Source organism: Enorma burkinafasonensis, from assembly GCF_902150035.1.
GTDB classification, from domain to species: Bacteria; Actinomycetota; Coriobacteriia; order Coriobacteriales; family Coriobacteriaceae; genus Enorma; species Enorma burkinafasonensis.
On the sequence record NZ_LR597505.1, the window covers coordinates 113620 to 161274 of the forward strand.

The window sequence follows — 47655 nt, forward strand, 5'->3', positions numbered from 1 at the left end:
CCCAGGCTCCGCATGGTGAGGCCGCCCTGCGTGCCGATCCAGGCGCCGAGCGCGAGCGCGGCGGCGAGTCCCAGCGCGAGGCCCCATGCTGCCGTGCGCGCGCACTCGAGCGCGGGCATCCTCCTCAGGTCGCGCTCACCCATCCCGACGGAGCGCAGCACGGCGAAGTCGTGCGCGCGCAAAAGCACGCTCGCGGCCGAGGAGTTGAACGCGCTCGCCACGCCGACGGCGGCGGCAGCCACGCCAAAGGTCGACAGGAGCGCCCGTATGGCGCCGTAGAGCGCCTCAGACCGGTGCGCCTCGGCCCGCTCGTCGACGACGCCGTCCCAGGTGGCGAGCGCAGGGTTCTCCTCGAGAAGCCGATCCACGTCGGCCGCCGCCGCAGACGAGTCATCTGCCGTCGCGTAGAGCGTGGTCATGAATCTGAATCTACCCCGATTTCGTTTACACCCCTACGCCGCCTTCAGGCGGCGATCGTCCTCGGGCCGGTTGGCCCGCTCGAACTCCTCGGGGCTGAGGTTCCCCAGCGCCGAGTGCGTCCTGGCCCTGTTGCAGGAGCACTCGATGTACTCGAAGATCTCGAGCGCCGCCTGGTCGCGGCTCTCGAAGGTGCGCGCGTGCACGCACTCGGCCTTGATGATGCCCATGAGCGACTTCATGGCCGCGTTGTCCCACAGCGACGATATCGATCCCATCGACGGCTCGATCCCGGCCTCCCGCATCGTCTTGCCGAGCAGCAGCGAGGCGTACTGCGAGCCGTGGTCGCTGTGATGGATGCAGCCCTCGGGAGGGCGCCTGCGGGCGATCGCCATCCTGAGCGCGTCGTCGGCCAGTTCCGCCGTCATGCGCGCCGACATCGACCAGCCGACGACCCTCCTCGACCACACGTCCATCAAGACGGCCAGGCAGGGCCATCCCTGGTGGGTCCTCGCGTAGGTGATGTCCGCGAACCACGCGCGGTTCGGGCCGCCCGCGGCGAAGTCGCGGCGCACCAGGTCGGGCGCGGTGTTGGCCTGCGGGGCGGCCGGTTTGGCCGCGCTCCTCGGGCGCCTGGCGCCGCCCCTGGTGGTGCCGGCCCACCCGTTGTCGCGCATGATGCGCGCCACGCGCTTGCGCGACGTGCGCTCGCCGGAGCGCCTGAGCTCGGCGAAGACCTTGGGGGCGCCGTAGGTGCCGCGGCTGGCGGCGCATATCTCGGAGATCGCCGCGGCCAGCTCGGCGTCGCGCAGGTCGTGCGCGCTCGGCGGCCGCTTTCTCCATGCGCGGTGGCCCTGCCTGGTGACATGGAGGGCCGCGCGCATCTCGGATATGCTCCAGGCGCCCTCGTTGAGCAGGACGAAAGCGAACCTCGCCCCCTCCGCCTGCGAGCCTACAGCCGCCTGCTGGCGAAGAAGGCGCTCGCTTTCAAAGGTATCCCGTTCTCGCGCCTGAGCCGCTCGTTCTCGTGCCTCGGCCCGCGGAGGTCCTCCGCCATCTGGGAGGGGTTGTCCCCTGCCGGCGCCTGCGCGGCGTCGGCCCTCTTGACCCGGTCCGACAGGCTCCCCGGGTCGACGCCGGGCTCGCGGGCGGTCTCCGCGTAGGTACCGCCCCGCTCCCCGTGCAGCCTCACCGCCTGCTGCTCGAGCTCTGCCGGATACCTGGGCGACGGATGCCCCGTCCCATGCCCCCTCTCCCCGTTTACGGCATCATGCCCAAACGGAACTCGATGTGTCAACGGAAACGGGGGAGATTCAAACTACTCGTTGGCGGCCTCGGCCGCACGGACCCTGGAAAAGCTCAGGCAGTCGGCGATCTTCTCGCCCGTGCGCAGGTAGGTGTACGTGGGCATCTCGAAGAGCACGGGGCGGAGCGCCGCCACGTCGACCTTGCCGTCCTCGGTCAGGACCGCGTCGTCCGCATAGATACCGGCCACCGAGCAGACGAAGTTCTCGAAGCGATCCACCTCGTAGACGTCCTCCACGCGGCACTCCATGGAGAGCTTGGCGTCGTCGACGAGCGGCGCGCCGGCCTCGCCCGCCGTCCAGGCGAAGACCTCGGCCTTGCTCTCGCGTGCGCCGCTCACGCTGCCGCAGAAGTCCGCGCGGTCGAGCCAGGACTCGTCGACCACGTTCACGGAGAGCACGCCGGCCCGCTTGATGTGTTGGTTGATGAAGTGCGCGCCGGCAAGGCTCACCATGATCTTGCTGTGGCTCAGGATGCCCGTGTGCGCGACGAGCGTCCAGGTGGGCTCGTCGCCGTTCATGGCGCCCACCACGATCACGGGCACGGGATAGAGCGCGGGCTTGGTTCCGATATTGCTCTTCATAAGACAGCACTCCTTCGACCCGCTCACAGGGTCAATCAATCTGAGTCGCGACGCACCGCCGCGTCAGCACTCCACGAGCTCGTAGTCGCGCGTACCGTATCCCAGCTGCGCGGCCGCGGCGATGGTGCGGATGCCGTTGCGGCTCACCACGCGCTCCAGGAAATGGCCCACGCCGGGGTCCTCGGAGCCCATGATGAGGTCCATGCACGCCTGGTCGATTGCCACCGGGTCCGTCGAGACCAGGATGCCGATATCCGCCATGCAGGGGTCCTCGGCGACCACGCAGCAGTCGCAGTCGACCGAGAGGTTCTTCATCACGTTCACGTACGCGATCTTGCCCGCGAAGTGCTCGTGCACGGTCATCGCGGCGTCGGCCATGGCCTCGGGGAACGCGCTCTTGCTGGAATGCTTCTCCCAGCACGCGTAGCGGTCGTCCGTCACGCCGGCGGAATGGATGAGCGCCTTGCCCGCACGGCTCGCGCAGCCGATGGAGAGCTGCTTCAAGGCGCCGCCGTACCCGCCCATGGGGTGCCCCTTGAAGTGCGCGAGCACGAGCATCGAGTCGTAGTCGAGGATGTGCTTGCCCACGTGGTTCTCCTTGAGCTGGAGCCCGCCCACGATGGGCCAGACCACGTCCGGACCCTCCGCGTCCATGATGTCGACGTCGAAGAGCTCAGCCCAGCCGTGCTCCTCCATGAGCTTCCAGTGCGCCTCGGTATGGTCGCGCACCCCGCCCGCGGCGTCGCCATAGGCGGTGTTGCACTCGACGATGGTGCCATGGACCGCCTCGACCATGGGCTTCCAGAACTCCGGCGTGAGGTAGTTCTGGTTGCCCTGCTCGCCGGAGTGCACCTTGACGGCGACCTTCCCGGGAAGCTCGACCCCGAGCATGCGGTAGAGCCTGACCACGTTCTCCGGTGTGATGTCGCGTGTGAAGTAGACCTTTGCTGTCATCTCAACCCCTTTGCTGTCGATATCGTTCCGCGAGCGCAACGGCGCGGCTACGCGCGGGCCTCGCGTGCCCACGCGGCCGCCCCGCTACCGTTGAGCAGCCGGCCGGGCATCCACGTCGCGTCGGGGCGCAGGGACGCCAGGCGCCGCTCAGCCTGCGCGATGCCGCTCCCGCCCGAGGTCGCGAATGGGATGACCGTCTTGCCCGCAAGGCCCGCACCCTCGACGAAGGTGTCGACGGCGCGCGGCTCCACGTACCACCAGATGGGAAAGCCCAGAAAGGCCGTGTCGTAGGCCTCCATCCCGGGGAGCTCGCCGGCGAGCGCGGGGCGGGATGCATCATCCGCCATCTCCTGCGAGCTGCGGCTCCCCTTGTCCGTCCAATCGAGGTCCGCCGCGGTATAGCGCTCCGCGGGAGCAATCTCGTACAGGTCCGCGGCGAGCGCCTCGGCGATCTCGTGCGCCACGCGCGCCGTCGATCCGCTCGCGGAGAAGTACGCCACCAACGTCTTGCCCATCGCCCATCCTTTCATCAGGCTGTTCCATCCGGTTCGGCGCGGCGCCCCACCCTCGCGGACGGGCAGAACCCGTTGCCGGCCGGTTCTTGGCTCCTACTATAAGCAACGTTATGTCACTTGTAAACTGTTTTGTTATCGTATCGTCGCTAGTTTTTCGATTATCCGTCTATCCGTCGCCTATGGTATAGTGCTGCCAGGAGAAGACGTTGGAGACGACATGACCGAATTCATCCGAGCGCGGAGCGACGAGCAGAAGGCCCAGCGCATAGCCGAGGTCAAGGCGGCTGCGGCGCGCCAGTTCGAGACGCGCCCCTATCACGAGATCACCCTCACCACCATCGCCGACGAGCTCGGCTGGTCGCGCGCGAACCTGTACAAGTACGTCGCCACCAAGGAGGAGATCTTCCTGCTCGTCGATGCCGACGAGTACGGAGCGTACTTCGAGGCGCTGCTCGCTGCGCTCCCCGAGGGCTGCGGCCTCGCCGCGGATGTCGTCGCCGAGGTCTGGGCGGGTATCGCCAACGCGCACCAGCGCTACTTCCGCTTGGGTGAGATCCTCTCCGCGATCATCGAGACGAACGTCACGCTCGAGCGGCTCATCGAGTTCAAGCGCGGCTACCTCGCCTACGTCGAGGCCCTGGCCGAGCGTCTCCCGCTTCTGCTCCCCATCGACCGCGCACAGGTCCAGCCGCTCATCGAGAGCGTGTACTTCCATGCCGTCGGGGCGGCGGGTATATGCCACAGCAACCCCCTCGTCGTGCAGGCGCTCCGCGAGCTCGGCGCCGAGGCCGAGCACGATTTCCGCGCAGAGATGCGCGATTTCATCGGGATGTGCCTCAGGCACTACGCCGGCTGATGCACCGCTCGCAGCACCCGACGGCCGCTTGGCGCCCTGCCCGCGCGAACGGGCATGCCGCAATCGCCTGCCCTATGCCGGGCGCTTGACCCAGCAGTAGCGAGGTGGCGCTATCGTGAGGCCCAAGCGCTCCTGGAGCGCGCGGGAGGCCACGTTGCCGGGAGCCACGTGCCCGTAGGGCACGCGCCCCTCGGAGAGGATCCTGTTGGCGAGGGCCGCCTCGAGCGCGCGGGCGTACCCGCGGCGTCGATGCTCCGGGAAGATCTCGAGCATCCCCATGGACGCCTCGGTGTGCTCGCCGATGAAGCCCACGAGCTCGCCGGTGCCGTTGAAGCCCCCGTATACCCAGCCGCACTCCAGATGGTCGACGATGACCTCGTGATCAAGCATGTGGTAGCGGCGCTCGATCGCATCGAGGTCCGCCACGTCGAGCGGGCGGATGGAGATCTCCGCCGCCCCTCCGTCGACGGGCCCTGCCCCCTCATAGACCCACAGGTCGTAGCACGACGGCTCGATATCGGGCTCGAGGAGCGGCGCGTAGCCGGCGCCGGCGATCGACACCAGGGCGCCGGCGGGGATCCGCCCGAAGAGCTCGCGGGCGCCCTCCTCGCTAAACGGCGCGGCGAAGTAGCAGCCGCCGATCTTGAGCTGCGTGAGCACGCCGTGGGCGGGGTCGGCATAGCGCAGCTCCGAGCGACCGAGGCGCAGCGGCTCCGAGACCGGCAGCAGACCGCGCCGCTCGGGCCGCGCGTCCATGAGCGCGAGCGCCGCCGCGACCGCCTCTTGGTATCCCGTGTCCATAGAACCCCCTCCGTCGACGCGTCCGTCCCCTATCTTAGGACTTCGGAGGACACCTGCGAGGCGTCGAAGCGGTAATGCGCGGTCGGCAGCATGCTGAACGGGTAGGCGAGGTAATCCTCCTCGCGACGGGGCTGGCCCATGTTGTGGATGATGAAGGGCGTGCCGTTCGCGTCGCGCAGGTCAGACACGATCCCGATATGCCGGCCGCCGCCGAAGACCACGATGTCGCCCGCCTGCCACGCCGCGACATCCGAGGTATCGGTCGTGAGCACCCGGGCATACCGCGAGAAGAAGACGTCGAGCACGCGCACGCGCCTGAAATCGATGTTGGGGTCGGGATCGGGCGCCACCTGCGCATAGGCGGCGGGGTCGCGCGCGATGTCCGCGTCGACCATCGCCTTGAGGTCGTAGCCGGCCCGAGCGAACGCGCGCCACACGGTATCGGTGCACGCGCCCCGCCCCTCCGGCGGGTAGCCGCCCTCGTAGTAGCCGTCGTCGTAGGCGGGGGCCGCGACGGCGTCGGCGCGGGCGCCCGCGAGGATGTCCGCGTAGTCGTCCACGCCATCGCCATCGAAATCGACCGGCGCGGGCTCGAGGGGATAGCGCGCCGTCATCGCCTCATCCGGCACCATGACGAGGCGCGGCACCGCGTAGACGAGCCCCGCGCCCGCGGCGACGCAGAGTGCCGCCACCAGGACGGCGAGCGCAATGCGGCGGCGCACTCTCACGCCCGCCCGCGCGCACCGGCGATGTCGACGATCTTGGTGCCGTGCACCTCCCGCACCCCGAGGGCGCACGCGATGCGCTCGGCGTTCGCGTAGGTGATGCCGGCACCGGGGAGGATGATGATCCGGCCCGCGGCATAGGCGATGAGCTCGCGCAGGCGCTCGAGGTTGGCGTCGATCGGCGTGCCGGCCGTACCCCCATGCGTGAGAATGCGCGTGGCGCCGAGGCGGACGAGGGTATCGATCGCGTCCTCCTGGCGCGCGGCGGGAAGGGCGTCGAACGCCATATGGAAGGTGACGTCGAGCAGCTCCTCCCGGCCCGAGACGCACGCGCGGGCGCGCCCGACCAGGCGCTCGAGGGCGGCCACGTCGAGCCCGAAGGCCCCGCCGGCGTCGACCAGGCAGCCGAGCACGATACCATCCGCGCCAAACCCCAAGGCCACCTCGATGTCGCGCTCCATGATCGCGAGCTCCGCCTCGGAGCACACGAAGTCGCCGCCGCGCGGGCGGATCATGCTCATGACGCGCGCGCCGTGCGCGTGCGCGTAGGCGACCGCGGCCTCGATGACGCCGGCGGACGGCGTCGTGCCGCCGACGGCGAGGTTGTCGCAGAGCTCGATGCGCGCCGCGAGCGCGGCGATCGCGGCGGGAACGTTCTCGAAGTTCTCCGCGCAGAACTCCCGTATCAGCTGGGTACCCATGCTGCCTCCTCCTAGCCGGCGACGACCCATCGTCGCCCGCCCCGTCGCGGCTTCATCCTCTCCAGAGAGTCTAGCATCGCGCCAGCGGGCCCGGCGCCCGCGGTGCATACGGATTCGGCCCCCAACGATGCTGACAATCGCATCGCCGGGGGCCGAGCCGGTGCAAGATCGCGTCAAGCGGGGTCGCTACCCGCCCAGGTACGCCTTGCGGACGTCGTCGTTATGGAGCAGCTCCTGGCCGGTGCCGGTGAGCGTGATGCGGCCCGTCTCCATGACGTAGCCGCGGCTGGCGATCGAGAGCGCCGCCTGGGCGTTCTGCTCAACCAGCAGGATGGTCGTGCCGGCCTCGTGCAGGGCCTCGATGATCTCGAAGATCTGCTCGACGAGGATCGGCGCCAGGCCCATCGAGGGCTCGTCGAGCATGAGCAGCTTGGGGTTGGCCATAAGTCCGCGTCCCATGGCGAGCATCTGCTGCTCGCCGCCCGAAAGCGTCCCCGCCACCTGGCGGCGGCGCTCCTTGAGGCGCGGGAAGTGCGCGTAGACGCGCTCGAGGTTGCCCGCGATGGTGTCATGCGGCTGGGTGTAGGCGCCCATGTCGAGGTTCTCCTCGACCGTCATCTGCTGGAAGATGCGCCTGCCCTCGGGCACGTGCACGAGCCCGTGCTCGACGATGCGCTCCGCCGACATATGGGTGATGTCCTCGCCCATGAACTCGATGGAGCCGGTGCGCGTGCGCAGCAGGCCCGAGAGGGTCTTCAGGCTGGTCGACTTGCCGGCGCCGTTCGCGCCGATGAGGGCCACGACCTCGCCGTCGTTCACCTCGAAGGAGATGTCCTTGATGGCATGGATCGCCCCGTACCACACGTTGATGTTGCTAACGGACAGCATCGTTTAAGCCTCAACCTCCTTCTGCTTGCCCAGATACGCCTCGATCACGGCGTCGTTCCGCTGGATCTCCTCCGGCGTGCCCTTGGCGATGATCTTGCCGAAGTTGAGCACGCAGATGCCCTCGCAGATGTTCATGACGAGGTTCATGTCGTGCTCGATGAGCATGATCGCGATCTGGAACCGGTCGCGGATCTTGACGATGTTCTCCATGAGCTCGGCGGTCTCCGACGGGTTCATGCCGGCGGCAGGCTCGTCGAGCAGGAGCAGCTTGGGGTTCGTGGCGAGCGCGCGCACGATCTCGAGGCGGCGCTGGGCGCCGTAGGGCAAAGAGCCCGCCTCGTGGTCCGCGAGCCCGGCCATGTCGAAGATGTCCAGAAGCTCGAGCGCCCGGTCATGGTAGAGCTTCTCGCTCTTCCAGTGGTGGGGCAGGCGCAGGATGCTCGTGGCCATGCCGCAGTGGTGCTGGTTGTGCAGGCCCACCGCGACGTTCTCCTCGACGGTGAGGGTGTTGAACAGGCGGATGTTCTGGAACGTGCGCGCCACGCCCAGGCGGTTCACGCGCGCCGGGTCGAGCCCGGCCGTATCCTGGCCGTCGACCATGATCGTGCCGCGCGTGGGCTGGTACACCTTGGTGAGCAGGTTGAACACCGTGGTCTTGCCCGCGCCGTTGGGGCCGATGAGGCCGCAGATCTCGGTGCGGCCGACGGTGATGTTGAAGTCGTCCACGGCCTTGAGGCCACCGAAGTCGATGCCGAGGTGCAGGCACTCGAGCGCAGGCGCCTTGCCCAGGTCGCGCTCGGGCATGATCGAGACGCTCGGCACCGGCACCATCTTGGTGCTCTCGCGGCGTCGCTGGGCGAAATCGGTGAACTTACTCATCCGCCTCACCCCCCTCGGCGGCGACGGCCGGCTCCGGCGCGTCCCTGTGGAAGCGCCGGCGCAGCGACTCGGCCGCGCGCTGGTAGACCTTGAGGTGCGGGACGACCATCACGAGAATGAGCACGATCGCGTAGAGGAGCATGCGGTACTGGTTGATGGGACGCAGCACCTCGGGCAGCACCGTGAGGAAGGCCGCCGACACGATCGAGCCCGAGATGTTGCCCATGCCGCCAAGCACCACGTACACGAGGATGAGGATCGACTGGTTGAAGTCGAACTGCGACGGCACGACCGTCGAGTAGTTCATGGCGTAGAGCACGCCCGCGGCGCCGGCGAGGGCGGAGGCGACGGTGAACGCCATGAGGCGGTACTTGGTGACGTTGATGCCGATGCTCTCGGCGGCGATGCGGTTGTCGCGCACGGCCATGATGGCGCGGCCGTCGCGGCTGTGCATGAGGTTCAGGACCACGGCGACGGTGATGAGCACGAGCACGATGCCGAGCATGAACGTCGAGATCTTGTCGATGCCCACCGCACCCTTGGGACCGTTGATGAGGATCGTGCCCTGGCTCATGCCGAGCGAGCCGGAGTCGCGCATCGAGAAGTGCAGGCCCGCGTCGTCCACGCCGACATAGAGGATGTTCAGCAGGTTCTTGATGATCTCGCCGAAGGCGAGGGTCACGATGGCGAGGTAGTCGCCGCGCAGGCGCATGACCGGGATGCCCACCAGAAAGCCGATGAGACCGGCTGCGGCCGCGCCCACCACGGCGGAGAGCACGAAGAGCACGAGCTCGGACTCGATCCCGAAGCGGGTGAGGCACCCGGCGACCACGACGCCCGTGAACGCGCCCACGCTCATGAAGCCCGCGTGCCCGAGCGAGAGCTCGCCCGAGACGCCGACCACGAGGTTGAGCGACACGGCCAGGCTCACGTACGCGCAGATGGGCACGAGCTGGCCCGAGAGCGAGTGCGAGATGAGACCCATGGCGTCGAGCAGGGTCACGGCGACGAACGCGACGATGACGATCGCGTAGGTGATGATGGTGGACCGCGTCTGCGGCTTAAGCATGTTGATACCCATGACGCTCACCTACACCTTCTCGTGGACGGGCTTGCCGAGCAGGCCCGCGGGACGAATGAGCAGGATCACGATGAGCACGCCGAACACGACGGCGTCGGCGAGCTGCGTCGAGATGTAGGCGCGCGCGAAGATCTCGATGACGCCCAGGAGGATGCCGCCGAGCGCCGCGCCCGGGATGGAGCCGATGCCGCCGAGCACCGCCGCGGTGAACGCCTTGATGCCGGGCATGGAGCCCGTGGTGGGCATGATCGTGGGGTACGCGAGGCACATGAGCACGCCCGCGATCGCGGCGAGGCCCGAGCCGATCGCGAACACCATCGAGATGGTGGAGTTCACGTTGATGCCCATGAGCTGGGCGGCGTCGCGGTCCTCGGAGCAGGCGCGCATGGCCTTGCCCATCTTGGTCTTGCCCGTGAACATGGTGAGCGCCACCATGATGGCCACGCAGGCGAGGATCGTGAGGACGGCGGTGGCGCTGATGGTGAGCGCGCCGTCGAAAAGCCTAAGCGCGGGCAGGCTGATGACCGACGAGAACGACTTGGGGTCGGAGCCCATGATGAGCAGGGCGGCGTTCTGCAAAAAGTAGCTCACGCCGATGGCGGTGATGAGCACGTTCAGCGAGGGCGCGTTGCGCAGGGGCTTGTAGGCGAGCCGCTCGACGACGATGCCGAGCACCGTGCACCCCACGACGGAGAGCGCCACGCCGGCGATCGCGGGGAGCCCCAGGTAGCTCACGGCGCAGAAGCAGATGTAGGCGCCCACCATGATGACGTCGCCGTGCGCGAAGTTGAGCATCTTGGCGATGCCGTACACCATGGTGTAGCCGAGCGCGATGATGGCGTAGACGCTGCCCAGGCTCATGCCGTTGATGAGGTTGGCGAGAAACTCCATGTCCCCCTCCTTTCATGTGAAAAGCGGAGACCACCGGGTACGGGTGGCCTCCGCACAGGACCGTAGTGCTAACGGACACGTCGCCTACGCATCGAGCGGCATGTAGACGCCGTCCTGGATGACCATGCCCATGGGCTGCTTGGAGATCTCGCCCGTCTCGGACCAGGTAGCGGCCTCGCCGGCCGTGGTGAGGCCGGTGAAGGAGAAGTCCGGGGAGGTGAAGGTCTCGACGAGGCCGTCGCAGATCTCGGAGAAGTCCGCGTCAGGCGTGAGGCCGGCGGTCTCGATGGCCTGCTTGATGGCATAGATGCAGTCGTAGGCGTCGGCGGCGAACTGGTTGGGGGTCTCGCCGTCGCCGTAGTCGGCGCCCTTGTAGGTCTCGACGAAGGCCTGCGTGGCCTCGTCGGTCGCGGTGGCGACGAACGGGGTCAGGAGCATGCAGCCCTCGGCGAGCGAGGTGTCGAAGCCCTCGACCGTGAGGAGGCCGTCCATGCCGTCCACGCCGAACCACTTGGGGGCGTAGCCCATCTGGTTGGCCTGGGTGAGGATGAGCGAGATCGGGGTGTAGTAGATCGGCAGGAACACGAGGTCGGCCCCGTTGTTCTTGGCGTCGTTCAGCTGCACCGTGAAGTCGGTCTGGTTGTCCTCGGTGAACGAGGTCTCGCTCACGATCTCGAGGCCGAGCTCGGCCGCCTCGGCGAGGAAGCTGTCGTAGATGCCCGTGGAGTAGGTGTCGGACATGTTGTAGATGATGGCGATCTTCGTGCCCAGACCCTGCTCGGCGATGTACTGCGCGGACGCGGCGCCCTGGTTGGGGTCGGTGAAGCACATCTGGAAGACGTTCTCCTTGCGGGGGATGGAGATGTTGCCGTCGGCATCCTCGAAGCCGCCGATGACGTCGGTCGACGAGCCGGACGGGGTGAGCTGGAACATGTTGTCGGCGTTGGTCTCGGCGGACACGGCGACGCAGGGCGTCGTGGTGACGGTGCCCACGAGGATCTGCATGCCCCAGTCCTTGAGGTTGTTGTAGGCGTTGACGGACTTCTCGGCGTCGCCCTCGTCGTCCTGGAAGTTGAGCGCGAACTGGATGTCGCCGCCCTCGGCGTTGATCTCGTCGACGGCGATCTGGGCGCCGTTCTTGACCGCCTGGCCGTAGATGGCCGCGGCGCCGGTGGTGGGCCCGATGCCGCCGATCATGAACGCGGTGCCCGGGGCGGGAGCGCTACCGGAACCGGCGGTGGAGCCGCCGTCGCCGCCGGTGCACCCGGCGAGAATGCCAGCCGCCCCCAGACCTGCTGCGCCTGCGATGAGGCTCCTGCGGCTCACGGACGGATTGAGATTCAAGCTCGACATACGGCTCTCCTTTCACGGTGATGCCGGGCGGCGCCCGGCGGGACTGCATCCACCCCAGGCATAAGGCCGCGCGGCACGTCCCCCGAACGACATTACGAGACTGGTGGTTCTAGTCACGATACCGTTTTTTTGGGTAAAAGGTAAGGTACTGTCGCTAGACCGCGGGCGCCGATACGCACCCCTTCCAGGGGCCACCCCATCTACCAGCGCATTCTCCACAGCCTGATACGTTTTAGGACATGTTACATCTGTGTTTCGCCTATCGGCCTCATAGACCGGTAGAATAGCAGGCAGATATGGTCGTTACCCGACCGGGCCCGCGCGATGAGCCGGGCGCCACGCGACGCATGCGAAGGAGCCGTCATGAGCAACGCCAACCGCACCGTGAGAATCGGCCTCATCGGCCTGGGTACCGTCGGCGGCGGCACCGCACGCGTCATCCTGGAGCACCACGACGCGTACCTCGACGCCTTCGGGGTCGACCTCGTCATCGGGCGCGCCTGCGCGCTCGAGCCCGAGCGGGCGCGCGAGCTGGAGCTCCCCGAGGGGGCCTTCACCCCCGACTGGCGCAAGGTCGCAGAAGACCCCGACATCGACATCGTCGTCGAGCTCATCGGCGGGGAGCACCCCGCGACCGACATGATCGAGGCCGCGCTCGAGCACGGCAAGCACGTCGTCACCGCCAACAAGGCGCTGCTCGGCCGCAACATGGAGCGCCTGGCGCGCCTCGCGCGCGAGCACGGCGTCCAGCTGCGCTGCGAGGCGTCCGCCGGCGGCGGCATCCCCATCGTGAACGCCCTCGAGCACGCGCTCGTCGCGAACGACGCGCTCGCCATCGCCGGCATCCTGAACGGCACCACGAACTACATCCTCACCCGCATGGCGGACGAGGGCTCCGAGTTCGCCGACGTGCTCGCCGACGCGCAGCGCCTGGGCTACGCGGAGGCCGACCCCACCGCCGACGTCGACGGCTTCGACGCCGCATCGAAGGTCGCCATCCTCGCCTCCATCGCCTTCCGCAGCCGCGTCACCACCGATGACGTCTTCATGCAGGGCATCCGCGACATCTCGCCCGCAGACATCGAGGAGGCGGGGCGCATCGGCTGCACCATCAAGCTCCTCGGCATCGCGCGGCGCCGCGACGGCGGCCTCGACGTGCGCGTGCACCCCGCGATGGTGCCGGCGACGCATATGCTCGCAGGCGTCGCGGGCGCCATGAACGCCGTCTACGCCGTGGGCGACGCCGTGGGCGAGACGATGTTCTACGGCGCCGGGGCGGGCGCCTTCCCCACCGCGAGCGCGGTGGTGGGCGACATCCTCGCGCTCGCCAGGCCCCTCGCGCGCGGCGCCGCGCTCGACGCCGCGGCCGAGCCGTTCGCGCGCGTGCTCCCCATCTGCCCGATCGATGAGCTCGAGACGCGGTACTACCTGCGCCTCGAGGATGCGGCCGAGGCAGCCGCCGAGGATATCGCCGCCGCCTTCGCCGAGGCGGGCGTCCCCGTCTCGTCGCTCGCGCCGCACGCCGCGAGCCCGCGCACGCTCATCGTGCTCACCGAGCGGGCCCGCGAGGATGCCGTGAGGCGCGCCATCGCGGCCATCACCGCCGCGGGAGAGGCCCGGCTCGGCAGCCTCATCCGCATCGAGGACGTCGCCGCCTGGGCGGAAGGCGCGAAGGAGAACTAGCCGGAGGGCCGGGCCTTGCCCTCTTGAACGTTCCGCAAGAAAAAGCCCCCGTGAGGGGGCTTTTCCATACCCGTTTCGAGCCGGGGGCTCAGCTGCACACGGGCCCGGCTACACGTAGAACAGGATGTCGTCGTAGGTGGGCACGGGCCAGTAGTCCGCGGCCACGATCTCCTCCATGGCGTCGACGGCGCCGCGCAGCTCGGCCATGGCGGGCACGACCTCGTGCGCGTAGCAGTCGGCCTGGCCCTGGCCGTCGACGATCGCCTCCGCCTTCTGGTGCAGGGCGTCGAGGGCCTTGATTGCCTCGTTGATCTGGGTGATGCCGTCGCAGAGCTTGTTGAGCGTGTTCTGCTCGCAGGTCATCGCCGCCTCGGCGCCGGCGGCGCGGATGATCTCCAGGCCCTTGGCGACCTTCGTGGCGTACGCGCTGATCGCCGGCCGGTAGGTGCGGCGCGCCTCGCGGATCATCGTTGTGGCCTCGATGTTCATGAGCTTGTTGTACTTCTCAAGCTTCACCTCGTAGCGGCTGAAGGCCTCGGTCTCGGTGAGCACGCCCATGCGCTCCCACAGCGCGATGTTCTTGGGCGCGACCATCGCGGGCAGGGCGTCGGCCGTGGTGCGCAGGTTGGCGAGGCCGCGGGCCTCTGCCTCGGCCTGCCACTGATCGGAGTAGCCGTCGCCCGAGAACAGGATGCGGCGGTGCTCGTTCAGGGTCTTCTTGCAGTACTCGAGCGCGGCGTCGGCGAACTGCTCCTCGGGCGTGCCCTCGAGGGCATCGGCGAACTCCATGAGCGCCTCGGCGACGGCGGTGTCGAGCACGAGGTTCGCGTCGCTCGGGTTGGCCTCGGAGCCCACGGCGCGGAACTCGAACTTGTTGTTCGTGAAGGCGAAGGGGCTCGTGCGGTTGCGGTCGGTGTTGTCCTGCTCGAGGTTGGGCAGTACGTCCGCGCCCAGGTCGAGCACGCCGTGCGTCGCGTGCACGCTGGCCTTGCCGTCCATGATTTTCTGCACGACCTCGGTGAGCTGGTCGCCCAGAAAGATCGAGATGATCGCCGGCGGCGCCTCGTTGGCGCCCAGGCGATGGTCGTTGCCGCACGAGGCCGTGGACATGCGCAGCAGGTCCTGGTAGCGGTCGACCGCGGCGATGACCGCCGTGAGGAAGACCACGAACTGCAGGTTCTCGAGCGGGGTGTCGCCCGGGTCGAGCAGGTTCTCGCCGTCGGCCGTGAGCGACCAGTTATCGTGCTTGCCCGAGCCGTTGATGCCCTCGAAGGGCTTCTCGTGAAGCAGGCAGGTGAGGTCGTGGCGCGAGGCGATGAGCTTCATCTTCTCCATAATGAGCATGTTGTTGTCGGTCGCCTCGTTAAGCTCGGAGTAGACGGGCGCGAGCTCGTGCTGGCAGGGGGCGACCTCGTTGTGCTTGGTCTTCGCGGGGATGCCGAGCGCCCAGAGCTCGTCATCGAGATCCTTCATGTAGCGCGAGACCGAGGGGCGGATGGCACCGAAGTAGTGCTCCTCGAGCTCCTGGCCCTTGCAGGGCGGCGCGCCGAAGAGCGTGCGCCCGCAGATCACGAGGTCGCGGCGGCGGCGGTAGGCGTCCTTCTTGATGAGGAAGTACTCCTGCTCGTAGCCGGCGCTGGGGACCACGCGGCGCGGGGTCTCGCCGAAGAGCGCCAGCACGCGCTTGGCCTGCACGTCGAGGGCGTTCATCGAACGGAGCAGCGGCGTCTTCTTATCGAGCGCCTCGCCGTTGTACGAGCAGAACGCCGTGGGAATGCAGAGCACCTCGTCCTTGATGAAGGCAGGGCTCGTGGCGTCCCACACGGTGTAGCCGCGCGCCTCGAACGTCGCGCGCAGGCCGCCGTTGGGGAAGCTCGACGCGTCCGGCTCGCCCTGTATGAGCGCCTTGCCGGTGAACTTGGTGATGGCGGTGCCGTCGCCCACGGGCTCGAGGAAGCTGTCGTGCTTCTCGCTCGTGATGCCCGAAAGCGGCTGGAACCAGTGCGCGTAGTGCGTGGCGCCGTGGCTGAGCGCCCACTCCTTCATGGCGTGCGCGACCGCGTTCGCGACGTCGAGGTCGAGCGGCTTGCCCCCCTCGATGGTGGCGGAGAGCTTCTTGTAGACGTCTCTGGGAAGCCACTGCTTCATGACGCGCTCCGAGAAGACCTCCGTCCCGAAACGATCGGTTAGTTCAGCCATGGGCCTGCCCCTTTCTTGTGGACCGCCGGCGGCAAACCCCTCGACCGCCGACAGACAGCAGGTTAGTCGCGCCTTGTTGCGATGCCATTACAAGCGCATTGCCATCAGGAAACATATCCGAGGGTACCGCAGCGCCCCGGACGACGCGTCCGCGCGCGGACATCCCCGACAAAAACATCGGTCACCATTCAGTTTCCGGCAGCCGCCAACGCCCGCCCGCGCCCCCGGGCAGGTATGATAGAGCGACCGAGGCCGGCTGCCTGGCGCCTCGGGCACGAGCAAGGGGGAGCACCATGCGCATCGACTCGATCTTCACGGCCGCACGCGACACGGGCGGGATGCCCGTCTCCTTCGAGATGTTCCCGCCCAAAGGCGAGCTCACGCTCGACCGCGTGCGCGAGGCCGCGGGCGAGCTGTGCGCGCTCGCTCCCGACTTCATCAGCGTCACCTGCTCGGCGGGGGGCGGCGGCAACTTCGGGCAGACGGCCGCCATCGCGTCGATGATCCAAGACGAGTTCGGCGTGAGCTCCGTGGCGCACCTCACCTGCATGTCGCTCACCCGCGAGCAGCTCGGCGCCCGCATCGCCGACTACCGCGCCGCCGGCGTGGAGAACGTGCTCGCGCTGCGCGGCGACCGGCCCCAGCCCGGGAGCCCCGCCTACGGGGCGCCGAGCGACTACGCCTACGCCGTCGATATCATTCCGCTACTCGTGGAGGCGGGGTTCTGCGTGGGCGCTGCCGCCTACCCCGAAGGCCACATCGAGTGCGACGACCTCGAGCTGAGCGTCGCGCACCTGAAGCTCAAGCAGGACGCCGGCGCGACCTTCCTCGTGACGCAGCTCTTCTTCGACAACGAGTGCTTCTACCGTTTCGCCGACCTCGCCGAGAAGGCGGGTATCACCGTGCCCATCACCTGCGGCATCATGCCGTTCATGAGCCGGCAGCAGATCTCGCGCATGGTCTTCATGTGCGGGGCGTCGCTGCCTTCGCCGGTCATCAAGCTGCTCGCGAAGTACGAGGACGACCCGGTGAGCCTGCGCCAGGCGGGCATCGACTACGCCTGCCGCCAGCTTGCCGACCTCGCCGAGCACGGCGTGGACGGCTGCCACGTCTACACCATGAACCGCGTCGACGTCGCCCGCGCGGCGACCGAGGCGCTCGGGCGGTAGCGATGGCGGACGGGGCCTCGGCACCGGCGGCGCCGGAGACGGGCATCGCACGCCCCTGGCGCCCCGAGCCCGGTGCCATCGCGGTCGACCGCGCCGAGATGCTGCGCTACCTCGGCTACCGCGGGCAGGAGCTCGAGCCGGCGCTCGCCCACCGCATCGACGCCGTCGTCGAGGAGCTCGAGCGCCGCTGCACCCCGCGCGGCTCCTGGGCGCTCTTCCCGCTCGGGGAGCCCCAAGTGGCCGAAGACGGCACGCCGCGGCTCGCCCTCGAGGGCTCTACGGTCGTGCTCGAGGGGCTCGACATCTTCCGACACCTGAGGGGCGCCCGCTACGCGGCGGTGCTCGCCTGCACACTCGGCCTCGAGAACGAGCGGATGCTGCGCACCGTCGGCAGCCAGCGGCCCCTCGAGGGGGCCGTGCTCGACACGGCGTGCTCGTCTTTCATCGAGGAGGCCGTCTCCGCGCTCGACGCGCTCGTCGCCGAGCACGCTCGGGCCCGGGGCTTCTCGACCAACCGGCGCTTCAGCCCCGGGTACGGCGACCTGCCGCTCGCCTGCCAGCCGCAGCTGCTCGCGGCCGCGAACGCCACGAGGCTCGCCGGCATCAGCGCGACCGCGACGGACCTGTTGGTGCCTACTAAGAGCGTGACCGCCCTTATCGGCTGGTTCGCGGGCGAGCCTGCCGATGCGGACGAGGGGCCGCGCTGCGGCAGCTGCCCCGCGCGCGGCGGCTGCCCCTTCTTCGCCCGCGGCGAGACCTGCGCGCCACGCGGCGCCTGACGCAGCGCCTGGCGCTACCCCGCCCCGCACGGGCCGCCGGCGCGAGGCCCGTACGGCCCCGCGCGCGGTACAATGTGCCGAGCCCGCCATCAAGACCCACCGGAAGGAATCACATGGCCGTCGTGACCTCACCTGAGCGCATCCGCGAGCTCGCGCCCCTCACCTCCCGCCTCGCCGAGGGCGCCCGCTTCGAGGCGCGGAGCCTGGAGCGCCTGCGCATCGCGGACGACAACCTCCGCGCAGTGCTCGAGGGTACGCGGCACCTGCTCTTCGACGGGGGCATGGGGACCATGCTCCAGGCGGCCGGGCTCGCCGCCGGCGCGGCACCCGAGCTTTTGAACCTCACCGACCCCGATGCGATCGCGGGCATCCACCGCGCCTACGTCGAGGCCGGATGCGACGTGGTCACCACGAACACCTTCGGCGCGAGCGCGCTCAAGCTCGGCGGCGCGGCCGCGGTCGACGAGGTCTTCTCCGCCGCGGTCGCCGCGGCGCGGGCCTCCGGCGCACGCTACGTCGCCGGTGACATCGGCCCGCTCGGTGCGCTGCTGCGCCCCTTGGGCACCCTCTCCTTCGACGAGGCCTACGGCTACTTCGCCGAGGAGGTCCGCGCGGCCGCGGCGGCCGGCGCCGACCTCATCGTCATCGAGACGATGACCGACCTCGCCGAGATGAAGGCTGCCGTCCTCGCCGCCAAGGAATGCTGCGACCTCCCCATCTTCGCCACGATGACCTTCGAGGCGGACGGCCGCACGTTTCTGGGCACCTCGCCCGAGATCGCGGCCTGCACCCTCGATGCCCTCGGGGTCGACGCGCTCGGCATCAACTGCTCGCTCGGCCCCGCAGAGATCCGCCCGTTCGCCCGGCGCATGCTCGCCGTTACCGCGAAGCCGGTCATCGTCCAGGCGAACGCCGGCCTGCCGCGCGTCGAGGACGGCCGCACGGTCTTCGACATCGCGCCGGACACCTACGCCGAGGCGGTCCGCGGCATGATCGAAGACGGGGTGGGCATCGTGGGCGGCTGCTGCGGCACCACGCCCGCCTACATCGAGCGCCTCGCGCGTGCGCTCGCAGGGCACAGCCCCGCCCCGAGACCGCGTCCCGACCGCTTCGTCGCCGCGAGCTCCCAGCGCCTCGTCTCGCTCGACCGGCGCTCCATCGCCGTGATCGGCGAGCGCATCAACCCCACGGGCAAGAAGCGCCTGCAGGCGGCGCTCCGCGCGGGAGACATGGCCTATGTCGTGGGCCAGGGCATCGCGCAGCAGGAGCAGGGGGCCGACATCCTCGACGTCAACGTGGGCCTGCCCGGCATCGACGAGCCGGCGACGATGCTCAGGGCCGCCGAGGAGCTCGCCGCCGCGACGGTGCTCCCCCTCGAGATCGACTCGACCGACCCGGTCGCCATCGAGGCCGCCGTCCGCCGCTGCACCGGCATCCCGCTCATCAACTCCGTGAACGGCAAGCGCGAGAGCCTGGACGCCGTGCTGCCCATCGCGGCGCACTACGGATGCGGCATCGTCGCGCTCACGCTCGACGAGGACGGCATCCCCGAGACCGCCGACGAGCGCGTGCGCATCGCGCGCCGCATCATCGACGAGGCCGCCTCCTACGGCATCGGCCGCGACCGCATCCTCGTCGACTGCCTCGTCATGACCGCGTCGACCAACCAGCGCCAGGTCGCCGAGATCCTGGAGGCCGTCACGCGCTGCCGGCGCGAGCTCGACGTCCGCTGCTCGCTCGGCGTCTCCAACGTGAGCTTCGGGTTGCCCGCGCGCGAGCTCCTCAACGCGACGTTCCTCGCCGCGGCCCTCGGCGCCGGCCTCAACGCGGCGATCATGAACCCGGGCTCGGAGCGCTACATGGACACGGTGCGCAGCTTCCGCGTGCTCAACGCCGAGGACGAGGGCTCCCAGGCCTTCATCGAGCGCTATGCGGCGGCGCCCGACCCCTACCGCATCGCCGCCGGCGGGCAGGCACCGACCGGGGCCGCGAACACGGCAGCTGCACCTGGAGCCGTGACGCATGCCCCGGAGGGCGGCGCGGCCGAGGCAGGCGACGACCTCGCCTGCATCCGCCGCCTCATCATCAGCGGGCGCCGGGGCGAGATGCCCGAGGCGATCGAGCGGGCGCTCGCGGGGCACGCGCCGCTCGAGCTCATCGACGGCTGCCTCGTCCCGGCACTCGACGAGGTGGGCGAGCGCTTCGACCGTGGGGAGTTCTTCCTACCCCAGCTCATGGCCTCGGCCGAGGCCGCGCGCGCCGGCTTCGACACCATCCGCGCCGCACTCCCCGCCGACACCCTCGACGACAAGGGCGGCATCTGCCTCGCCACCGTGAAGGGCGACATCCACGACATCGGTAAGAACATCGTGAGGATGCTGCTCGAGAACTACGGCTACACGGTCTTCGACCTGGGGCGCGACGTCGACCCGCAGGAGATCCTCGCCGCGGTGCGCGAGCGCGGCGTGCGCCTCGTGGGGCTCTCGGCGCTCATGACGACCACGGTCGCGAGCATGGAGGAGACCATCGAGCTCCTCCATCGCGAGGCGCCCGGCGTGAAGGTCGTCGTGGGCGGCGCGGTGCTCACACCCGACTACGCCCGCTCCATCGGCGCGGACTACTACGCCAAGGATGCGGCCGAGGCGGCGCGCATCGTCGAGAGCGTCCTGTAGGATCGCCGTTCCGCGCTCCATCGACGTGGACGGTTCGTCTGCATCGATGGAGCGCATGCCGGCGTGCCCCTCTCGCATGCAGGCATCACACGCTTCCAGCTTTATCGTAAGAAGAATGCACTCCTGCCATCTTGATCGTAAGATTTATGCATTCTTGTCAACCTCATCGTACATATAATGCAGAACTCAATAAGATTCTGCATTATATGTACGATACCACTGGTTCTTCTGCATCATTCATACGATACCAGTGGTTCTTTTGCAGAATCCGTACGATACCACCGGTACAGATGCATCATCCGCACGGGATGGCCGGGCCGAGCAGAGGAATCCGCGGCCCCGCCTCCATTCGACGGGCGCGGGACCCGAGGAAACGCGCGGCCCGGCCGAGCGAGCACTCGGTCGGGCCGTATCTTCTACGTCCGGACGCGCAGGTCCGGCACCATGAAAACCGCCGTGTCCCGCTAGTTCTTGAGCGAGTTGAGCGGGGCCGGGAAGCGGCCGCCGCGGTGCGCGAAGACCGTGCCCGCGAACCGGTTCACCGGCATGACGGGCGCGCGGCCGAACAGCCCGCCGTACTCGACGGCGTCGCCCACGCCCTTGCCGATGGCGGGGATGATGCGCACGGCCGTCGTCTTGTTGTTGATGACGCCGATGGCCATCTCGTCGGCGATGATGCCGGCGATCGCCTCGACGGGGGTGTCGCCGGGGATGGCGATCATGTCGAGGCCCACGGAGCACACGCAGGTCATGGCCTCGAGCTTCTCGAGCGAGAGCGCCCCGGCCTCCACGGCGGCGATCATGCCCGCATCCTCCGAGACGGGGATGAAGGCGCCCGAAAGACCGCCCACGCTCGAGGTCGCCATGACGCCGCCCTTCTTGACGGCATCGTTCAGCAGGGCGAGCGCGCAGGTGGTCCCGGGACCGCCGCAGGTGCCCACGCCGATGATCTCCAGGATGCGCGCGACCGAGTCGCCGACGGCCGGCGTCGGGGCGAGCGACAGGTCGACGATGCCCTTCTCGACGCCCAGGCGGCGCGCCGCCTCGCGGCTCATGAGCTCGCCGGCGCGCGTGATCTTGAAGGCGGTCTGCTTGATCTTCTCGGCGACCTCCATCATGCTCGCGGTCTCGGGGAGCTGCTCGAGCGCGGCGGCCATGACGCCGGGGCCGGAGACGCCCACGTTGATGACGGCATCCGCCTCGCCGGAGCCGTGCACGGCACCGGCCATGAAGGGCGAGTCCTCGACCATGTTGGCGAAGACGACGAACTTCGATGCGCCCACGGCGTCGCGGTCGGCCGTGAGCTCGGCGGCGCGGCGGACGACGTGCGCGGCCTTGAGGACGGCATCCATGTTGATGCCGGCGCGCAGGCTCGCCACGTTCAGGCTCGAGCAGACGCGGCTCGTCTGCGCGAGCGCCTCGGGGATGCTCTCGATGAGGCGGCGGTCGGCGTCGCCCATCCCCTTCTGCACCAGGGCGGAGAAACCGCCCAGGTAGTCGATGCCGAGCGTCTCGGCGGCGCGGTCGAGCGCATGGGCGAGCGGCGTGAGGTCCTCGTCGGGGCAGGCCGCGGCGATCTGCGCGACGGGGGTGACCGACACGCGCTTGTTGACGATGGGGATGCCGTACTCGCGCTCGAGCCCCTCCGCGGTCTCGACCAGATGCTCGGCGGTCGAGGTGATGCGGTCGTACACCTTGGTGCACATGCGGTCGAGACTCTCGTCGGCGCAGCCCATGAGCGAGATGCCCATGGTGATGGTCCTGATGTCCAGGTGCTGCTCGGCGACCATGTCGCGCGTCTCGACGATCTCCGCTGCTGTGATGGCCATGGATGCTCCTTACTCTCCCCCGTTGGGTGCACACGGTCGGTGCGGCTATTGTACCGCGACCGCGGGCGGCGCCGCATGCCCCTGAGGGCCCGCCGCCGGGCCGACATCGCGCGTCACCATCGGTCCTGCACAACGACCCGGTAGGATATCCTCACCACCCCACCGACCGAAAGGGCACCCATGAGGACGTTCACCCGCGCCATCGCCGGCACGCTCGCCGCAGCCGTCATCCTGCTGGGAATCGTCTCCGCGGTCTGGACCTTCGCGCTCGACGGCCCGCCCGTGGGCGACGCCCTCGGCGCGGGCGCCACGAACGCCCTCATCGACGCGACCGGCATCAAGGGGCGCGTCGACGAGGCCCTGCGCGACAGCGCCGCCGACATCGCCGCCGCCACCGGCCTCAGCGAGGGCCAGGTGAACTCCATGATCGACCAGCTCGACATCTCGTCCTGGTCCGTCGTGGCGCTCCCCGACGACGCGGTCGCGACCGGCAGCTTCGAGACCACCTACCAGGGTGCCGCGGCGACGGTCACGACCTACCGCGACCCCTCCTACGTGACGGTCTCCGCCCTCGGCCAGGACCTGACGTTCGCCGTCCCCGCGAGCGCGCAGGGCTACGTCGGCTACCTCGCGTACCTGTAGCGAATCCGGACGGAGCCCGCGGACCCCGAAAAGGCATCGGGGTGCGACCCGCGAACGCGCGGACCGCACCCCGGAGATCGCCTTGGGCGGCTCCCGTCGAGCTGCCTATCAGCTGCAGCCGGTCGTGGTGCCGCAGTCCATGCAGACCTTGCAGGTGCCGTTCTGCACCATGCGCGAGCTGCCGCAGTTGGGGCAGACGCTGCCGTCGTAGAGGCGCTCGCCGTGGATCGCCGTGTCATGCACCGCCTCGTTCACGAAGGCCGCCGTGAAGAAGTCGCCGGTATCGACCGCGCCGGTCTCCTCCTCGAGCTCCTGCGCCTTCGCGGCCGCGATGCGGCTGAGCTCCTCCTCGGACGCTACCGGCTCCTCGTCGAAGGCGGGCTCCACCTGGACGGGCGCGCTTGCGGGCGCGGGCGTCGCGCCGGCGATCTGGCTCCAGCCCTCGGGCTTCACCTGGACGCGCGTGTAGTCGCCGAGCTCGATGTCGATCACCTTGGAGATGAGGTCCGAGATCGAGGTGACGTACTTGATGTTGGGATGGCTCTGCACAAAGCCGTAGGGCTCGTACATCTGGCCGCGCAGCATCTTGGAGATGCGCTCCGCGGGGATGCCGTACTGCAGCATCACCGAGATGGTCTTCGACAGCGAGTTGAGCAGGCCCATGATCGTGGTGCCCTCGCGGTCCGTCGTCACGAAGAGCTCGGAGATCTTGCCCTCCTCGTTGCGGTTCACCGTGGTGTAGATCTTCACGCCGTCGATCTGCGCCAGGTGCGTGTGGCCGCTCCTGATGCCCACGATGCGGCGGCGGCGCGCCGGCGTCTCGGCGGCCGCGAGCTGCTGCTGGGCGCCTCGCGCGTACTCGAGCAGGGCGGCATAGGAGAGGTCGCCGAGGTCCTTTTCAGCCGACTCGTCGCTCAGGGTGTTGTTGAGCGGCTGCGCGTTCTTGGAGCCGTCGCGGTAGAGCGTGATGCCCTTGCAACCCGTCTGCCAGGCGAGCAGGATGACGTCCTTGAAGTCCTGGACGGTCGCCTCGCGCGGGAGGTTCACGGTCTTGGAGATCGCGCCCGACACGAGCGGCGTGAGCGCGGCCACCATGAGCACGTGACCGCGCGGGTCGATGTAGCGCTCGCCCGAGCCGCACACGTTCGCGGTGTCGAAGACCGCGAGGTCGGCCGGGTCGAGATGCGGCGCGCCCTCGATCTTGCCGTCCTTGATCATGCCGTTCTCGTCGGTCGCCTGCACGTAGGCGAGGATGTCGTCGATGTCTCCCTGGGCGTACCCGAGCCGGTGCAGCGCATCGCCGATGACGGGGTTCGCGATGGTCATGAACCCGCCGCCCGAGAGCTTCTTGTAGATCATGTGGCTGAAGAACGGCTCGATCGAGGTCGCCGCGCAGTCCATGGCAAACGAGATGGTGCCCGTGGGCGCCATGACGGAGACCTGCGCGTTGCGGTAGCCGTAGCGCTCGCCGAGCTCCCCGGCGAAGGTCCAGCTCTCGATGAGGGCGCTCGCGAGCGCGGTCTCTCCCGCGTCGTTCAGCAGGTCGAAGTCGACGATGGGCGGCTCCACCGTGAGGTCCTCGAAGGCGTCGTTGCGCGAGCCCGCCACGCGGGCGTGGTTGCGGATCACCCGGGCCATGTGGCGCTTGTTGATGTCGTAGCAGTCGAAGGGGCCGATCTTGCGCGCCATGATGGCCGAGGTCGCGTAGCTGCGGCCGGTGAGCGTGCCCACGATCGCCGACGCAAGCGCGCGGGCCTGGGGCGAGTCGTAGGGCATGCCCTTGGCCATGAGCAGGCTCGCGAGGTTCGAGATGCCGAGTCCCGTCGCGCGGAAGCGGTAGGTCTTGCGCGCGATGTCCCTCGTGGGGAACTGCCCCCAGGCGATCGAGGCCTCGAGCGCCAGCTGCACCACGTCGACCGTGTGCTCGAAGCCCTCGACGTCGAAGGTGTCGGTCGCGGGGTCGTAGTAGCGGTAGACGTTGATGGACGCGAGGTTGCAGCTCGAGTCGTCGAGGAAGGCGTACTCGCCGCAGGGGTTCGTGGAGTTGAGGCGGTTGTAAGTCGCACCCACCACGCCGTCCTCGCCGCCCGGGCAGGTGTGCCACTCGTTGAAGGTGTCGCTGAACTGCGGGGCGGGGTCGGCGCAGCGCCAGGCGCACTCGTTGAACGTGTCCCAGATGTGCTTGACGGACACATCGTGGTTGAAGGACGCGTCCACGCGGCCCTTGAGCTCGTAGGTGGCGTCCGGCTCCTCGTCGAGGCCCATGACCTTGGTCATGAACTCGTTGTCGATGCGCAGCGAGTTGTTGGAGTTCTGGCCGGAGACGGTGGAGTACGCCTCGCCGTTGATGTCGCCGTCGTAGCCCATCTTCATGAGGGCCAGCGCCTTGTCCTCCTCCTTGGCCTTCCAGGTGATGAACTTCTCGATATCCGGGTGGTCGATGTCGAGGCAGACCATCTTGGCCGCGCGGCGCGTGGTGCCGCCGCTCTTGATGGCGTCGGCGTTGCGGTCGAGGCCGCGCAGGAAGCTCATCACGCCGCTCGACACGCCGCCGCCGGAGAGCTTCTCGCCCTCGGCACGCAGGGCGCTGAAGTTGGAGCCGGTGCCCGAGCCGCCCTTGAACAGCTTGGTCTCGGTCACGAACTCGTCCGAGATGGAGTGGTCGCCCAAGAGCTTGTCCTCGACGCTCACGATGAAGCAGGCGCTCGCCTGGGTGCGCGTGTACTGGTCGACCGACTCGGTGACCTCGCCGGTCGCCGGGTCGACGTAGTACATGCCCTGCGGCTCGCCGGCGATGCCGTAGGAACGCTTGAGGCCGGTGTTGAACCACTGGGGCGAGTTGGGGGCGAAGCGCTGGTCGAGGATGAGGTAGACGAGCTCGTCGTAGAGGACCTGTGCCTGCTCGCCCTCCTCGATCATGCCCTCGTCGACGAGGGCGGCCACCCAGAAGTCGACCATGCGGTGCGCGACCTGGGCGAGCGAGACCTCGTGCCCCGTCTCGGGGACGCCCGCGCGCCTGAAGTACTTCGAGGCGATGATGTCCACGGCGTTCTGCGAGTAGCCGACCGGGAACTCCAGGTCGTGCATCTCGCAGAGGACCTTGCCGGTCTTGTAGTCGGTGAGCATGACGTCGCGGCGCGACCACTCGAAGAGGTCGTAGACCGTCTTGTCGGCGTTCTCGGGTTCGGCGAGCGCGGCCGTGAAGCGGCGCTCCAGGAGCTCCTCGATCGTGGTTGCCATTGCCGGGCCTCGCTTTCATGGAGTGACGGGTGCCTGCGAAGATGAGCTTAGGCCCCCGTGCGGACAGGGCGCCCGCTTTGCCTCACGTGGGGCACAAGCGGGCAGCGCATCCGATTCTAGCAAGTCGCCGTTGTTCAGGCACACTATATGTAGTGGCATTCCGCGAACGGTAGCACTAGATATGGGAACGACTAAAGCTGCAGCTCACGTGCGCTCAATGGCCGCTTGAACGGCCCCGCAAACAGGAAGGGGCGGGGGATTTCCCCCGCCCCTTCCCTAGCGGTTGTGGCGCTCCGTCAGGCTTCAGCGATTCTTCAGTAGCGCGAGCCCACGATGTTGAACAGCCAGTCGATCTCGACGTCCCAGGTGTCCTCGTCGAGCTCCCACTCGCCGTCGCCGTCCTCCTCGAGCGTGAGGGTGAAGCTGTTGTCGCTCGAGAGCTCGGCGTTGTTCGCCGCCTCGATGAGCATGGTGCCGTAGCGCTCGAGATCCTGGTCGATCGTCGTGTAGGAGTACTCATCGGAGGACTGGTAGGCATCGAGCATGTACTCGAAGTTGTCGATGACCTCGAACACGTCGCGCGAGGTGACCGTGACCTCGACCTCGGCGGTGCCGGCGGACTCGTCAACATCGACGCCGTCGATCGTGTAGTCGAAGCCGTCGAGCATCACTCGGGCGTACTCGGTGGAATCGGTGCCGCAGTCCTCGAGGGTGCTGCCGTAGGCGAGGTCCATCCAGCCGTCGTTGATGATGTCGGCGACCTCCTCGATGGCGTCGTCGTCACCGTTCTTGAACGCGTCGAGGCGCTCGGTGACGATGGCCTCCACGGCCTGGTCGGCGGAGCCGCCGCCCAAGCCGGGCACGACGAAGGTCACGACCAGGAAGATCGCGACGACCGCGAGCGCGGCGAGCGCGATGCCCACGACGAGGCCGGACTTGGACTTCTTGGGCTGCTGGGGCACGACCGGCGCGCCCGTGTTGGGATCGAAGCCGTACTGCGGCTGCGGCGCATAGCCCTGCGGGGCACCCGCCTGGGGCGCCTGCCAGGAACCGGTGCTCGCGGGCTGCTGGGCGATGGGCTGGCCCGTCTGCGGGTCGAAGTTCTGCTGCGGCTGCGCCGGCGGCTGGTTCAGCGGCTGACCGGTCTGCGGGTCGAAGTTCTGCTGCGGAGCGGCCGGCTCAGGGGCCGGCGGCTCGTTCAGGGGCTGGCCCGTCTGCGGGTCGAAGTTCACCTGCTGGGGCTCGCTCGGCTGCGGGGCTGCCGGCTCGGGCGCCTGCGGCACCGGGGGCATCCCTTCGGGCGCCGCTTGCGGGGCGCTGTCCTGCGCGGCCTGGTCCATGCCGTTCTTCTGCTCGTCCATCTGGCCTTCCTTCCAACGTATATCGAACCGTGCCCGATATATCCTCCAGATTGTGACCATTATAGAGGGACGCCCGCGCCGCGGCCGCAGAAGGCCCCCGCTCGTCGGCGAACGTAACCGTAGGGCACGCCTGCGCTTGCCTCTTACCCGCAGCTTACGGTATCGTTAGACGGTTCTGACACCACCCACCACAGAAGGACGCATCCATGGCGCTCACCGGAAAGCAGGTCAGGCAGCTCAGGAGCCTGGCACACCATCTCAACCCGGTCATCATCATCGGCAAGGCCGACGTCACGGACGGCACCGTTGAGCAGGCGAACGAGGCCCTCGAGGCCCACGAGCTCATCAAGTGCTCGGTGCTCGACACCGCGAGCATGGACGTCCGCGAGGCCGCCGAGGAGCTCGCCGGGCGCTGCCACGCCGAGATCGTCCAGGTCATCGGCAGGAAGTTCTCGATCTACCGCGAGACCAGCCGTGACGACGTCGAGAAGATCGAGCTGGTCTAGGCCTTCAGGATCCCCCGGCTCCGGTACTTGCCGATGATGCTCTCGTAGAGCCGGCGCGTCTCCGGCTCGGGCATGCCCCGCGCCTCCTCCTCGAGGCGGTTCGCGTGCGCGCCGTAGAGCTCGACCACCTCGCGCCGGCGGCCGGTCCGGTCGTAGACGCGCATGGCGGCGCGGACCACGTCCTCGCGGAGCGGATCCTCGCGCAGCACCGCCTCGACCATCCACATCGCGGCATCGTAGTCCTCCTCGTCGAGGGCCGCCTCGATGCCGCGCACCATGCAATCGCTGAACTTCCCCCGGAGCAGGCCCCTCATGCGCATGAAGAACGCGGGCGACCCCTGGTCGGGCACGTACAGCGGGCCCGTGTAGACCTCCTCGACCTTGAGGCAGCGCTCGATGAGCTCCGGCACGCTGAGCCCCGAGTGGGAGAGCAGCACCTCCCGCGCGAGCATCTCGAAGCGCGCCACGTCCGAGGTCACGTATTCCGGGTTGACCGCGATGCCGTCGCCCTGCTTGAGCAGGTACTGGGGTCCCGCATCCCCCTGCCCCATCGCGCGCCTGAGGGTCGAGAGGGTGGTGTACAGGCAGCGCCTCGAGCGCGCGTAGTCGTACGCCGGCCAGAGCTCCTCGGTGATGGTGCGGCGGTCGACGAAGGCGCCGCGTGCGAGCACCAGGCGGGCGGCCACGATACCCGCCTTCTTGCGGTGCCACATCGAGTCCGTGAGCACGTGCCCGTTGCGCTCGACGGAAAAGCCACCCAGCAGCTTGAACGTCAGCTGACCGACCTCGACGTCGCGCAGGCCCACGAACGTGCCGACGAGCTCGGGCACCGAGGCGGGGGCGCCCTCCTCGTCCGAGATGCGGTAGCGCCGTGCGATATAGGAGGGCATGAGCCGCCGCAGGCTGTCGGCACGGGCGCCGAGAACGCTCATGGCGAGCCGCGCCGGCAACCGGAATGCCGCATCGAGCAGGGTCTCCTTGTGCAGCGAGTACCAAGCGGAGAGTTCGGCGTCGTCGCGCGCCGCCGAGAGGGTGAGGGCGGTCCCCCAGGCCTCCTCGACCGAGGGGTCCTCGCACCCGAGGTCCACGAGCTCTGCCTCCTCCCTGATCGAGAGCCTGGAGGCGCTCACCAGATGCGCCGCCCGCTCGAGCAGCGACGCCCAGGCGGCGATAAGCGGGCGCTCCCCGCCGACGAGCCTGAGCGCCTGCTGCGCCCGGAAGCGTGCGTTCGCGCTCTGGCCGACCACGAGGTTCTGCCAGCCCTCGAGCACCATGGACAGCAGCTGCATGGCGAGGTCGGACGCCCTGATCGCCTCGGTGCCCACGTCGACGAACGCCCGCTCGTCGACGGGCGCCTCGCCGGCGACGAGGCGGCGCAGCGCGAGCACGCACCGCACATAGCAGAGCGCGGGCACGAGCTTCCTCGTCTGGAGCTCGGCGACGGTCGCGGTAAGTTCGGCGTCGCGCTCATCCGTCCGGTCGATGGACCCCTCCAGGACCTCGAGCAGAAGGCCGTCGCAGCGCACCATGATGGCCGGGATGTCGATCCTCGCGTGGCGCTCCACCTCCCCCAGAAGCTCGCGCTCCCCGGGAGCCACACCCTGCGCGCCGCGCTCGATGAGGGCGGTCCGCACGCGGGCATGGAGCCCCAGAAGGGCCGCCTGCCCCTGCTCCCGGTGCACTTCGCCCGCGCACGGAAGATCGGGCAGCGCGATCCCCGGGCAGCCGTCGGCAGCTCGGGCGAGCGCTTGGGCGCAGCGCCAGTCCTCGGCGCGCACCTCGCCCGCCGCCTCCTCGAGGCGCCTTCCCAGATCGGCGGCGACCGAGCGCGCCAGGCGGTAGTCCCCGACCGTCAGCGCCGAGGCATAGACCGCGAGCAGGGCGGGCGCATCGGTCACCGGGGCGTCGTGCTCCCGCTCGGCGACCGCCTCGCCCGTAAAGGTGGCGTACCCGGCGAGCGCGACGGCCATCGGCGCGTGGCGGATGAGCACGAGGCGATCCGCCGCCGTGAGGTAGCGCCCGGCGAAGGCGACCGCCTCGTCGATGCGCCCCGCCTTGAGGTGCGCCCGCGCGGCGCGCGCGGCGATCCCCGCGTCGGCGCCCACGATGTCCTCGCAGAGCCGCTCATGCGCCGCTCCATCGCTCGACACGCACGCGAAGCGCTGCGTCGCCGGGTCGAAGCCGAACATCGGGTACTCGTGGAACAGCCGGTGACGCTGCCGGGCGTCCACCGCCACCCCGACCGCCTCCAGGTCCGCGAGCGAGCCCGCGCCCATAAGGACGAGCAGGCACGCGATGCGGTAGAGCGCGGCGTCCCCGCGCCGGAGCTCCAGGAGCGCCGAGCGGTAAAGGTCCGCCGCCGCCAGGTCCAGCGGGGCGGTCTGGCCCGCCGGGCGTTCCGTGAGCTGCGCCAGCGACGCGACGAGGACCGGAATACCCTGCGTCAGGGCGTAGAGGTCGAGCGCCGGCGCGATGGAGAAGACGCGCGCCCATTCCGGGTACTCGCGCGGCTGCACCCGGAGCTGCTGGGCCGTCACCTTCGCCGAGTCGCCGAGCAGGCGCACGACCTCGCCCGTGGCGGGCGTGCACGCGACCGCGAGCTCGAACCCCCGCTCGCGCAAGGCCCGCAGGCGCCCTACGAGCTCGCGCGCCTCATTCCCCGCAAACGGCGGCAGGCTGTCGATGGCGATGAGCGGCCCGACCGCCGCCCCCAGGCGCTCCTCCGCGAAATCGAGCTGCAGCATGAGCTCCTCCAGGAGCGCCTCCTCGGCATCGATGAGCTCCGCCCTGCCGCGGGCGGGGTCCTCGCGCACCTCCTGGACGTACTGGAGCAAAAGCGCGGTCTTCCCGAACCCCTTCGGCGCGCACACGAGCACGATCCCCGCGCTTTGCCCCGCCCGGACGGCCGTCTGGACCAGCTTCGCCCGGTTCACCAGGAACGCCGGGCTCATCGGCAGCGCCTGGACGGCCCCGCGCACCGGGCTCACCCGCGTCGTGGATTCAGCTTTTCCCATAGTGCCTCACCTTCCCCATGTACGGAACCATAGAGAAGCCGGGCGCGCTTTCCGTCGGGATCGCCTTCGATTGGACGATCCTCGGCAGACGGCCTGAAGCCCTTGTTGGATAGCCGTGAACGCATGCGGGTGCAGCTCCCGCCCTGCCATCTCCCCTTCTCCACAGCTCAGAGGCACATCCATTGTTCCATAGGCACGTGCGCTCAACCAAGGGTGTCACCTCGGCGGCTATCTGCTGTTTTATCATCGCCGTTCACGGAAAACCCGTGGGATGGCGCCGGGCGATATGGTAGGCCCCCCTCCGCTTTTCGAGCGCGTGCGCCGTTGGAAATCGGAAAGGTTCCGGTTGGATTTCGCGCGCAGGACGCACCCAAGATCAGGGGAGTGCGACGGCGCACCCGAGGGCGCGCGACCCGCGGCAGAAGCCTCGCCGCGGGGGCGAGGCATGGAAAACGGGGCGCGCGGCATCGCCGCGCACCCCGTCGTCGCGCTCTCCCAAGCCTCCCGCTCGAGGCGGGCCCTGCCGCCCAGGCTATGCGTACACGCCGTAGAGCGTCACGTCGGCATCGGCATAGAGGCCGTTGGTGAACTCGGCCCACGCATTCGAGAGGTCGGTCGCCTCGGCCAGGAAGTTCTGGTAGGCCACGTAGTAGGCGGTGATGGCCTGCTCGTAGGTCGCCGAACCCGACGCGAGGTCGATGTCGCCGAGCGCCACCGAGTAGGAGTTGTCGCTCTCCGACCAGGTGCCCGCCTCGGCATCCCACGCGTCGCCCGCGAGGTCGAGGATGTACTGGGCGTACTCGGGAGAGGAGGCCTGCGTGTCGCCGTTCTCGGGCGAGGTGGGCTCGCTCGGCCCCGTGAGGGTGGTGTAGCCGGGGACGATCTGCTCCTGCAGCTTCTGGATCATCGCGCTCTCGCGCAGGATCTGGCGCGCCTGGTCCTCGGTCACCCCGTACTGGTCGGCGATCGCCGTGAAGTCGGTCGTCTGGAGCATCGACTGCGCCAGGGCCTCGAGGTCGTCGTCGGTGACCTCGATGCCGCGCGCCTCCGCCTCGTCGAGCAGGATCGTGTTGCGCACATAGGAGATGACCGTCTCGGCCGAGGGGGTCGGGTAGGCCCCGTCCTCGTTCTGGATGGCCTCGAGGCTGAACTCGCTCTCGATGGCCTCCTGCGCGGACACGTCGTGGCGCGCGCCGCCGAAGGTGTAGCTCGCGACGGTGTCGCCGAGCTCGTCCTCGGCAAGCACCGCCGAGGTCACGGCGCTCGGAGCGAACCCGCCGCTGCCGATGAAGTAGCCCAGGATGCCGGCGATCACGATCGCGGCGGCGATGCCCGCGATGATGAGCGGGCGGCGGGGCACGCTCGGGTGACCCTGTGCCGCCGGGACGTCGCCGTCACCGCCGTCGGAAAGCGCCTCGTACCAATCCCCGTCGGCGCCGTCGGCCGCCTCGGCGTCCTCCGGCTCGTCCCCATCGCCCGCTGCGGCGATGTCCTCGGCGGAACGTCCGTCGACGAGGTCGACCTCGACCTCGGGAAGGTCGTCGGGCGTGTCCGTGCGCTCGATGATCTCGATGCCATCGATGTAGTCGCGCTCGTCGCCGTCCTTCTTCACGATCAGGCCCATGGGCCGACCTCCTTTTCCCTGCCGCGCGCCTCGATGGCGCGGATTCGTCACAGCTTAGCCCCCGATGACGCGCAGGGACCCTTACGACTTGCTTAAGCACCCAATCCCCGAAAGGGGCGCGGTAGCTGGCACCCTACTCCATATGCGCGATCACCGCGTCGGCATAGGCCTGCGTCCCCACGGCGCCCTCGGCAGAACCCGTGAGCGCCCGGCGAACGTCTGCCGTCACCTGCGCGCCCTCATCGAGCGTCGCGGAGACGGCGGCGCGGATGCGCGCCGCGGCCTCCTGCTCGCCCAGGTGGTCGAGCATCATCGCGGCGGAGAGGATCTCTGCCGTGGGGTTCGCCAGGTCGCGGCCGGCGATATCCGGCGCGGAGCCGTGGGTCGCCTCGAAGACCGCGTGCGCGCGCCCGATGTTCGCGCCCGGCGCCATGCCGAGCCCGCCGATGAGGCCGGCGCACAGGTCGGACACGATGTCGCCGTAGAGGTTGGGGAGCACGAGCACGTCGAACGCGGCGGGGTCCTGGACGAGTCCCATGCAGCAGGCGTCGACGATCTTGTCCTCGAAGGCGATGTCGGGATAGCCCGCGGCGACCTCGCGCGCGCAGGCGAGGAAGAGCCCGTCGGTGTCCTTCATGATGTTCGCCTTGTGGACCGCCGTCACCTTGCGGCGCCCCTGCGCGCGGGCGTACTCGAAGGCGGCCGTCACGATCGCCGTCGAGGCCGTGCGCGAAATGGGCTTGAGCGAGAGCGCCGCGTCCTCGCGGAAGGGGCGCCTGCCGCTCGCGCCGACGAGCTCGCGGATGCGCGCGACCTCGGGCGAGCCCGGCTCGAACTCGACGCCCGCGTAGAGGTCCTCGGTGTTCTCGCGGAAGATGACGAGGTCGACGTCGCGGTAGCGCGAGCCGTCGCCGGGAAGCGAGCGGCACGGCCTCACGCAGGCGTTGAGGTCGAGCTCCTGGCGCAGCGCGACGTTGACGCTGCGGAAGCCCGTGCCCACCGGCGTGGTGATGGGGCCCTTGATGGCCACGCCCGTCTCGCGCACGGCCTCGAGCACGTGGGCGGGCAGCGGCGTGCCGTAGGCGTCCATGACCCCCGCGCCCGCCTCGACGACCTTCCAGGAGATCTCAACACCTGAGACATCGACCACGCGCCGCATGGCGCTCGTGATCTCAGGGCCGATACCGTCGCCAGGGATGAGGACGACCTCGTGCATCATGGGACTACTCCTCTTCGTCCTCCGCCTCGTCGTCAGCCTTGGCGACGCGGGCGCGCTTCTTGGGTGCATCCAGCTTGAAGCGCTTCACCAACATGTTGTAGATCTCGCTCGAACGCGCCTTGAGATAGGTGCCCTTGCCGCCCTCGGCATCGAACTGCAGGCGCCCGGCGAGCTCCTCGGCCACGTCGCCTGCGATCTTGCCCTGCGCGAACGCGTGCAGGCAGCCGAGCATCTCGCGGTACTCGAGGTCGCCGTGGTAGCACTGGATCGCCTCGTCGATGATGGGCCACACCTTCTTGGAGCGGCCGCGCTCGGTGGCGCCCCAGGCGCAGAGCATGCGGAACGCCGAGAGGCGCAGCGTCGCGGAGAGCTCGTCGAAAAGCGCCGCCTCGGCGCCCTCGTACGCCGCGCCGACCTCCTTGGCGTGCCCGTCGACGAGCGCGGTGAGCGCGTCGAGGATCTCCCAGCGGGTCTGCGCCTCGGGGCGGTAGAGCGCGTCGATGAGCTCGGGGATGCGCCCGCACAGGAGCTCGGGGCCGCGCGACGCCAGAAGCGCGATCACGCGCGCGGAGAACTGGCGGCGGCGCCTGCTCGAGCAGGACAGGTCCTCGATGAGCGCGTCGAGGGCGGCGTTGTCGCGCTCGACCTCCTCGACCTTCTCGAGCTCGGGCGCCAGGGCCTCGGTGTCTTCGGTGGTAGTCGCCATGTCGCCTCACTACTCCCCATGGTGGCCGCAGCAGCAGCCGTCGCCGTGGTCATGATGGTGGCCGTGGCCCTCGCCGTGGCAGCACTCGTGGTCGCCGTCGTGGTGATGGCCCTCGCCGTGGCAGCACTCGTGCTCGCCCTCGCCGTGGTCGTGCCCGCAGCCGCAGCCGTCGCCGTGCTCGTGCTGCGCGGTGTAGAGCGACCAGTCGAGACCGGCGGCCACGGCCTCGCCCTCCTCCTGGTAGAGCAGGGCGATCGCCTGCGTGCCGAGCGAGCCGCCGCCGATGGCGTCGAGCATGTCGTAGAGGGCGAAGGCGGTGTCGGCGCCGGGCAGCGCGATCTCGCGCTCCTCGGCCTCCTGGAGCGCAAGACCGATGTCCTTGAGGAAGTGCTTGACCATGAAGCCGGGCTTCCAGTCGCCCACGAGCACCTTCGGGGCGAGCGCGTCCATGGCGCCGCTCGCACCCGTGCCGCCCATGATCATCGCGCGCGTCTGCTCGAGGTCGAGCCCGCTCTGCTCGGCGAAGGAGAGCGCGTCGGCCATGCCCACCATGGACGAGGCGAGCGCCACCTGGTTGGCGAGCTTGGCGGACTGGCCCTTGCCGGCGCCGCCGAAGCAGCAGATGCGGCCGCAGAAGGTCTCGAGCAGGGCGCGGACGGGCTCGATGTCGCGCTCGGTGGCGCCCACGATGGCGGTGAGCGTGCCGGCGATCGCGCCGGCCTCGCCGCCCGTCACGGGGCAGTCGAAGGCGAGGCGGCCGTCGACCTGCGCCGCCTCGGCGATGTCGCGGGCGAGCGCGGGCGAGCTCGTGGTGAGGTCGATGAGCACGCAGCCGGGCTTGGTCGCGGTGAGCAGGCCGTCGCCGGCGAGGTAGAGCTCCTCGACGTCCTCGGGGTAGCCCACCATGGTGAAGACCACGTCGGCGTCCGCGGCGGCCTCGGCGGGCGAGGCGGCGCGCGCAGCACCCCGGTCGACGAGCGGCTGGGCCTTCTCGGGGGTGCGGTTGTACACCGTGAGGGGGTAGCCGGCATCGAGGATGTGGCCCGCGATGGGGGCGCCCATGATGCCGGTTCCGATGAATGCTACCTTCTGCATATGCGTCTCCTTAGACGAAGGTTCGTTGACTAGCTAGCCGCGGACGCGCTTGGCGATGCGGTCGGTGAGCGAGATCTTCTCGGAGCGGTTCTTGCCCCAGAAGATGACGGCGACCATGCCCGGGCCCACGTGCGCACCGATGGTCGGGCCCACGGAGCCGCGGATGATCGTCAGGTCGGCGCAGCCCTCCTCCTTGCGGATGGCGTTCTCGAGCCAGTCGCCGTCCTTCTCGGCGTCGGCGGTCACCACGGTGAGCGGCATCGACGGGTCGAGGACGTAGTTCTCCTTGAAGGCCTTGACGAGCGACTTGAGCGCCTTCTTGCGACCGCGGTTCACGCCGGTGAGCGTGAGGGAGCCGGCGAGGTCGAACGAGAGGTTGGGCTTGATGTCGAGCTTGCTCGAGATCTGCGCCGCCGCGGGCGGGATGCGGCCGCCGGCCGCGAGCGAGTCGAGGCTGTCGAGGGTGAAGTAGCCGTGCACGTAGGTCTTCGCCTCGTCGGCCCACGCCGCGAGCTGGGCGGCCGTGAGGCCGGCCGCGCGCTGGCGCACCGCCTCGAGGGCCAGAAGCTCGCCGCACGAGCAGGGCAGGGCGTTGTCGACCACGTAGAGCTCGAAGTCGGGGTACTTCTCGCGAATCTCGTCGGCGGCGATGCAGGCGTGCTCGTAGCTCGACGAGAGAGCCGAGGTGAAGGCGAGGTAGACCGTCGGCGTCCCCTCCTCGGCGCACTCGGTGAAGTACTCCAGGTACCGCCCGACCGAGATGGCCGCAGTCGATGCCTTCACGCCCGCGCGGATCTGGTCGTAGAACCACTTGGGCGCCATCGAGGACCAGATGTCATCCGAGCGCTCCTCCCCGTCGAGGATGTAGGGGAAGCCGAGGATATCGATGTCCAGGGTCGCGGCGATCTCGGGCGTGAAATCGCAGCACGTGTCGACCGCGATGCGGCAGCGGTGCGCGTGGCCGGACGTTGCGGTGGTGGTCATCTGGCAGGTCCCTTTCTCATCAAAACGGGCGGTCACCCGCGAGGATGGCCGCCCACCTGTACGCATGTGCATGCGCTATTTTACTCGTCCAGGCTCTCGATCTTGGGCTTGATGATGCCATATCCACCATTCTTACGGTGATAGACCACATTGATGAGGCCGGTGGTGGCGTTCTCGAAGACGTAGAAGTCATGCCCGATGAGGTCGGTCTGCACGAGCGCCTGCTCCTCGGTCATGGGCGTGATCTCGATGATCTTCTCGCGGACGAGCTGGTCGTCCTCCTCCTCGGGGATGAGCAGGTCCGCCAGGTCGTCGACGCGCTCGGCGGGCGCGACCTCGGCCGCCGAGGCGCCCTGCTGGCGGTTGTCGACGACCTTCGTCTTGAACTTGCGCAGCTGGCGGGTCACCTTGTCGGCCGCCAGGTCGATCGCCGCGTACATGTCGGCGCCGTGCTCGGCCACGCGGATCACCGAGCCGCGCGCTCTCACCGTGACCTCGACGATCGCCGGCTCGGGGATCGAGGGGTTCTTCTCGTAGCGCAAAACGACGTCAGCGGTCATGGGCTCGATATCGAAAACCTTCAGGGCCTCTCCGACCTTCTCTTCCACACGCGCGCGCAGAGCATCGGTTACCGTGGTCTTGCGTCCGGAGACCTTGATATCCATGAGCGCTCCTATCTATCCGGGGACAGTACTCGTATGTAGGTTGTACCCAATCCCGCAGCGGGCATCACCGCGCGCGGTATCTCCCCGTTCGCGAAAAGGAACGGACCGGACGCCGAAGTCTGCGCCCGGTCCGTCGCGCTCTGCGCTAGAAGCCCGCCTGCGATCAGTCGATGCTGTTCATGTCCCCTTCGACCTGCTCGGCATCCCCCTCGGGCGCGGCGGCGGTGTCGACCCCGCTCACGACGGCGTCCGACACGCTCAGCGGCACGGTGCCGTACCAGAGGGCGTGGATCGCGTCGAGCGTCCCGTCGGAGGCCATCTCCTCGAAGACGGTGGCGACCTCGTCGGCGAGGTCGGTGGCGCCCGAGGCGTAGCCGATGCCGTAGGAGACAGGCATGCTCAGGATGCCCGCGAAGTTGATGTCATCGTAGGTGCGCGCGAGGTAGGCGCCGGCCGTGACGTCGCACACCACGTAGTCGACCTCGCCGGCGTCGAGCGCCTCGAAGCACTCGTTGACGTTCGTGTAGGTGTTGCTCGCCACGATGCCCACCTGGGCGAGCGCCTCCTGCGAGGAGGAGCCGTCCTGGGCGCCGATCGGGGCGTCCTTGAGGTCGTCGGCCGTGACGGTCGCGTCGGCGTCGCCATGGGCGAAGACCGCCGTGGCGTTCTGCAGGTACTCGCCGTGGACCACCACAGCGTCGCCCTCGTCATCGGTCGTGGCGCCCAGGTAGATATCGGCCTCGTTAGTCGAGAGGGCCTCCTCCGCCGAGGGCGCGCCCACGAAGGCGACCTCGAGGCCGAGGCGGTCGGCGAGCGCGCGGGCCACATCGACCGCGTAGCCGTCGAGCGTGCCGTCCGAGCCGGTCATGGCCTGCGGCGCGTCGGTGGTGTCGAGCGCGACCGTGAGGGTGCCCGGCGTGACGAGCAGGTCGTCATCGACCAGCTGCTCGGCGGCGACGTCCTCGGCCTCGTCGAGCGACGGCGTCGTGAAGGAGCACGCCCCGAGTCCAAGCACGCATGCGACCGCAAGGGCCCCCGCCATCGTGGACGCCGCCCATCGCCTCAAACCAGCTACCATGTCCATCCCATCCGTGCCGTGGCACCGGGCCTGCCGGCGCCTTCCCGTTATGCCCACCGCCCGTCGGGCGGAGCTTGGTCGTCGTCTCCTCGCTGACCTGGTCTTTTCCCCCACACCTGCGCACTGGGACGTTTGCTCGGCCGCCGCGGCGACCTCACGACTAGCCCGCTCGCCCGCGAGGCCGATTGCCTCTGAGGAAACGGGCGGTGCGACTTACCTCTAGGACGCGCCATGATCGCGCGCACGCGCACGCACGCGCTTACGTGGGTCCTTTCGACCGCGTCTGTCATGGACTAGGGCGCGAGCGCCCGCAACCACAGCCTGAGGAGACGAGAGGATTATACAACAGGCGCGCTACCTGCAACCTATCGATAACGCTCGCGCGGCATCGACATGAGACGGCGAGGGGGTTCCCTCACCAGACCCGCGCGAGGGCGAGCGCGTCGATATGGGCGGCGCCGGCGGAGGCGAGCGAGGAGGCCGCCGCGCGGACGGTCGAGCCCGTGGTCACCACGTCGTCGAGCAGAAGCAGGCGCATGCCCGCCACGTCCGCGACCGGCACGTAGGCGCCGCGCGCCGAGCGGGCGCGCTCCTCACGGCCGAGAACGCGCTGGTCGGACGCGCCCCGCTTGGCGAGCGCGTCCAGATACGGCACGCCCGTGAGACGGGAGAACGAGCGGGCTATCTCCTCCATGTGGTCGAAGCCGCGCCGCGCGAAGGCCGCGGCGGTCGCGGGCACGAACGTCACCGCGTCGGCGCCGCGCACGATCCCGCCGAAGCGCCCGGGCGCCGCCTCCTCGGCGTGGAGGGCCGCATCGGCCATGAGCTCGGCCAGAAGCGGCGCGAGCCGGCGCTCGCCGGCGTCCTTGTAGGCGTGGATGATGCGGGGCAGCGGCCCCTCGAAGACCGCGGCCGCAAGGCAGCGGTCGGGCGCAGGGGCGATGTCGCCTTCCGCCGAGCCCGTTCCGCCCGACGGGTCGCCACCGTGCCCGCACTCCGTGCAGAGCAGGTCGCCGAACGGCGCCCCGCAGCGGGTGCACGCATGGACCGGGTCGATGGGAACGAGCTCCGTAAGACAGCGCGGGCAGATGAGCGCGCCGGGCCGCTCGCAACCCGCGCAGCGCGTGGGCGCCATGGCCTCGAGTGCGACCGCGCCCGCGCGGCGCGCGCGATCTGCCCAGCGGGCACGGCAGTCGCGAGCGCGCGGGGCGTCCATGGCCCTATTCCGATGGGCTCGGCGCGCCGTCGCCGCGCGGCGAGCCGCCCTCAGGGCCGGCGGAACCCTCGCCGCCCTGCTTGCGCTTGCGCGGTCTCCTGCGGCGACGCTTGCGCGGTGCCTGGGCTGCATCGTCCGCGCCGGCATCGGCGGCGTCCTTGCGCGCGCCGCCCCCGTCGCCGGGCCTGCGGCGCGACACCTTCACATCGCCCTCGGCGACCTGGCTCGCAACCGAGGGGACCTCGGGCTTCTGCGAGGCGCCCTGGGGTGCCTGCACATGGCGGCGGCGCCTGCGGGAGCGGCCCTCGCCGGCCTCGCCGCCATCGGCGTCCTCGCCGGGCCGGGCGGCACCGCCGCGCGCCTCCTCGCGCCGGGCGGCGGCACGGAACGCGTCGTCGCGCTCCTCGCTCGAGAGGTGCCTGCGGCGCCTGCGCCCGGGCGCCTGCTGCTGGGGTGCGGCCTGGGCGTCCTCGCTCGCAGCCCCGCCGGAGGAGCGCTTGCGGCGCCTGCGGCCCGAGCCCGCCTGGGACGCGCCGTCCGCCTCGCCCTTGGAGGAGCGCTGGCCGCGGCCGCCGCGCTCGCCCGAGGCGCCGCCGCGCTTGCGGCCGCGCGGCGTGGGCCCGCTCACCACGAGGCGGTCGTCGCTGCTCAGGCCGTCGCCCACGTCGACGCCGTTCTCGCGGTCGAGCTCCATGAGGGCGAGCGCGATATCGGCCGACTCGATCTTCTCGAGGACGTCGCGCGTCACGCAGTCGGGGCGGCAGGCGCACTTCTGCTCCTCAGCCTTCTTCTTGCAGGCATCGGAGCAGGTCATGTCCGCGAGGTCGACGCGGAACACCTTGCCGCTCTCGAGGCGCAGCACCAGCTGCTCGCGCGGGGTGTCGTACTCCTGGATACGGGCCTTGCCGAGCGGCGTGTCGATGAGCGCCTTCTTCTTGGGCGCGCGGCTCTTGAAGTCCTTGTAGGCCTCGAACTCGTAGCGCAGGCAGCACATGAGACGTCCGCACACGCCCGAGATCTTGGCCGAGTTGAGCGGCAGGTCCTGCTCCTTGGCCATACGAATCGAGACCGGCTCGAACTGCCCGCCGAAGCGCGTGCAGCACAGCTCCTGGCCGCAGTGGGCGTAGCCGCCCACGAGGCGCGTCTCGTCGCGCACGCCGATCTGGCGCATGTCGACGCGGGTGTGCAGGCTCGACGAGAGGTCCTTCACGAGCTGGCGGAAGTCGACGCGCTCCTCGGCCGCGAAGTAGAAGACGGCCTTCTCGCCGCCGAAGAGGTACTCGACCCCCACGGGCTTCATGTCGAGGCCGGCGCGCTTCACGAGCGCGCGGAACTCGGCCAGGGCGTCCTCGCCCTTGCGGGCGAGCTCGTCCGCGCGGTCGAGGTCCTCCTCCGTCGCGACGCGCAGGACCGGCTTCAGGGGCGCCGAGAGCTCGCGCTCGGGGACCTCGAAGGGGTCGGCCGTGACCAGGCCGATCTCGGTGCCGCGCTCGGTCGAGCAGATGGCGTGGTCCGCCTCGAGGATGTCGAGGCCTTGTGGGTCGAACCACAGGTCGCGCGAGGCGAAGGCGAATTTGACGGGAACTACGACGGGCATGTGAGGGCCTTCCTGATATCGAAGAGCATGACCTCGAGGGCCAGCTGCGGTGTGACGTTGCGGCGCACGGCGCGCTCGGCCGCCGTGACGGCGTCGAGGGCGCGGAGCGCGCCGGCGGGATCGGTCGCGTTGACGAGGCGGTCGACGACGGGGCGCGCGTCGACGTTGACGATGCCGCCCGGCGCCTGCTCGAGCGTGATGAGCACATCGCGGATGAGCGAGCGGGCGGCCGCCAGCACCTCCATGATACCCGAACGCTCGCGGGCGGTGAGCTCGCGGCGGTTGCGCTCCTCGAGCTGCTTGAGCGCCCCGCGCGAGAGGTAGTCGGCATCGCGCTCGAGGACGGCCTTCTGCGTGCTCTCGACCTCGGCGAGCGGCGCCTTCACGGCCTTGACGAGCTCTTTCGCGGAGGCGAGGACATCGGCCTCGTCGGCATGGGGCATAGCGTCGATCGCGCGGACGAGGGCACGGCGCGCCTCCTGGCGCTCGGCGCTCTTCAGGAACTCCATCGCGCGGGCGGGGCTGCCCGCCACCGAGACGGCCATGCGGCAGCGCTCCTGGGGAAGCCCGGTCGCCTGCGCGACTGAGCGGGCGGCATCGAGCGGCGAGACCATGCGGAAGGGCACGCACTGGCAGCGCGAGACGATTGTGGGCAGGATCGTGTCGGACGAGGTGCCCAGCAGGATGAAGGTCACGTCGTCGGGCGGCTCCTCGAGCGTCTTGAGCAGGGCGTTGGCGGAGTTCGCCCGCAGCTGCTCGGCGCGGTCGAGGATATAGACCTTGTGAGCGGCGCGGATGGGCGAGAGCGCCACCTCGTCGATGAGGTCGCGCGTCTGGCCGATGAGGTAGCCCGTGGCGCTCTCGGGCGCGAGGTAGTGCACATCGGGATGGGTGTGGCGCGCGACGCGCACGCAGGCGTCGCAGGCCCCGCAGCCGCCGCGCTCGCAGATGAGGGCCTGGGCGAGCGCCCACGCGGCATCGAGCTTGCCCGAGCCGGGCGCGCCGACGAAGAGGTAGGCATGGGAGGCGCGGCCGCTCTCAACGGCGCGCTCGAGGAAGGCGCGCACGCGGGGCTGCGTATCGAGCCGCGCGAGCAGGGCCCGCGACGCCGAGCCTGCCGTCCCCTCGTGTCCAGCCATCGTCTCACCCCTTGCCGTCTCGCCACCGGGCGGCCCCGGGCCGCCGAATCGTGCGCTCTATGATACCCCCTCGGCGCGGCGGGGCGCTCGCCGGGCGCCGCGTCGTGGAGACGGCATGGCGAACGCGCGGGCGGACGTCGCGGCCGCGCGGCCGGGCTACACGATGTCGAGCGGGACGGGGTGCCCGGGCGCGGGGAACGATGCCGAGAGCAGCGAGAGGTCGTCTGAGGAGAGCTCAATAGCGCAGGCGGCGCGGTTCTCGAGGACGTGGGCGGCGCTACCGCTGCGCGGGATCGCCACGACGAGCGGGTCGCGCAGCACGAAGGCGAGCAGCACCTGCAGCGGGGTCGCGTCGTGCCGGCGCGCGACCTCGACCACGGCCGGGTCGCCCAGAAGGCCCCGCCTGAGGTCGCCCGCCTGGGCGAGCGGGCAGTAGGCCATAAGCGGCATGCCCACCGAGCGCATCCAGGGCAGGATGTCGTACTCCACGCCGCGGGAACCCAGGTGGTAGAGGTCCTGGTTCACCGCGCACCGGTCGCCCCGGTACACGCCGAAGAGCTCCTCGAGGTCGTCCGCGTCGAAGTTCGACACGCCCCAGTGGCGGATGACGCCGTCCTCCACGAGCTCCTCCATGCACTCGACCGTCTCCGCGAGCGGCACCGAGCCGCGCCAGTGGAGCAGGTACATGTCGAGGTAGTCGGTGCCCAGGCGCTCGAGCGACGCCTCGACGCTCTCGAAGATCTCGGGCCTGCCGGCGTTATGCGGGTAGACCTTCGACACCAGGAAGAGGCGGTCGCGGTCGTAGCCGCGGATGGCCTCCCCCACCAGGCGCTCGGCGGCGCCCTCACCGTACATCTCGGCGGTGTCGATGAGCGTGACGCCCGCGTCGAGGCCCGCGCGCAGGGCGGCGAGCTCGCGGTCGTGCGCGGCGGCGCTCTCCCCCAGATACCACGTCCCCATGCCGAAGCGGGGCATGGGCGTGCCGTCGGGGAGCGTCACGGTTTCCTGGAAGGCCATGGTTCCTCCTCATGGGACATCTAGAACGGGCGGGTCGCCCCGGGAGCCGGCGCGTCCCGGCCCTCGGGCGCCCGGCGCCGGCGCGGCGGGCGCGCTCGCCCCCAGTGTACCCGGATAGGGCGAGCGGCCGCGCCGGGAGACAATCGACGCGGCCGCTCTTGCGTAGGGTAGGTAAGCTACGGTGCGCCGGCGATAGGGCGCCGGCGCACCCGTGCCGGCAGAGCCGGCTTGGAGGGAGCGGGTACTAGCCCTGGAGCTTCATGTCGTTGATGAGCTCGTAGTACTCGGCGATGGCGGAGTGGTCCTCCTTCTCATGGCCGTGTGCCTTGAGCGACTGCATGATCTCCATGGCGAGCGAGCTGAACGGAGCGCTCACGTTGATCTGGTGCGAGGTGTCCATGACGTTCTGCAGGTCCTTGATGTGCAGCTCGATGCGGAAGCCCGGCTCGAAGTTGCCGTCGAAGATCTTCTGCGACTTCTGGTCCATGACCGTGGAGCCGGCGAGGCCGCTGCGGATGGCCTCGTAGACGCGGGCCGGGTCGACGCCGGCCTTCTTGGCGAGCGAGTAGGCCTCGGAGATGGCGGCGATGTTGATCGCGACGATCATCTGGTTGGCGAGCTTGGTGATGTTGCCGGCGCCGACTCCCCGCACGCGGGGAATGCTTTCCGGCGCGCTACAGGATGCCTGTTGCGAAATGGGTGTTCCATGGTCTGTGGGCCATGGTTTCACGAGCCGTCCACACCTATGGACGCCTCGTGTACGGCTTAGCTCTTTCACAAACCTTATGGGTAGGGCCTACAAACAGGAGAAGTTAGGTTAAATTTACCTTACAGCGGCAAATTCCAACCGTTCACGGAGAATCACCTCTGTAACATGCAGGCAACGGAAAAAGGTCCGCCGTTCCTAGTTCGCGGACCATAGGGCGACGCGGCCCGTGCCCATACGCTATTGCAAAGCCGACAAGGAGGGCGCATGAACCTCGACCCCCAGATCGCCGAGACGATCGTCAACAACCTGAAAGACGTCATCAACCACGAGATCAACCTGTTCGACACGACGGGCACCATCATCGCGAGCACCGATCGCTCGCGCATCGGAACCACGCATGAGGGCGCACGATTGGCGGCGGAGAGCCAGTTACCTGTTCCCATCGACAGCGAGCACCAGTTCAAGGGCGCGCACAACGGCATCAACGTGCCCGTCATGTTCCAGGACGCCGCCGTCGCCGTCATCGGCATCACCGGCGAGCGCGCCGAGGTCGAGCCGTTCGGCAACGTCATCAAGAAGATGACCGAGATCTTGATCCGCGAGAACTGGGACCACGTGGTCCAGTACGACCAGCGCGTGCGCGTGTCGAACCTCGCCAACATGCTCAAGCTCCGCAACTACGACGAGAGCCTCGCGGGCTACTACGCGTCGATCCTGCAGATCGACCTGGACGTCCCGCGCGTCGTCGTGGTGGGGCGCTTCGAGGGGGCGGACGACGACACGCCCGACTACAACGACCTCTACGCCATGTTCCATGCCCGGTTCCAGTCGCTCAAGACGAGCTTCTTCGCCTTCCTCGAGCGCGATATCTGCATGTTCGTGGACGCGCGCGACCTGCGGCGCCTCCCGTCGCTTCTGGAGGGGCTCCGCGCCGACGCCGAGCACGCCGGCGGGCACCCCCTCATCTTCGGCATCGGGCGCGCGGCGATGGCGGGCGGCGACTACTGGCGCAGCTACGACGAGGCGTGCCGGGCCATCGAGTGGCTCTCGTTCGAGGGGTGCGGCCACACCATGCGCTTCGAGGACATGGACCTGGGGCTCATGGTCTCCTCCGTCCCGCGCGACAGCGCGCTGCAGCTCGTGAACCACGTGTTCGAGGGCCTCTCCGAGCGCGAGGTCGAGGAGTACCGCGAGATCTTCGACGCCTACGTACGCCACAACGGCAGCATCGTCCATTGCGCCGAGGAGCTCTACCTGCACAAGAACACGCTGCAGAACCGCCTCAACAAGATCGCCGCCAAGACCGGCTACAACCCCCGCAACCTCGCCGACCATACCGTCCTGACCATCGCGTTCATGCTGCACAGCTACTACGGGAGAGGAACCGACCATGGCGATACGCGTACTCGATGAGGCGGACCGCTGCCTGGGGTGCAAGAACCCCCAGTGCCGGAAAGGCTGCCCCATCTCCACGCCCATCCCCACCGCCATCAAGCTCCTGCGCGAGGGGCGCGTGGACGAGGCCGGCGAGCTCCTGTTCGAGAACAACCCGCTCACGACCGTCTGCAGCCGCATCTGCAACCACGAGTCGCAGTGCGAGGGGCACTGCGTCCTCGGGCGCAAGGGCGCACCGGTGCACTTCAGCGCCATCGAGGAGTACATCTCGGACCTCTACGGCGCGCGCGTGCCCGACCGTCGCGCCGAGCCCCGCGACAAGCGGGTGGCCATCATCGGCGCCGGCCCCGCGGGCCTCACCATCGCGGTGGTCCTCGCGCGGCGCGGCTACGACGTCACCATCTTCGAGGAGCACGATGCCATAGGCGGCGTGCTGCGCTACGGCATCCCCGAGTTCCGCCTGCCCAAGACCGTGCTCGACGACTTCCAGCGGCGCCACCTCGAGGCGAACGGGGTCAAGCTGCGCTTCAACACCACCATCGGCCAGGCGATCTCGATCGACGACATGTTCGAGGACGGGTACAGCGCCGTGTTCGCCGGAACGGGCGTGTGGCGCCCGCACGCGCTGCGCATCCCGGGCGAGACGCTCGGGCACGTGCACTACGGCATCAACTACCTCGCGAACCCCGACAGCTTCAAGCTGGGCCGGCGTGTGGCCGTGATCGGCGTGGGCAACGCGGCCATGGATGTGGCCCGCACCGCGCTGCGCCATGGGGCGGAGCGCGTGACCTGCTTCGCGCAGTCCTCGCACGTGGCGGCGAGCAACCACGAACGCAGCTACGCCGAGCTCGAGGGCGTCGATTTCGTGCTCAACCGCGCGCCCGTGCGCATCGAGCCCGAGGGCGTGGTGTTCATCGAGACCGAGGGCTCCGAGATCAGCGAGAACGGCGAGCCGCCGACGCTTCGCGCCCTGCCGGGGACCGAGCGGCTCTTCGAGGCGGACAGCGTGATCATCTCCGCCGGCCAGCGCCCGCTCGACCGCCTGGTGAACACCACCGAGGGCCTCGAGACCAACGCGCGCGGCCTGCTGCGCGCCGACGGGACGGGCCACACCACGCGTCCCGGCGTCTTCGCCTGCGGTGACGTCTCGATCGGCGCGCGCACCGTGGTCGAGGCCGTGGCGGACGCGAAGCGCGTCGCCGACGCCATGGATGCCTACATGCAGGGGCTCGAGCCCCCGGAGCGCTGAGGGCAGGCGGCACGGGGCGAGGACCGGCTGCACCGTGCGTCCGGCAGAGACGCTAGAACCTGACGCCCGTCCGCTCGACGGCCGCACGCACGTCCGCGGCCACGGCCTCGACCGGGCGCGCCGCGTCGATGAGCTTGACGCGCTCGGGCTCGGCCGCGGCGATGGCCCGGAAGCCCTCGGCGACGCGGTCCTGGTACGCGAGGCCGCGCGCCTCGATGCGGTCGGCCGCGCGCGAGGCCGTGCGCTTCGCGGCGATGGCGGGGTCGATGTCGAACACCAGGGTGAGCCGCGGACGGAACGCGCCGACGGCGAGGTCGTTCGCCTGCCGCACGGCCTCGAGCGAAAGGCCGCCCGCGTACCCCTGGTAGGCGGTCGTCGAGTCAAAGAACCGGTCGCACACCACGACGCGCCCCGCGGCGAGCGCCGGCGCGATCACCTCGTGCACCAGCTGCGCGCGCGCCGCCTCGTAGAGCAGGAGCTCGCATTCCATGCCCATCGCGTCGTTCTCGGGGTCGAGCAGGATGGCGCGGATCTTCTCGGATATGCGCACGCCGCCCGGCTCACGCAGCAGGAGCACGTCGCGGCCGGCGCGCTCGAGGGCGTCCGCGAGCAGCCGCGCCTGGGTCGACTTGCCGCAGCCATCGATGCCCTCGACGGTGATGAAGGTTCCCGGTAGCTTGTCCTCAGGCGCCATGGCTCCCCTAACGTCTCGTGTTCGCACCGCATCATGATACCCGAACGCCTCGGTGGCGGCGCCCCTACGGCACAGGGCACGGGGCACGGGGAGCGACCCCTTGATTATCAACTTTATCCGAACACCTCCCACATTCATCCGCACATGTGCGGATGAATGTGGGAACCCGATACCCTGAGGGCCGGATCGGCCGGCCCCGGGAGATCGGAGGACGGCATGTCCGGA

At 69.3% G+C, this 47655-nt stretch carries 39 protein-coding genes and 2 pseudogenes (1 of these 41 only partly in view); 9 read left to right on the forward strand and 32 right to left on the reverse strand.

Annotated elements, in window-relative coordinates; genetic code table 11:
* From FS885_RS04525 to FS885_RS04550, 6 genes and pseudogenes are all read right to left on the reverse strand, one after another.
* A protein-coding gene (locus FS885_RS04525; protein WP_144743812.1) for an FtsX-like permease family protein crosses the window boundary here: on the reverse strand, window positions 1-419 show its 5' portion. Its footprint begins 130 nt before the window's first position; 419 of the gene's 549 nt are visible here — the first part of the coding sequence; the start codon lies at window positions 417-419; the stop codon falls past the left edge of the window.
* A 33-nt stretch (window positions 420-452) separates the two neighbouring features.
* Window positions 453-1388 (reverse strand): annotated as a pseudogene (locus tag FS885_RS04530) (IS3 family transposase); the annotation flags it as partial.
* Window positions 1370-1714 carry a transposase gene (locus FS885_RS04535; RefSeq protein ID WP_144743814.1) on the reverse strand — a complete coding sequence of 115 codons (345 nt, stop codon included), beginning with the start codon at window positions 1712-1714 and terminating at the stop codon, window positions 1370-1372. The pseudogene FS885_RS04530 and the gene FS885_RS04535, both read right to left, overlap by 19 nt.
* 21 nt (window positions 1715-1735) lie before the next feature.
* Window positions 1736-2305, reverse strand: coding sequence for a flavin reductase family protein (locus FS885_RS04540; RefSeq protein ID WP_144743815.1), 570 nt, complete (start codon window positions 2303-2305; stop codon window positions 1736-1738).
* Between the two features lie 63 nt (window positions 2306-2368).
* Window positions 2369-3259, reverse strand: a complete 891-nt coding sequence (locus FS885_RS04545) for a DUF362 domain-containing protein (RefSeq protein ID WP_144743816.1) — start codon at window positions 3257-3259, stop codon at window positions 2369-2371.
* A 47-nt stretch (window positions 3260-3306) separates the two neighbouring features.
* A complete protein-coding gene (locus FS885_RS04550; protein ID WP_144743817.1) occupies window positions 3307-3774 on the reverse strand; it encodes a flavodoxin in 468 nt (155 codons plus the stop codon).
* A gap of 217 nt (window positions 3775-3991) precedes the next feature.
* Here FS885_RS04550 and FS885_RS04555 point away from each other — a divergent pair, with 217 nt between their 5' ends.
* The gene (locus tag FS885_RS04555) at window positions 3992-4630 is read left to right on the forward strand and encodes a TetR/AcrR family transcriptional regulator (RefSeq protein ID WP_144743818.1); all 639 of its coding nucleotides are present in this window, start codon (window positions 3992-3994) and stop codon (window positions 4628-4630) included.
* 72 nt (window positions 4631-4702) lie between these two features.
* On the opposite strand, the gene FS885_RS04560 is transcribed toward FS885_RS04555, so the two are convergent.
* From FS885_RS04560 to FS885_RS04595, 8 genes are all read right to left on the reverse strand, one after another.
* A complete protein-coding gene (locus tag FS885_RS04560) occupies window positions 4703-5431 on the reverse strand; it encodes a GNAT family N-acetyltransferase (protein ID WP_144743819.1) in 729 nt (242 codons plus the stop codon).
* Between the two features lie 29 nt (window positions 5432-5460).
* Complete coding sequence (locus FS885_RS04565) at window positions 5461-6153, reverse strand: DUF1287 domain-containing protein (RefSeq protein ID WP_222419879.1); 693 nt, start codon at window positions 6151-6153, stop codon at window positions 5461-5463.
* Window positions 6154-6155: 2 nt separating this feature from the next.
* Window positions 6156-6857 (reverse strand): copper homeostasis protein CutC, encoded by a 702-nt coding sequence (locus FS885_RS04570; RefSeq protein WP_342777735.1) that lies wholly within the window; start codon window positions 6855-6857, stop codon window positions 6156-6158.
* A 186-nt stretch (window positions 6858-7043) separates the two neighbouring features.
* Complete coding sequence (locus FS885_RS04575) at window positions 7044-7745, reverse strand: ABC transporter ATP-binding protein (RefSeq protein ID WP_144743820.1); 702 nt, start codon at window positions 7743-7745, stop codon at window positions 7044-7046.
* A gap of 3 nt (window positions 7746-7748) precedes the next feature.
* Window positions 7749-8624: an ABC transporter ATP-binding protein gene (locus tag FS885_RS04580; protein WP_144743821.1), complete on the reverse strand. Its 876-nt coding sequence runs from the start codon at window positions 8622-8624 to the stop codon at window positions 7749-7751.
* Window positions 8617-9705, reverse strand: coding sequence for a branched-chain amino acid ABC transporter permease (locus FS885_RS04585; RefSeq protein WP_144743822.1), 1089 nt, complete (start codon window positions 9703-9705; stop codon window positions 8617-8619). Before FS885_RS04585 ends, FS885_RS04580 begins: the two co-directional genes overlap by 8 nt.
* 9 nt (window positions 9706-9714) lie before the next feature.
* Window positions 9715-10596: a branched-chain amino acid ABC transporter permease gene (locus tag FS885_RS04590; protein WP_102371325.1), complete on the reverse strand. Its 882-nt coding sequence runs from the start codon at window positions 10594-10596 to the stop codon at window positions 9715-9717.
* Window positions 10597-10680: 84 nt separating this feature from the next.
* The gene (locus tag FS885_RS04595) at window positions 10681-11949 is read right to left on the reverse strand and encodes an ABC transporter substrate-binding protein (RefSeq protein ID WP_144743823.1); all 1269 of its coding nucleotides are present in this window, start codon (window positions 11947-11949) and stop codon (window positions 10681-10683) included.
* 363 nt (window positions 11950-12312) lie between these two features.
* Between FS885_RS04595 and FS885_RS04600 the strand changes: the two genes are divergently transcribed.
* The gene (locus FS885_RS04600; protein WP_144743824.1) at window positions 12313-13632 is read left to right on the forward strand and encodes a homoserine dehydrogenase; all 1320 of its coding nucleotides are present in this window, start codon (window positions 12313-12315) and stop codon (window positions 13630-13632) included.
* Between the two features lie 108 nt (window positions 13633-13740).
* Here the strand turns inward: FS885_RS04600 and FS885_RS04605 are convergent, their stop codons facing one another.
* Window positions 13741-15831, reverse strand: a complete 2091-nt coding sequence (locus FS885_RS04605; protein WP_144743825.1) for a glutamine synthetase III family protein — start codon at window positions 15829-15831, stop codon at window positions 13741-13743.
* A gap of 293 nt (window positions 15832-16124) precedes the next feature.
* On the opposite strand from FS885_RS04605, the gene FS885_RS04610 reads away from it, so the two are divergent.
* From FS885_RS04610 to FS885_RS04620, 3 genes are all read left to right on the forward strand, one after another.
* The gene (locus FS885_RS04610) at window positions 16125-17000 is read left to right on the forward strand and encodes a methylenetetrahydrofolate reductase (protein WP_144743826.1); all 876 of its coding nucleotides are present in this window, start codon (window positions 16125-16127) and stop codon (window positions 16998-17000) included.
* A 2-nt stretch (window positions 17001-17002) separates the two neighbouring features.
* Window positions 17003-17779, forward strand: a complete 777-nt coding sequence (locus tag FS885_RS04615; protein WP_144743827.1) for a hypothetical protein — start codon at window positions 17003-17005, stop codon at window positions 17777-17779.
* 113 nt (window positions 17780-17892) lie between these two features.
* The gene (locus FS885_RS04620) at window positions 17893-20451 is read left to right on the forward strand and encodes a homocysteine S-methyltransferase family protein (protein ID WP_144743828.1); all 2559 of its coding nucleotides are present in this window, start codon (window positions 17893-17895) and stop codon (window positions 20449-20451) included.
* 464 nt (window positions 20452-20915) lie between these two features.
* Here FS885_RS04620 and FS885_RS04625 read toward each other — a convergent pair whose 3' ends face one another.
* A complete protein-coding gene (locus tag FS885_RS04625; RefSeq protein WP_144743829.1) occupies window positions 20916-22280 on the reverse strand; it encodes a PFL family protein in 1365 nt (454 codons plus the stop codon).
* 180 nt (window positions 22281-22460) lie between these two features.
* Between FS885_RS04625 and FS885_RS04630 the strand changes: the two genes are divergently transcribed.
* The gene (locus FS885_RS04630) at window positions 22461-22922 is read left to right on the forward strand and encodes a hypothetical protein (protein WP_144743830.1); all 462 of its coding nucleotides are present in this window, start codon (window positions 22461-22463) and stop codon (window positions 22920-22922) included.
* A gap of 108 nt (window positions 22923-23030) precedes the next feature.
* Here FS885_RS04630 and FS885_RS04635 read toward each other — a convergent pair whose 3' ends face one another.
* Together FS885_RS04635 and FS885_RS04640 are read right to left on the reverse strand one after the other, a co-directional pair.
* A complete protein-coding gene (locus FS885_RS04635; protein WP_144743831.1) occupies window positions 23031-26162 on the reverse strand; it encodes a vitamin B12-dependent ribonucleotide reductase in 3132 nt (1043 codons plus the stop codon).
* A gap of 314 nt (window positions 26163-26476) precedes the next feature.
* Window positions 26477-27523, reverse strand: coding sequence for a hypothetical protein (locus FS885_RS04640; RefSeq protein ID WP_144743832.1), 1047 nt, complete (start codon window positions 27521-27523; stop codon window positions 26477-26479).
* A gap of 206 nt (window positions 27524-27729) precedes the next feature.
* On the opposite strand from FS885_RS04640, the gene yhbY reads away from it, so the two are divergent.
* A complete protein-coding gene (gene yhbY, locus FS885_RS04645) occupies window positions 27730-28029 on the forward strand; it encodes a ribosome assembly RNA-binding protein YhbY (RefSeq protein ID WP_144743833.1) in 300 nt (99 codons plus the stop codon).
* Here yhbY and FS885_RS04650 read toward each other — a convergent pair.
* From FS885_RS04650 to FS885_RS04710, 13 genes and pseudogenes are all read right to left on the reverse strand, one after another.
* Window positions 28026-31043: an ATP-binding protein gene (locus tag FS885_RS04650; RefSeq protein WP_246060777.1), complete on the reverse strand. Its 3018-nt coding sequence runs from the start codon at window positions 31041-31043 to the stop codon at window positions 28026-28028. The genes yhbY and FS885_RS04650 overlap by 4 nt on opposite strands.
* A gap of 532 nt (window positions 31044-31575) precedes the next feature.
* A complete protein-coding gene (locus tag FS885_RS04655; RefSeq protein ID WP_144743834.1) occupies window positions 31576-32667 on the reverse strand; it encodes a SurA N-terminal domain-containing protein in 1092 nt (363 codons plus the stop codon).
* A gap of 133 nt (window positions 32668-32800) precedes the next feature.
* Window positions 32801-33886 carry an isocitrate/isopropylmalate dehydrogenase family protein gene (locus tag FS885_RS04660; protein ID WP_144743835.1) on the reverse strand — a complete coding sequence of 362 codons (1086 nt, stop codon included), beginning with the start codon at window positions 33884-33886 and terminating at the stop codon, window positions 32801-32803.
* A 4-nt stretch (window positions 33887-33890) separates the two neighbouring features.
* Entirely contained in the window at window positions 33891-34592 is a 702-nt protein-coding gene (locus FS885_RS04665) for a hypothetical protein (protein ID WP_144743836.1), read from the reverse strand.
* A gap of 9 nt (window positions 34593-34601) precedes the next feature.
* Window positions 34602-35702, reverse strand: a pseudogene (locus tag FS885_RS04670) (NAD(P)-dependent oxidoreductase); the annotation flags it as partial.
* Window positions 35703-35720: 18 nt separating this feature from the next.
* On the reverse strand, window positions 35721-36671 hold the full coding sequence (locus FS885_RS04675; protein WP_144743838.1) for a DegV family protein: 951 nt from the start codon (window positions 36669-36671) through the stop codon (window positions 35721-35723).
* A gap of 80 nt (window positions 36672-36751) precedes the next feature.
* A complete protein-coding gene (gene hpf / locus FS885_RS04680) occupies window positions 36752-37336 on the reverse strand; it encodes a ribosome hibernation-promoting factor, HPF/YfiA family (RefSeq protein WP_144743839.1) in 585 nt (194 codons plus the stop codon).
* A gap of 163 nt (window positions 37337-37499) precedes the next feature.
* Complete coding sequence (locus FS885_RS04685; protein WP_246060779.1) at window positions 37500-38414, reverse strand: substrate-binding periplasmic protein; 915 nt, start codon at window positions 38412-38414, stop codon at window positions 37500-37502.
* 415 nt (window positions 38415-38829) lie between these two features.
* Window positions 38830-39630, reverse strand: coding sequence for a ComFC family protein (locus FS885_RS04690; protein ID WP_144743840.1), 801 nt, complete (start codon window positions 39628-39630; stop codon window positions 38830-38832).
* 4 nt (window positions 39631-39634) lie between these two features.
* Window positions 39635-41227 (reverse strand): PSP1 domain-containing protein, encoded by a 1593-nt coding sequence (locus FS885_RS04695; protein WP_144743841.1) that lies wholly within the window; start codon window positions 41225-41227, stop codon window positions 39635-39637.
* On the reverse strand, window positions 41215-42366 hold the full coding sequence (locus FS885_RS04700) for a DNA polymerase III subunit (protein WP_144743842.1): 1152 nt from the start codon (window positions 42364-42366) through the stop codon (window positions 41215-41217). Before FS885_RS04700 ends, FS885_RS04695 begins: the two co-directional genes overlap by 13 nt.
* Window positions 42367-42522: 156 nt before the next feature.
* Window positions 42523-43383 carry an aldo/keto reductase gene (locus FS885_RS04705; protein ID WP_144743843.1) on the reverse strand — a complete coding sequence of 287 codons (861 nt, stop codon included), beginning with the start codon at window positions 43381-43383 and terminating at the stop codon, window positions 42523-42525.
* A gap of 244 nt (window positions 43384-43627) precedes the next feature.
* Window positions 43628-44035, reverse strand: coding sequence for an NAD-binding protein (locus tag FS885_RS04710; protein WP_246060781.1), 408 nt, complete (start codon window positions 44033-44035; stop codon window positions 43628-43630).
* Window positions 44036-44356: 321 nt separating this feature from the next.
* On the opposite strand from FS885_RS04710, the gene FS885_RS04715 reads away from it, so the two are divergent.
* Together FS885_RS04715 and FS885_RS04720 are read left to right on the forward strand one after the other, a co-directional pair.
* Complete coding sequence (locus FS885_RS04715; protein ID WP_144743844.1) at window positions 44357-45505, forward strand: CdaR family transcriptional regulator; 1149 nt, start codon at window positions 44357-44359, stop codon at window positions 45503-45505.
* Window positions 45483-46736, forward strand: a complete 1254-nt coding sequence (locus FS885_RS04720; RefSeq protein ID WP_144743845.1) for an NAD(P)-dependent oxidoreductase — start codon at window positions 45483-45485, stop codon at window positions 46734-46736. Before FS885_RS04715 ends, FS885_RS04720 begins: the two co-directional genes overlap by 23 nt.
* Window positions 46737-46788: 52 nt before the next feature.
* Here the strand turns inward: FS885_RS04720 and tmk are convergent, their stop codons facing one another.
* Window positions 46789-47430 (reverse strand): dTMP kinase, encoded by a 642-nt coding sequence (gene tmk / locus FS885_RS04725; protein WP_144743846.1) that lies wholly within the window; start codon window positions 47428-47430, stop codon window positions 46789-46791.
* Window positions 47431-47655: the final 225 nt, after the last annotated feature.

Excerpts from the sequence above, each read along its gene's own strand:
- hpf (WP_144743839.1), bottom strand. The coding sequence starts at position 37,336 with ATGGATATCAAGGTCTCCGGACGCAAGACCACGGTAACCGATGCTCTG.
- FS885_RS04590 (WP_102371325.1), bottom strand. The coding sequence starts at position 10,596 with ATGGAGTTTCTCGCCAACCTCATCAACGGCATGAGCCTGGGCAGCGTC.
- FS885_RS04660 (WP_144743835.1), bottom strand. The coding sequence starts at position 33,886 with ATGATGCACGAGGTCGTCCTCATCCCTGGCGACGGTATCGGCCCTGAG.
- FS885_RS04625 (WP_144743829.1), bottom strand. The coding sequence starts at position 22,280 with ATGGCCATCACAGCAGCGGAGATCGTCGAGACGCGCGACATGGTCGCC.
- FS885_RS04655 (WP_144743834.1), bottom strand. The coding sequence starts at position 32,667 with ATGGGCCTGATCGTGAAGAAGGACGGCGACGAGCGCGACTACATCGAT.
- FS885_RS04560 (WP_144743819.1), bottom strand. The coding sequence starts at position 5,431 with ATGGACACGGGATACCAAGAGGCGGTCGCGGCGGCGCTCGCGCTCATG.
- FS885_RS04640 (WP_144743832.1), bottom strand. The coding sequence starts at position 27,523 with ATGGACGAGCAGAAGAACGGCATGGACCAGGCCGCGCAGGACAGCGCC.
- yhbY (WP_144743833.1), top strand. The coding sequence starts at position 27,730 with ATGGCGCTCACCGGAAAGCAGGTCAGGCAGCTCAGGAGCCTGGCACAC.
- FS885_RS04715 (WP_144743844.1), top strand. The coding sequence starts at position 44,357 with ATGAACCTCGACCCCCAGATCGCCGAGACGATCGTCAACAACCTGAAA.
- FS885_RS04550 (WP_144743817.1), bottom strand. The coding sequence starts at position 3,774 with ATGGGCAAGACGTTGGTGGCGTACTTCTCCGCGAGCGGATCGACGGCG.
- FS885_RS04695 (WP_144743841.1), bottom strand. The coding sequence starts at position 41,227 with ATGCCCGTCGTAGTTCCCGTCAAATTCGCCTTCGCCTCGCGCGACCTG.
- FS885_RS04580 (WP_144743821.1), bottom strand. The coding sequence starts at position 8,624 with ATGAGTAAGTTCACCGATTTCGCCCAGCGACGCCGCGAGAGCACCAAG.
- FS885_RS04570 (WP_342777735.1), bottom strand. The coding sequence starts at position 6,857 with ATGGGTACCCAGCTGATACGGGAGTTCTGCGCGGAGAACTTCGAGAAC.
- FS885_RS04620 (WP_144743828.1), top strand. The coding sequence starts at position 17,893 with ATGGCCGTCGTGACCTCACCTGAGCGCATCCGCGAGCTCGCGCCCCTC.
- FS885_RS04665 (WP_144743836.1), bottom strand. The coding sequence starts at position 34,592 with ATGGCGACTACCACCGAAGACACCGAGGCCCTGGCGCCCGAGCTCGAG.
- FS885_RS04575 (WP_144743820.1), bottom strand. The coding sequence starts at position 7,745 with ATGCTGTCCGTTAGCAACATCAACGTGTGGTACGGGGCGATCCATGCC.
- FS885_RS04635 (WP_144743831.1), bottom strand. The coding sequence starts at position 26,162 with ATGGCAACCACGATCGAGGAGCTCCTGGAGCGCCGCTTCACGGCCGCG.
- FS885_RS04605 (WP_144743825.1), bottom strand. The coding sequence starts at position 15,831 with ATGGCTGAACTAACCGATCGTTTCGGGACGGAGGTCTTCTCGGAGCGC.
- FS885_RS04555 (WP_144743818.1), top strand. The coding sequence starts at position 3,992 with ATGACCGAATTCATCCGAGCGCGGAGCGACGAGCAGAAGGCCCAGCGC.
- FS885_RS04700 (WP_144743842.1), bottom strand. The coding sequence starts at position 42,366 with ATGGCTGGACACGAGGGGACGGCAGGCTCGGCGTCGCGGGCCCTGCTC.
- FS885_RS04615 (WP_144743827.1), top strand. The coding sequence starts at position 17,003 with ATGGCGGACGGGGCCTCGGCACCGGCGGCGCCGGAGACGGGCATCGCA.
- FS885_RS04600 (WP_144743824.1), top strand. The coding sequence starts at position 12,313 with ATGAGCAACGCCAACCGCACCGTGAGAATCGGCCTCATCGGCCTGGGT.
- FS885_RS04690 (WP_144743840.1), bottom strand. The coding sequence starts at position 39,630 with ATGGACGCCCCGCGCGCTCGCGACTGCCGTGCCCGCTGGGCAGATCGC.
- FS885_RS04675 (WP_144743838.1), bottom strand. The coding sequence starts at position 36,671 with ATGACCACCACCGCAACGTCCGGCCACGCGCACCGCTGCCGCATCGCG.
- tmk (WP_144743846.1), bottom strand. The coding sequence starts at position 47,430 with ATGGCGCCTGAGGACAAGCTACCGGGAACCTTCATCACCGTCGAGGGC.
- FS885_RS04595 (WP_144743823.1), bottom strand. The coding sequence starts at position 11,949 with ATGTCGAGCTTGAATCTCAATCCGTCCGTGAGCCGCAGGAGCCTCATC.
- FS885_RS04585 (WP_144743822.1), bottom strand. The coding sequence starts at position 9,705 with ATGGGTATCAACATGCTTAAGCCGCAGACGCGGTCCACCATCATCACC.
- FS885_RS04610 (WP_144743826.1), top strand. The coding sequence starts at position 16,125 with ATGCGCATCGACTCGATCTTCACGGCCGCACGCGACACGGGCGGGATG.
- FS885_RS04630 (WP_144743830.1), top strand. The coding sequence starts at position 22,461 with ATGAGGACGTTCACCCGCGCCATCGCCGGCACGCTCGCCGCAGCCGTC.
- FS885_RS04720 (WP_144743845.1), top strand. The coding sequence starts at position 45,483 with ATGGCGATACGCGTACTCGATGAGGCGGACCGCTGCCTGGGGTGCAAG.
- FS885_RS04685 (WP_246060779.1), bottom strand. The coding sequence starts at position 38,414 with ATGGTAGCTGGTTTGAGGCGATGGGCGGCGTCCACGATGGCGGGGGCC.
- FS885_RS04545 (WP_144743816.1), bottom strand. The coding sequence starts at position 3,259 with ATGACAGCAAAGGTCTACTTCACACGCGACATCACACCGGAGAACGTG.
- FS885_RS04650 (WP_246060777.1), bottom strand. The coding sequence starts at position 31,043 with ATGGGAAAAGCTGAATCCACGACGCGGGTGAGCCCGGTGCGCGGGGCC.
- FS885_RS04540 (WP_144743815.1), bottom strand. The coding sequence starts at position 2,305 with ATGAAGAGCAATATCGGAACCAAGCCCGCGCTCTATCCCGTGCCCGTG.
- FS885_RS04705 (WP_144743843.1), bottom strand. The coding sequence starts at position 43,383 with ATGGCCTTCCAGGAAACCGTGACGCTCCCCGACGGCACGCCCATGCCC.